At 28.0% G+C, this 57,671-nt stretch carries 59 protein-coding genes, 2 tRNA genes and 2 pseudogenes (1 of these 63 running past the window's edge); 24 read left to right on the top strand and 39 right to left on the bottom strand.

Annotated elements, in window-relative coordinates; translation table 11 throughout:
* Positions 1–150, bottom strand: the 5' portion of a protein-coding gene (gene rpsJ, locus CINS_RS00300; RefSeq protein WP_012660810.1) for a 30S ribosomal protein S10. The gene continues 162 nt to the left of window position 1, outside the view; 150 of the gene's 312 nt are visible here — the first part of the coding sequence; the start codon lies at positions 148–150; the stop codon falls past the left edge of the window.
* A 225-nt stretch (positions 151–375) separates the two neighbouring features.
* On the opposite strand from rpsJ, the gene CINS_RS00295 reads away from it, so the two are divergent.
* Both CINS_RS00295 and CINS_RS00290 read left to right on the top strand, forming a co-directional pair.
* A tRNA-Ala gene (locus CINS_RS00295) sits at positions 376–451 on the top strand.
* Between the two features lie 12 nt (positions 452–463).
* Positions 464–1,519: an ATP-binding protein gene (locus tag CINS_RS00290; RefSeq protein WP_039648868.1), complete on the top strand. Its 1,056-nt coding sequence runs from the start codon at positions 464–466 to the stop codon at positions 1,517–1,519.
* On the opposite strand, the gene CINS_RS00285 is transcribed toward CINS_RS00290, so the two are convergent.
* From CINS_RS00285 to coaE, 3 genes are read right to left on the bottom strand one after another with little or no spacing between them, the layout of a single operon-like run.
* Complete coding sequence (locus CINS_RS00285) at positions 1,516–2,223, bottom strand: glucosaminidase domain-containing protein (protein WP_039648866.1); 708 nt, start codon at positions 2,221–2,223, stop codon at positions 1,516–1,518. The genes CINS_RS00290 and CINS_RS00285 overlap by 4 nt on opposite strands.
* A complete protein-coding gene (dapF, locus tag CINS_RS00280) occupies positions 2,195–2,947 on the bottom strand; it encodes a diaminopimelate epimerase (protein ID WP_039648864.1) in 753 nt (250 codons plus the stop codon). Before dapF ends, CINS_RS00285 begins: the two co-directional genes overlap by 29 nt.
* A complete protein-coding gene (gene coaE, locus CINS_RS00275) occupies positions 2,944–3,537 on the bottom strand; it encodes a dephospho-CoA kinase (RefSeq protein ID WP_039648862.1) in 594 nt (197 codons plus the stop codon). The genes dapF and coaE overlap by 4 nt, the downstream gene beginning before the upstream one ends.
* Before the next feature lie 58 nt (positions 3,538–3,595).
* Here coaE and purM point away from each other — a divergent pair, with 58 nt between their 5' ends.
* Positions 3,596–4,585, top strand: coding sequence for a phosphoribosylformylglycinamidine cyclo-ligase (gene purM, locus CINS_RS00270; protein ID WP_039648860.1), 990 nt, complete (start codon positions 3,596–3,598; stop codon positions 4,583–4,585).
* Positions 4,586–4,610: 25 nt separating this feature from the next.
* Here purM and dcuC read toward each other — a convergent pair whose 3' ends face one another.
* The 4 genes from dcuC to CINS_RS00250 form a co-directional block, all read right to left on the bottom strand.
* Positions 4,611–5,984, bottom strand: a complete 1,374-nt coding sequence (dcuC, locus tag CINS_RS00265; RefSeq protein ID WP_039648859.1) for a C4-dicarboxylate transporter DcuC — start codon at positions 5,982–5,984, stop codon at positions 4,611–4,613.
* Positions 5,985–6,041: 57 nt separating this feature from the next.
* The gene (gene sodB / locus CINS_RS00260; RefSeq protein ID WP_039648857.1) at positions 6,042–6,698 is read right to left on the bottom strand and encodes a superoxide dismutase [Fe]; all 657 of its coding nucleotides are present in this window, start codon (positions 6,696–6,698) and stop codon (positions 6,042–6,044) included.
* Between the two features lie 117 nt (positions 6,699–6,815).
* Positions 6,816–6,890: transfer RNA gene (locus CINS_RS00255), tRNA-Glu, on the bottom strand.
* 84 nt (positions 6,891–6,974) lie between these two features.
* Entirely contained in the window at positions 6,975–7,733 is a 759-nt protein-coding gene (locus CINS_RS00250) for an exodeoxyribonuclease III (RefSeq protein WP_039648856.1), read from the bottom strand.
* A gap of 93 nt (positions 7,734–7,826) precedes the next feature.
* Here CINS_RS00250 and CINS_RS00245 point away from each other — a divergent pair, with 93 nt between their 5' ends.
* The 8 genes and pseudogenes from CINS_RS00245 (at position 7,827) to CINS_RS08005 (ending at position 15,290) form a co-directional block, all read left to right on the top strand.
* Positions 7,827–9,377: a phosphoethanolamine transferase gene (locus CINS_RS00245; RefSeq protein ID WP_039648853.1), complete on the top strand. Its 1,551-nt coding sequence runs from the start codon at positions 7,827–7,829 to the stop codon at positions 9,375–9,377.
* Positions 9,374–9,736, top strand: a complete 363-nt coding sequence (locus tag CINS_RS00240; protein WP_039648852.1) for a diacylglycerol kinase — start codon at positions 9,374–9,376, stop codon at positions 9,734–9,736. The genes CINS_RS00245 and CINS_RS00240 overlap by 4 nt, the downstream gene beginning before the upstream one ends.
* On the top strand, positions 9,729–9,959 hold the full coding sequence (locus tag CINS_RS00235) for a replication/maintenance protein RepL (protein WP_039648850.1): 231 nt from the start codon (positions 9,729–9,731) through the stop codon (positions 9,957–9,959). The genes CINS_RS00240 and CINS_RS00235 overlap by 8 nt, the downstream gene beginning before the upstream one ends.
* A gap of 9 nt (positions 9,960–9,968) precedes the next feature.
* Positions 9,969–10,964 (top strand): dihydroorotase, encoded by a 996-nt coding sequence (pyrC, locus tag CINS_RS00230; protein WP_039648849.1) that lies wholly within the window; start codon positions 9,969–9,971, stop codon positions 10,962–10,964.
* A gap of 10 nt (positions 10,965–10,974) precedes the next feature.
* Positions 10,975–11,196 (top strand): annotated as a pseudogene (locus tag CINS_RS00225) (N-6 DNA methylase); the annotation flags it as partial.
* An 82-nt stretch (positions 11,197–11,278) separates the two neighbouring features.
* Positions 11,279–13,771, top strand: coding sequence for a DNA cytosine methyltransferase (locus tag CINS_RS00220; RefSeq protein ID WP_039648845.1), 2,493 nt, complete (start codon positions 11,279–11,281; stop codon positions 13,769–13,771).
* Positions 13,771–15,015: a hypothetical protein gene (locus CINS_RS00215; protein ID WP_039648843.1), complete on the top strand. Its 1,245-nt coding sequence runs from the start codon at positions 13,771–13,773 to the stop codon at positions 15,013–15,015. Before CINS_RS00220 ends, CINS_RS00215 begins: the two co-directional genes overlap by 1 nt.
* Positions 15,012–15,290, top strand: coding sequence for a type ISP restriction/modification enzyme (locus tag CINS_RS08005; RefSeq protein WP_158336219.1), 279 nt, complete (start codon positions 15,012–15,014; stop codon positions 15,288–15,290). The genes CINS_RS00215 and CINS_RS08005 overlap by 4 nt, the downstream gene beginning before the upstream one ends.
* 299 nt (positions 15,291–15,589) lie before the next feature.
* Here CINS_RS08005 and CINS_RS00210 read toward each other — a convergent pair whose 3' ends face one another.
* From CINS_RS00210 to CINS_RS00200, 4 genes and pseudogenes are all read right to left on the bottom strand, one after another.
* Positions 15,590–16,030 carry a hypothetical protein gene (locus CINS_RS00210; protein ID WP_039648841.1) on the bottom strand — a complete coding sequence of 147 codons (441 nt, stop codon included), beginning with the start codon at positions 16,028–16,030 and terminating at the stop codon, positions 15,590–15,592.
* Between the two features lie 3 nt (positions 16,031–16,033).
* Positions 16,034–16,354: pseudogene (locus CINS_RS08030) on the bottom strand (DUF6602 domain-containing protein); the annotation flags it as partial.
* Positions 16,355–16,396: 42 nt separating this feature from the next.
* Entirely contained in the window at positions 16,397–17,107 is a 711-nt protein-coding gene (locus tag CINS_RS00205) for a class I SAM-dependent methyltransferase (RefSeq protein ID WP_039648839.1), read from the bottom strand.
* The gene (locus tag CINS_RS00200) at positions 17,104–17,454 is read right to left on the bottom strand and encodes a transcriptional repressor (RefSeq protein ID WP_039648838.1); all 351 of its coding nucleotides are present in this window, start codon (positions 17,452–17,454) and stop codon (positions 17,104–17,106) included. Before CINS_RS00200 ends, CINS_RS00205 begins: the two co-directional genes overlap by 4 nt.
* 118 nt (positions 17,455–17,572) lie before the next feature.
* On the opposite strand from CINS_RS00200, the gene CINS_RS00195 reads away from it, so the two are divergent.
* From CINS_RS00195 to CINS_RS00180, 4 genes are read left to right on the top strand one after another with little or no spacing between them, the layout of a single operon-like run.
* Positions 17,573–18,424, top strand: a complete 852-nt coding sequence (locus CINS_RS00195; protein ID WP_039648836.1) for a metal ABC transporter solute-binding protein, Zn/Mn family — start codon at positions 17,573–17,575, stop codon at positions 18,422–18,424.
* On the top strand, positions 18,421–19,752 hold the full coding sequence (locus CINS_RS00190; protein ID WP_039648834.1) for a nickel/cobalt transporter: 1,332 nt from the start codon (positions 18,421–18,423) through the stop codon (positions 19,750–19,752). Before CINS_RS00195 ends, CINS_RS00190 begins: the two co-directional genes overlap by 4 nt.
* Positions 19,752–20,501: a cation ABC transporter, ATP-binding protein gene (locus tag CINS_RS00185; RefSeq protein WP_039648832.1), complete on the top strand. Its 750-nt coding sequence runs from the start codon at positions 19,752–19,754 to the stop codon at positions 20,499–20,501. The genes CINS_RS00190 and CINS_RS00185 overlap by 1 nt, the downstream gene beginning before the upstream one ends.
* Positions 20,494–21,312 carry a cation ABC transporter, integral membrane protein gene (locus CINS_RS00180; RefSeq protein WP_039648830.1) on the top strand — a complete coding sequence of 273 codons (819 nt, stop codon included), beginning with the start codon at positions 20,494–20,496 and terminating at the stop codon, positions 21,310–21,312. The genes CINS_RS00185 and CINS_RS00180 overlap by 8 nt, the downstream gene beginning before the upstream one ends.
* Here CINS_RS00180 and CINS_RS00175 read toward each other — a convergent pair.
* The 11 genes from CINS_RS00175 to purB form a co-directional block, all read right to left on the bottom strand.
* Positions 21,295–22,185 (bottom strand): DNA ligase, encoded by an 891-nt coding sequence (locus CINS_RS00175; RefSeq protein WP_039648828.1) that lies wholly within the window; start codon positions 22,183–22,185, stop codon positions 21,295–21,297. The two genes, CINS_RS00180 and CINS_RS00175, sit on opposite strands and share 18 nt — an antisense overlap.
* Complete coding sequence (rplT, locus tag CINS_RS00170) at positions 22,163–22,516, bottom strand: 50S ribosomal protein L20 (protein ID WP_039648826.1); 354 nt, start codon at positions 22,514–22,516, stop codon at positions 22,163–22,165. The genes CINS_RS00175 and rplT overlap by 23 nt, the downstream gene beginning before the upstream one ends.
* A 98-nt stretch (positions 22,517–22,614) precedes the next feature.
* Positions 22,615–22,806, bottom strand: a complete 192-nt coding sequence (gene rpmI / locus CINS_RS00165) for a 50S ribosomal protein L35 (protein ID WP_012660788.1) — start codon at positions 22,804–22,806, stop codon at positions 22,615–22,617.
* A 201-nt stretch (positions 22,807–23,007) separates the two neighbouring features.
* A complete protein-coding gene (locus tag CINS_RS00160; protein WP_039648824.1) occupies positions 23,008–24,105 on the bottom strand; it encodes a DNA adenine methylase in 1,098 nt (365 codons plus the stop codon).
* Positions 24,105–24,818 carry an EcoRI family type II restriction endonuclease gene (locus CINS_RS00155; RefSeq protein ID WP_039648823.1) on the bottom strand — a complete coding sequence of 238 codons (714 nt, stop codon included), beginning with the start codon at positions 24,816–24,818 and terminating at the stop codon, positions 24,105–24,107. Before CINS_RS00155 ends, CINS_RS00160 begins: the two co-directional genes overlap by 1 nt.
* A 3-nt stretch (positions 24,819–24,821) precedes the next feature.
* A complete protein-coding gene (gene infC / locus CINS_RS00150; RefSeq protein WP_039648822.1) occupies positions 24,822–25,343 on the bottom strand; it encodes a translation initiation factor IF-3 in 522 nt (173 codons plus the stop codon).
* Positions 25,340–27,148 carry a threonine--tRNA ligase gene (gene thrS / locus CINS_RS00145; protein WP_039648821.1) on the bottom strand — a complete coding sequence of 603 codons (1,809 nt, stop codon included), beginning with the start codon at positions 27,146–27,148 and terminating at the stop codon, positions 25,340–25,342. Before thrS ends, infC begins: the two co-directional genes overlap by 4 nt.
* 104 nt (positions 27,149–27,252) lie before the next feature.
* On the bottom strand, positions 27,253–28,053 hold the full coding sequence (locus CINS_RS00140) for an undecaprenyl-diphosphate phosphatase (RefSeq protein ID WP_039651248.1): 801 nt from the start codon (positions 28,051–28,053) through the stop codon (positions 27,253–27,255).
* Positions 28,054–28,055: 2 nt separating this feature from the next.
* A complete protein-coding gene (locus CINS_RS00135) occupies positions 28,056–30,041 on the bottom strand; it encodes an OPT family oligopeptide transporter (protein ID WP_039648820.1) in 1,986 nt (661 codons plus the stop codon).
* A gap of 15 nt (positions 30,042–30,056) precedes the next feature.
* Positions 30,057–32,426 (bottom strand): aerobic ribonucleoside-diphosphate reductase Ia, B1 protein subunit NrdA, encoded by a 2,370-nt coding sequence (locus CINS_RS00130; protein ID WP_039648818.1) that lies wholly within the window; start codon positions 32,424–32,426, stop codon positions 30,057–30,059.
* Between the two features lie 4 nt (positions 32,427–32,430).
* The gene (gene purB / locus CINS_RS00125; protein ID WP_039648817.1) at positions 32,431–33,768 is read right to left on the bottom strand and encodes an adenylosuccinate lyase; all 1,338 of its coding nucleotides are present in this window, start codon (positions 33,766–33,768) and stop codon (positions 32,431–32,433) included.
* Positions 33,769–33,847: 79 nt separating this feature from the next.
* Here purB and CINS_RS00120 point away from each other — a divergent pair, with 79 nt between their 5' ends.
* The 3 genes from CINS_RS00120 (at position 33,848) to CINS_RS00110 (ending at position 35,753) form a co-directional block, all read left to right on the top strand.
* Positions 33,848–34,753, top strand: a complete 906-nt coding sequence (locus CINS_RS00120) for an RluA family pseudouridine synthase (protein ID WP_039648815.1) — start codon at positions 33,848–33,850, stop codon at positions 34,751–34,753.
* A complete protein-coding gene (locus CINS_RS00115; RefSeq protein WP_039648814.1) occupies positions 34,750–35,229 on the top strand; it encodes a hypothetical protein in 480 nt (159 codons plus the stop codon). The genes CINS_RS00120 and CINS_RS00115 overlap by 4 nt, the downstream gene beginning before the upstream one ends.
* Positions 35,230–35,321: 92 nt before the next feature.
* The gene (locus tag CINS_RS00110) at positions 35,322–35,753 is read left to right on the top strand and encodes a glycosyltransferase family 9 protein (RefSeq protein ID WP_039648812.1); all 432 of its coding nucleotides are present in this window, start codon (positions 35,322–35,324) and stop codon (positions 35,751–35,753) included.
* On the opposite strand, the gene CINS_RS07910 is transcribed toward CINS_RS00110, so the two are convergent.
* The 3 genes from CINS_RS07910 to CINS_RS00100 are packed head-to-tail and all read right to left on the bottom strand — an operon-like array spanning position 35,754 to position 37,464.
* The gene (locus CINS_RS07910) at positions 35,754–35,852 is read right to left on the bottom strand and encodes a hypothetical protein (protein ID WP_232012945.1); all 99 of its coding nucleotides are present in this window, start codon (positions 35,850–35,852) and stop codon (positions 35,754–35,756) included.
* Positions 35,849–36,919 carry a dual-specificity RNA methyltransferase RlmN gene (gene rlmN, locus CINS_RS00105; RefSeq protein WP_039648810.1) on the bottom strand — a complete coding sequence of 357 codons (1,071 nt, stop codon included), beginning with the start codon at positions 36,917–36,919 and terminating at the stop codon, positions 35,849–35,851. The genes CINS_RS07910 and rlmN overlap by 4 nt, the downstream gene beginning before the upstream one ends.
* 8 nt (positions 36,920–36,927) lie before the next feature.
* Positions 36,928–37,464, bottom strand: coding sequence for a phosphorylase family protein (locus CINS_RS00100; RefSeq protein WP_039648808.1), 537 nt, complete (start codon positions 37,462–37,464; stop codon positions 36,928–36,930).
* Between the two features lie 91 nt (positions 37,465–37,555).
* On the opposite strand from CINS_RS00100, the gene rsmA reads away from it, so the two are divergent.
* The 5 genes from rsmA (at position 37,556) to prfA (ending at position 42,487) form a co-directional block, all read left to right on the top strand.
* Complete coding sequence (gene rsmA, locus CINS_RS00095) at positions 37,556–38,377, top strand: 16S rRNA (adenine(1518)-N(6)/adenine(1519)-N(6))-dimethyltransferase RsmA (protein ID WP_039648806.1); 822 nt, start codon at positions 37,556–37,558, stop codon at positions 38,375–38,377.
* Positions 38,343–40,286, top strand: a complete 1,944-nt coding sequence (locus CINS_RS00090; protein WP_039648804.1) for a ribonuclease J — start codon at positions 38,343–38,345, stop codon at positions 40,284–40,286. Before rsmA ends, CINS_RS00090 begins: the two co-directional genes overlap by 35 nt.
* Before the next feature lie 11 nt (positions 40,287–40,297).
* The gene (locus CINS_RS00085; RefSeq protein ID WP_039648802.1) at positions 40,298–41,059 is read left to right on the top strand and encodes a pseudouridine synthase; all 762 of its coding nucleotides are present in this window, start codon (positions 40,298–40,300) and stop codon (positions 41,057–41,059) included.
* A 92-nt stretch (positions 41,060–41,151) separates the two neighbouring features.
* Complete coding sequence (rpsT, locus tag CINS_RS00080) at positions 41,152–41,415, top strand: 30S ribosomal protein S20 (protein WP_039648801.1); 264 nt, start codon at positions 41,152–41,154, stop codon at positions 41,413–41,415.
* A 4-nt stretch (positions 41,416–41,419) separates the two neighbouring features.
* Entirely contained in the window at positions 41,420–42,487 is a 1,068-nt protein-coding gene (gene prfA, locus CINS_RS00075; RefSeq protein WP_039648799.1) for a peptide chain release factor 1, read from the top strand.
* A 45-nt stretch (positions 42,488–42,532) separates the two neighbouring features.
* Here prfA and recJ read toward each other — a convergent pair whose 3' ends face one another.
* Complete coding sequence (gene recJ, locus CINS_RS00070; protein ID WP_039648797.1) at positions 42,533–44,104, bottom strand: single-stranded-DNA-specific exonuclease RecJ; 1,572 nt, start codon at positions 44,102–44,104, stop codon at positions 42,533–42,535.
* Position 44,105: 1 nt separating this feature from the next.
* Complete coding sequence (locus CINS_RS00065; RefSeq protein ID WP_039648795.1) at positions 44,106–45,734, bottom strand: CTP synthase; 1,629 nt, start codon at positions 45,732–45,734, stop codon at positions 44,106–44,108.
* Between the two features lie 99 nt (positions 45,735–45,833).
* Between CINS_RS00065 and thyX the strand changes: the two genes are divergently transcribed.
* Complete coding sequence (thyX, locus tag CINS_RS00060) at positions 45,834–46,466, top strand: FAD-dependent thymidylate synthase (protein ID WP_039648794.1); 633 nt, start codon at positions 45,834–45,836, stop codon at positions 46,464–46,466.
* A 14-nt stretch (positions 46,467–46,480) separates the two neighbouring features.
* On the opposite strand, the gene CINS_RS00055 is transcribed toward thyX, so the two are convergent.
* From CINS_RS00055 to dnaA, 11 genes are all read right to left on the bottom strand, one after another.
* Positions 46,481–46,690, bottom strand: coding sequence for an alkylphosphonate utilization protein (locus CINS_RS00055; RefSeq protein ID WP_039648792.1), 210 nt, complete (start codon positions 46,688–46,690; stop codon positions 46,481–46,483).
* A 47-nt stretch (positions 46,691–46,737) separates the two neighbouring features.
* On the bottom strand, positions 46,738–47,070 hold the full coding sequence (sorB, locus tag CINS_RS00050) for a sulfite:cytochrome c oxidoreductase monoheme cytochrome C subunit (RefSeq protein WP_039651246.1): 333 nt from the start codon (positions 47,068–47,070) through the stop codon (positions 46,738–46,740).
* A gap of 4 nt (positions 47,071–47,074) precedes the next feature.
* Entirely contained in the window at positions 47,075–48,334 is a 1,260-nt protein-coding gene (gene sorA / locus CINS_RS00045; RefSeq protein ID WP_039648790.1) for a sulfite:cytochrome c oxidoreductase molybdopterin oxidoreductase subunit, read from the bottom strand.
* A gap of 170 nt (positions 48,335–48,504) precedes the next feature.
* Positions 48,505–48,891, bottom strand: a complete 387-nt coding sequence (gene queF, locus CINS_RS00040; protein ID WP_039648789.1) for a preQ(1) synthase — start codon at positions 48,889–48,891, stop codon at positions 48,505–48,507.
* Positions 48,891–49,868 carry a hypothetical protein gene (locus tag CINS_RS00035; protein WP_039648787.1) on the bottom strand — a complete coding sequence of 326 codons (978 nt, stop codon included), beginning with the start codon at positions 49,866–49,868 and terminating at the stop codon, positions 48,891–48,893. The genes queF and CINS_RS00035 overlap by 1 nt, the downstream gene beginning before the upstream one ends.
* Entirely contained in the window at positions 49,865–50,857 is a 993-nt protein-coding gene (locus CINS_RS00030; RefSeq protein ID WP_039648785.1) for an adenosine deaminase, read from the bottom strand. The genes CINS_RS00035 and CINS_RS00030 overlap by 4 nt, the downstream gene beginning before the upstream one ends.
* The gene (locus CINS_RS00025; RefSeq protein WP_039648783.1) at positions 50,854–51,462 is read right to left on the bottom strand and encodes a type II restriction/modification enzyme; all 609 of its coding nucleotides are present in this window, start codon (positions 51,460–51,462) and stop codon (positions 50,854–50,856) included. Before CINS_RS00025 ends, CINS_RS00030 begins: the two co-directional genes overlap by 4 nt.
* Before the next feature lie 415 nt (positions 51,463–51,877).
* Complete coding sequence (locus CINS_RS00020) at positions 51,878–52,810, bottom strand: DNA adenine methylase (RefSeq protein WP_039648782.1); 933 nt, start codon at positions 52,808–52,810, stop codon at positions 51,878–51,880.
* Positions 52,810–55,128 carry a DNA topoisomerase (ATP-hydrolyzing) subunit B gene (gene gyrB / locus CINS_RS00015; protein ID WP_039648781.1) on the bottom strand — a complete coding sequence of 773 codons (2,319 nt, stop codon included), beginning with the start codon at positions 55,126–55,128 and terminating at the stop codon, positions 52,810–52,812. The genes CINS_RS00020 and gyrB overlap by 1 nt, the downstream gene beginning before the upstream one ends.
* A 9-nt stretch (positions 55,129–55,137) precedes the next feature.
* Positions 55,138–56,205 (bottom strand): DNA polymerase III subunit beta, encoded by a 1,068-nt coding sequence (gene dnaN, locus CINS_RS00010; RefSeq protein WP_039648780.1) that lies wholly within the window; start codon positions 56,203–56,205, stop codon positions 55,138–55,140.
* A 134-nt stretch (positions 56,206–56,339) separates the two neighbouring features.
* Positions 56,340–57,671 carry a chromosomal replication initiator protein DnaA gene (gene dnaA / locus CINS_RS00005; RefSeq protein WP_039648779.1) on the bottom strand — a complete coding sequence of 444 codons (1,332 nt, stop codon included), beginning with the start codon at positions 57,669–57,671 and terminating at the stop codon, positions 56,340–56,342.

Genomic DNA, 57,671 nt, shown 5'->3' with positions numbered 1-57,671 from the left:
CAAAACTGTATATCTTTTTATTTTTGTAGGCATTGGTACCGGACCTCTAATGTCAGCACCAGTTCTTTTAACAGCTTCTACAATTGCTGCAACTGTACGATCTAGAACTCTGTGGTCATAAGCTTTTAGCTTAAGCCTGATTCTTTCCATATTTTTTCCTTTATAAAGAACTCGTTAGATAAAATAATCTAACCACCATGTAATAATGATGGAGGTATTATATAAAAACAAGTTTTCCAAAGTCAAGAATTAATGTGTATTTTTTTATATTTTTTTCCTTATTATAAGGATAATATTTAACATTAAAAGATTAAATTTAATAAAATATAAGCTAAAATATATTATCCTTACTGCATTAATAATCGAATGTAAAAAGGGGTATTAGCTCAGCTGGGAGAGCACAACGCTGGCAGCGTTGGGGTCAGCGGTTCGAACCCGCTATACTCCACCAGAAATTTAAATTATGAAAATATTACAATTTTTTTATGATAATTATCCAAAAATTCAAAGCTTCAAAGAAAGAAAAGTTCAAATTCAAAGCAATAAAAATCTTATTATAAAAGGCGGTTTTGCTAGCGGTAAAAAAAATCTTATTTTAAATTTTTTATCTTTTTATAAAAATGAAAATATACTTTTTATCGACTGTGCTGATTTACGTTTTGATGAAAAAAGTTTATTACATCTTAACTCTTTTCTAACTTATAACCCTCAAATTAAATTTCTAATTCTTTGTAATTTTTGTTACGAATTTGATTTTAACGTTTTAAAACACTTAAATTTACAAATTATATTAAGTGTTAATATGATGAATTTTAAATTAGATAATTTTGAAGAAATTTATCTTGATTTTTTAGATTTTGAAGAATTTCTAAGTTTAAATAAAAAATATGTTGACATAAAATCTATGGTAAGTTATTTTTTACATACTGGAAGAAATGTAATTCAAAATCAAGAAGTAAATTTTACTTACCTAAAAAGTTTTTATAACCCTTTAGAATTAAATATTTTAAAATTTATCGCATTAAATATTTCTAATGAATTTAGTACTAACGATTTATTTAAATCTATGAAAGAAAAAATGCAAATTTCAAAAGATACTTTGTATAAAAATATAGCAAAATTGGAACAAAATTATACTTTATATTTTGTAAAAAATTATGATAAAAATGTAAAAAAAGTATATTTTTATGATTTCTATTTAAAAAATGCCTTAAGTGTACAGAAAGATTTTAGTGCTTTATTTGAGAATTTAGTTTTAAATGAAATGTTTAAATTCAAACAAGAAATTTTTTATACAAAATACTTTGATTTTTATATTCCAAATTTAAATATCGCTTTTTTATGTTCTCCTTTTAAGGATAAAGATTTAATTTTATTAAAAATAAAAAAAATTCTTAGTAAAAATCATCTCAAACTTTCTTCAATTTTTATTATTACACTCTCACAAAGTGCAGAAATTTTTATTAATGGAATTAGAATTTTATTACTTCCATTTGATGAATGGGCTTTAGGAAATTAATCCACTTTATCTAATTCATGTTTTTTTATAATAGCTAAGATTAATTGGGTATATTTATTTTTTATTTCAGAATATTTTTCTAAGTGTATGGCAGCTTCTTTACCATCTAATTTTTCTCCTTTTTCCAACACATTCTTGCGCCACATTCTAAAATCCTCATAAGCATTATGACGATTTAAATTTAAAATATAAGAATCAACGCTTTCTTGCAAAGTATCAAATACTTTAATTTTATGTGTTTTATTTACACTTCTTTCCTTGGGTATTAAACCTTTATCTCCCCAAGTCCATTCTCCAAAAAGATTATTAGCTTCTTTAGCAAAACGACTTGTTCCTGTAGCACTTTCTATAATAGCTTGAGCTATAGCCAAAGATTTAGGAACTTTTTGAATTTTTTCTTGATATTCTTGGATATTATATAAATTTTTTATTCTGTATTTTTCTTTTAACTCTATCAATCTGTTTAAAGCTATTGGATTTAAATTTCTAAAATTTAATTTTAACGCTTCATGAAAAAAATTATTTACAAATTCTTGTTCATTCTCTATATCTTTAAAAGAATTATCAAGCAAAGTGCTAATTTTACCTATAAAAACTTCTCTTTTTTGATTGATATCAAGAGTATAAAAATCTTCATTAAATCCTGGTATAAATTTAGCTTGTAATAAAATACAACTAACAAGAAAAATTATAATTAGCTTCAAAACAATACTTTACCTTCCCTTTAAAAAATATTTGATCTTCTTCGAGTCTAAATACCAAATTTTCACCACTTTTTGGCTGTATTGTGATTTTTGATTTAACTTTATAATTAAGTTGTGCTAGGTAAAAACATGCCCCCATACCTGTTCCACATGCTAAAGTCTCACTCTCCACACCTCGCTCAAATGTTCTTACTTTAAGCAATTCATCATTTTCAACTTTTGCAAAATTTACATTTGCATTATATTTTAGACGCAATTCTTTACATAATTGCTCATTAAAATCATCTAAATCATCTACAAAAGTTACAAGATGGGGAACACCTGTATCGCATAATTGCCACTGCATTTGTTTATATTCAAAAGGCTCTTTAATATTTTTAACATCACTCAATTTAATTTCAACCATATCGCTTTCTATGTGAGATTTAATCAATCCTGCACCTGTGATAAAATTTAAATATTTAGGTTTTTTTAAAAAATAATGTGCAAAATGCGCTGCTGCTCTTGATCCATTACCACACATATTAGCTTCACTTCCGTCACAATTATAAAACTGCCATTCAAAATCATATTTTTTATGCGGAACTATAACTATAAGTCCATCTGCACCTATGCCTTTATATCTATCACAAAGAATTTGCGCTAACTTGGTTCTATCTTTTTTCTCCTCGTCTGCGAATATAACAAAATCATTTCCACTAGCACAATATTTAAAGTATTTCATATAATAACCTTTAAATTATATTTCAAAAAATTTAACACACTTTCTTCAAATATTTCATAACTCTCTATGTTTTCTATAACATAATCAGCTATTTGTTTCTTTTTTTCTATATCAAGCTGACAATTTATTCTTTTTAAAGCCTCTTCTTTATCTATATGCTCTCTTTTCATAAGTCTTTGAAGCAAAAGTTTTTTTGGTGCATAAATTAAAATACTTTTTCCTAAATTTTGATAATTATTGTTTTCAAAAAATAGTGGTAATTCTATAAAAAAAGCCTTATTTTTTTTATCAATTTTTATTGCTTGGCTTAAAATTTCTTTTTTAATTTTTGGATGAATAAAATTTTCTAATTTTGATTTAGCTAATACATCATTAAAAATTATATTTCCAAGTTTTTTTCTATCTATACCATTATTTACAATTAAACTAAAATCATCAAAAAGTTTTGCAATATGTTGAGCATTTTCGTTTAATAACATGTGAGTAATTTCATCAGCACTTATAGTATCAAATCCTAATTTTTTAACTATTTTAATAAAAGTTGATTTTCCACCTGCAATACTTGAAGTCACAAAATAAGCATTTTGCATAATTTAGCCTTAAAAGATTTTTAGCTAAAATACACTTTAAATTCTTAAAGGAATATAAATGAATATAAGCTATGAAGACGCTGGAGTAAGTATAGATAACGGCAATGCTTTTGTAGAAGCTATAAAACCTATAGTCAAAGAGACTTTTAATGAAAATGTATTAGGTGGGATAGGATCTTTTTCCGGTGCTTTTGCTATGCCACAAGGTTTTAAAAATCCTGTAATGTTAGCTGCAACCGATGGAGTGGGGACTAAATTAAGACTTGCAATCGATGCTCAAAATTTTACCACCATAGGTGAAGATTTGGTTGCAATGTGCGTAAATGATCTAGTTTGTAATTTTGCTACTCCACTTTTTTTCTTAGATTATTATGCGAGTGCAAAATTAGAAGTTGAAAATGCCAAAAAAGTTGTAATGGGTATAGCAAATGGGTGTAAAAAAGCAAAATGTGCTCTGATAGGAGGAGAAACTGCAGAAATGCCCGGTATGTACCACACAGGAGATTTTGATTTAGCCGGTTTTTCAGTAGGAATGGCTGAAAAAGATGAAATAGACAGAAGATCTTTTGTGAAAAATGGTGATATTTTATTAGCTCTACCAAGTAGTGGTCTTCATTCTAATGGATACTCTTTAGCTAGAAAAGTATTATTTGAGGCACAAAAACTTAAATTTGATGATAAAATAGGTGAAAAAACACTAATTGATATTTTGCTTGAACCTACGAGAATTTATGTAAAAGATTTTTTAAAATTAAAACCTTATATTAATGCTTTAGCACATATTACAGGTGGTGGGTTGGTAGAAAATTTACCTAGAATTTTTCCACAAGGTATTGGAGCAGTAATTAGAAAACATCATTTAAAAACCCATGAAATATTTTATCAAATAGGTCAAAGCGTTGAAGAAAATGAAATGTATAGAAGTTTTAATATGGGAGTAGGAATGGTAATAGTAGCAAATCCCACTAATGTAGATAAAATCTTAGAAAATTCAGATGCTTACATTATAGGTGAAGTAGTATTAAATGAAGGAATTATTTTAGAATAATGGCAAAAAGCCATTATTCTTCATTTTAAGCAAAATACCAAGCTATCAAAATATTTAGTGCCATCCCTACAAGCAATAAAGGAGTGGATCTTTTTACAATAGCTACAGGATCTAATTTTGCAAATCCTGCTAAGGCTAAAATCCCTCCAGATATAGGAGAAGCTGCACGTCCTAAACAAGAAGCAATTTCTAGTGGCAATGCTAATGATATAGGATTAATTCCTAATTTAGCTGCTATATCAGGAGCTAATCTTCCAAAAGCATTGAAAGCTGCTATACCACTTCCCATGATGACACTTGCAAAATAAACAATGAAACTCAACACCACAATAGTAACTAAAACAGCTGAAGCACCCATAGAAGAAACAGCCAATGCCAAATGCTCAATACCTTTTAAAGCTTTAATACCTTCTGCGAAAATAGAAGCTGCAATAATAATACAAACCACACTGACAAAAATTTCTGCCATTGATTTTAAAATAACCATCAAATCATCTGCCAATTTTTTAGCATCTTTGTGTCTAATATACTCTAAAATAAACACTAAACTTATACTTAAAAAATTTGCACTCACAACATCAAGTTTAATTTTATATCCATACAAACTTGCAAAATATGCACCAAATAAAAATGCTATTGGAAGCCAAGGTAAGAAGATATAAAATAAAGGACATTTTGGATCTTTTATTTCCATATGTTCTACATCATCAATCACACCTTTAGCAATATCTTTTTTATCCATATAGCTATAATAAAATGGAATAAGCAAAGCCATGACAACAACATAAGCAATAACTGGATAAATTTGATATTCAAAAAACATTGCAACAACATTATCTATACCAACCATATCCGCTAAATTGATAGAATTACCATCTTTTGGTCCATAATCAAGTGCAATCAAAGAAAGAACAGAAACAGCTGTAATTGGGCGAATACCAATGGCGATTAATACCGGATAAATCGAAGCTAATAATAAAAGTAATAATCCTGTATAACTTGAAATAACTATTTTTAGAGCCATACCTACTACAAAAGTTCCACTCAAAACCAAATATTTATTTTTAATTCTACCTAGAGGCTTATTGGCTACAAATGCGAGTTTAGCAGAGGCATTAATATGTTTCATATAAGCTGCAAATCCTGCAACAGACATTATAATTAAGCCAACTCCAGCTAAATTTGTCTTAAAAGTTTCTGTAACAAAACCAAAGACATCAAACACAACATTACCCATACTTTGCTTTAAAACAGACTCTCCTGTGATAGACGAGACTATAATTAAAATAACAATACCCGAGAGAAAAAATGTAAAAATAGGATTGTATTTTTTCAGAATAAAATACGCTACTAAAAATACACAAAACAAAGTAGCGACTACAGAAATTAGAATTTCCATAAATCCTCCTTAGAATATATCTAAGGATTATTTTATGAAAATTTTCTTAAAAAGTCTTTATGAATTTACAGGATGTAATTCGTTAGCATAAAAACTTACAGAATTCATACCTTCTTTAATAGCCCATTCATAAGCTTTAGAAACAAATTCCCAATTTATATGTGAATAAAATTTTTCTAAATATGCAGGGCGAGCGTTACGATGATCAACATAATAAGCATGTTCCCAAACATCCACCACCAAAAGTGGAATTTTATCTTCAGTAATAGGCGTAGCTGCATTACTTGTTCCAGTAAGCTCTAACTTTTTGCTTTTAACATTATAAACTAACCAAAACCATCCTGAACCAAAAACACCAGTTGCGCCTTTTATAAATTCTTCTTTTAAATTTTCCATTGAACCAAAATCTTTTTCAACTGCTGCTTTAAATGACTCATCCAAAGAACAGCCACAACCACAGCATGTTTTTGGTTTTATACAATCAAAATAAAAATCGTGATTATAAACTTGTGCTGCATTATTAAAAATACCACCTTCTGAGTTTTTAATAATGTAAACTAAATCTTTACCTTCAAACTGAGTGCCTTTAATAAGATTATTTAAATTATTTACATAAGTTTGATGGTGTTTTCCATGATGAAATGAGAAAGTTTCAGCACTTAAAAAGTCTCCAAAAGCATCTACTTCATAAGGTAATTTTCTTAACTCAAACATATTTATTCTCCTTGTTCTAAATTTTGACAATCATTCTAACACATATAAATTAAAAAAGACTAAATAACTCTTTTATAATTAACAATTTCAATTATTATTATGATAAAAATATAGGAGTGGTGACCCATACGAGACTCGAACTCGTGTTACCGCCGTGAAAGGGCGATGTCCTAACCGCTAGACGAATGGGCCATCTTTTTTAAAAGAAAAGCGATTATATATTTTTATTGCTTAATGATTGATTAATTTTTTAAACAATCATTATAAAACAATTTTCTAGATATCTAATTCTATACCCACAGGAGCATGATCAGAACCTAAAATATCATCTCTAATGAAAGCATTTTTAAGTTTATTTTTTAAGCCCTTAGATATGAAAAAATAATCAATTCTCCAGCCTACATTTCTTTCTCTAGCTTTCATTCTATAGCTCCACCAAGAATATTTATCTTTCATATCACCATTAATTTCTCTAAAAGTATCAATAAAACCAAGTGCAAGTAAATCATCAATCCAAGCACGCTCTATAGGCAAAAATCCCGATGTATTGGCATTTGCCTTAGGGTGTGTTAAATCAATCTCCTTATGAGCAGTGTTGACATCGCCACAGATGATAATTTCCTTGCCTTCCTTTAAAAGCCTATCTAAATACAATAAAAAATCATTGTAAAATTTCATTTTAAAATTTAAACGCTCTTCATCTTTTTGACCATTAGGAAAATAAATATTAAATAAAACAATGTTTTTGAAGCTATGTTCTAAAACCCTACCTTCCTCATCATCAAAAAATTCACATTTTTTAGTCTCACAATCAAAATTACATAAACTCATTACTCCAGAGTAACCTGCTCTTTTGGCACTATTAAAATACATATGATTAAAATTATACTCATAAATTTTTTTTGGAAATTTTTCCTCATGTGCTTTGATTTCTTGAAAACCAATAAAATCAACATCTTCTTTTTCTATCCATTCAAGTGCATTTTTATCACAAATAGCTCTTAAGCCATTTACATTCCACGAAAGTAATTTCATTAATTATCCTTAAAAAAACGTAATCATATCATAAAGCTAATAAAATAAATTAACTATTTTAATCTATAATCCTTATTTATTTGAAAGGAATACATGAAAATTTTTAATATCTCTTGGTTAAAATTTGTATTTTTAAGTGCTATTTACATTAGTGCTATTAATTTTAAATTATTTTCTTATATTCACGATAATTTACACCCTAATGATGGTGATTCTTCCATAATTTTATATATTATTATTTATTTTAGCTTACTAGTGGGAATTTTTGCTTTGTTATTTTTGCCTTATCTTAGCAAAGCTCTGATGCTTTTTTTTACAGCAGTAAGCTCAATTAGTGGATATTTTATGCTAAATTATGGTGTAGTCATAGACCATGATATGGTTAGAAATGCTATACAAACAGATACGAAAGAGATATTTGATTTATTAAACGCTAAAATGTTTTTGTATATATTTTTTACTTTTATTATACCTGCTTTTTTTATCATCAAAATAAAAATTCATTATTGTAATTTTAAAAAGCACTTATTGGTTAAATTTGGCACTACATTAATGGCTTTTATCGTAGCTTTTGGTTTGCTTGGTATTTTTTCAAAAAGTATAATCCCGTTTTTGCGAACATATAATGAAGTTAGAGTTTATAACATACCTTTTTACCAAATTTATTCAGGTTTTAAATATATAAAATTAAAATTTGCTTCACAAAAACACCTCCAAATTATAGCTCCAGATGCTAAATGGGACAAAGATCCTAATAAGGTTATGATTTTAGTTGTCGGAGAAACTGCTAGAGCGGCAAATTATTCTTTAGGTGGATATACAAATAACGATACCAATTTTTATACAAAAAACGAAGAAAATCTCATATATTTTAACAAAGTAAGCTCATGTGGAACTGCTACTGCAAGAAGCTTACCTTGTATGTTTTCAAGACACAAAAGAGAAACCTTTAATGATAGTTTATATGAAGAAAATGTTTTAGATATTTTACAAAAAGTTGGAGTACAAAGCATTTGGGTTGATAATAATTCTGGAGGTTGCAAGGGAAATTGCAATCGTATCAAAAATAAAATTATTTCTCAAGATTATGATGAAAGTTTGCTTGAACTAGTTAAAAAAGAATTAGAAGATACTACATCAAGCAAAATTATTGTCGTTCATTTACAAGGCTCTCATGGACCATCATATTTTAAACGCTATCCTGATAAATTTAAAAAATTTACCCCAACTTGTGATACCAATGAATTACAAAAATGTACCCAAGAAGAATTATCTAATACCTACGATAATACCTTGCTATATACAGATTTTATTATAAAAAATCTCATAGACATGCTCAAACAAAATCCTAATCAAGAATCTTCCTTGCTTTATATGTCAGATCACGGTGAAAGCTTGGGTGAAAATGGAATTTATCTCCACGGTATGCCTTATTTTATAGCACCAAAAGAACAAACTCACATACCTATGATTTTCTGGAGCAATGATGCTGATTTTGCCAAAGAATTAAAAGCTAAAAAAGATTATAAGCTATCTCACGATAACCTTTTTTCAACTTTGCTAGGATATTTTAACATTAGCACTAATGAATATGAGAAAAATTATGATTTATTTAGCAAAAATTTAGAGGAAAATCCTCAATGAAACCTGAGTATTCTCTATTTAAAAATGCCTCTTATGCTATGAGTGGAATTAAATTTTTATTTAAAGATGAGATGGCTTTTAAAATAGAAATTATTTTAATTATACCTTTAATCATAGCAAGCCTTTTTTTGCCTATAAATTTTATAGAACATTTTGTATTGATTTTTGTATTGGTATTGATTTTAATCATAGAAGCTATAAATTCGGCTATAGAAGCTTGCGTAGATCTTTGCACAAACGATTTTCACATATTAGCCAAAAAAGCAAAAGATTGTGCAAGCGCAGGGGTATTTTTTAGCGTATTATTAGCTATAAGTACTTGGATTTTTATTTTAATCAAGTGGTTTTTATATGGATAAACGCGTTAGAACATTATGTGAAAAAATTCATGGAAAAAAACGATTTGAAGTTATAGAATTTTTAGCTTTAAATGCTGATGAAAATGGTTTTGTTTTTATTAGTATTGAAGAGCTTAGCAAAAGATTAAATACAAGTAAGCCTACAATAATCAATACTTTTAAATTTTTAGAAGAAAAATCTTTGCTTGAAAAATTTAAAAATGGCTTATATAAACTCAAATAGGAGATAAAAATGATACTTAAAAATCCACTAGATATGCACTTACACTTAAGAGATGAAGAAGTTTTAACATTAGTAGCGCCACTAAGTGCAAAAGATTTTAAAGCTGGCGTAATAATGCCTAATTTAATACAACCCATAACAGCTTTAAATGACTTAAAAGCTTACAAAAATCGTATTTTAAAAGCTTGTTCTAATGAAGATTTTATACCTCTTATGACTCTCTTTTTTCAAAATTATGATGAAAAATTTTTAGAACTTGTTAAAAATGAAATTTTTGCTATAAAGCTATACCCTGCTGGAATAACAACAAATTCTGATAATGGAATTTCAAGCTTTGATTTAGAAAAATTAAAGCCCACTTTAAACGCTATGAGTGATTTAAATATACCTTTGTTAGTCCATGGCGAAACAAATGATTTTGTTATGGATAGAGAAGCAAATTTTGAAAAAATCTATGAAAGTTTAACTAAAAATTTTCCAAATTTAAAGATAGTCATGGAACATATTACTACCAAAGTTTTATGTGATTTATTAAAAGAGTATGAAAATCTATATGCAACTATAACCTTACATCACTTAATCATAACACTTGATGATGTAATAGGTGGTAAAATGGATCCACATTTATTTTGCAAGCCTATAGCAAAACGCTATGAAGATAAAGAAGCACTTTGCGAGCTTGCTTTTAGTGGTTATGAAAAGGCTATGCTTGGAAGCGATAGTGCACCTCATCCATTACACACTAAAGAGTGTTGTGGCTGTGCTGCTGGAGTATTTAGTGCACCAGTGATTTTACCTGTGTTAGCTGAACTTTTTGAAAAAAATTCAAATGAAGCAAATTTACAAAAATTTATTTCAGATAATGCTTGTAAAATCCATAATCTTAAATTTGAAAAAGACAAAATTATCACTTTAGAAAAACAAGAATGGCAAGTACCTCAAAAATACGGCGATATAGTGCCATTTATGGCTGGAAAAACTTTAAAATTCAAAGTCGTAAATTAAAAGAAAATTAATGCTAAAAGCTTATCTAGAAAACATAAAAGATATTCCCATCAACGATAAAGAACACACATATAGAACAGCTTTGCAAAATTTATCACAAGCTATAAAAGAAAATCAAGACAAGCAAAATAAAATCTCTATCAAACAAGAACCGAATGACAAAGAAGGTAGAGGTGCTCCGGATTTTTTAATAACAAAAGATTTTCTAACACTAGGCTACATAGAAAATAAGTGAAAAAATTCAATAAATTAACTATTAAAACATAAATTCAAAATTTTTACTATAAAATAATATTTTTAAAGGAATTTAGTATATGTTACAAAATAAAACTTTGACTTATATATCATTATTTTCATCTGCTGGTATTGGTTGCTATGGATTTAAAGAGGCAGGGTTTGAATGTATAGCTACAAATGAAATAATTGAGCGTAGATTAAATATACAACGATTAAATCAAAAATGTATATTTGAAAGCGGATACATTCATGGTGATATAAAAAAACAGGTTACAAAAGATAAAATTTTTGAACAAATTGATTTATATAAAAAGAAATTTGGCAACGATAGAGTGGATGTTTTAGTAGCAACACCCCCTTGTCAAGGCATGAGCGTAGCAAATCACAAAAAAAATCAAAATGAAATAGATAGAAATTCATTAGTAGTAGAAAGCGTAGAACTAATAGGAAAAATTAAGCCTAGATTCTTCATTTTGGAAAATGTATCTAGTTTTTATAAAACAGGCTGCATTGATAGAAATAAAAATCTCATAGAAATAGGAACAATGATAGAGCAAAATTTATCACAAGAGTATTCAATCTATAATGATATTATAAACTTTAAGAATTATGGAGCAAATTCAAGTAGAACTAGAACAATCGTTATAGGTGTTTGTAAGGAGTTAAAAGATTTTATAGCTAGTATTGAATTATTTCCAAACTTTTGCAATGAAAGATCTCTAAAATCAATTCTATCAAAACAAAAATCTTTGCAGTGGGGTGAGTATGATAAAAATGATTTTTATCACAGCTTTAGATTATATCCACTACATATGCGCGAATGGATAAAAGACTTAAAAGAAGGACAAAGTGCTTTTGACAATAAAGACAATGAAAAAAAGCCACATAAAATAGTCAATGGACAAATAATTTTCAATACCAATAAAAATGGTGATAAATATAAAAGACAGAGATGGGATAGTGTAGCACCTTGCATTCACACAAGAAACGATCAATTAGCTAGTCAAAATACAATACACCCAAATGATGATAGAGTTTTTTCAATACGAGAGCTTATGCTTATGATGAATATCCCAAATAACTTTAAGTGGTTGCCTTATACTTTGCAAGAGCTTAACACAATGCCATATAAAGAGAAACAAAAAATCTCTAAGCAAAATGAGATGAATATAAGACAAAGTATAGGTGAAGCTGTACCTACAATCATTTTTAAACAAATAGCAGATAAAATTTCTACTTTTATGAAAAAACAAAATTTCAACAGTAAAATTATGTTAGAAATAATCAACAAATATAATCTACAAGATTTCAATAATTTAAAAATATTCATAGCAAATCACTTAAACAATCTTTCAACTGCTACACTATCAAATTTAGCTGAATTCACAAACGCAAAAAGAGAGCAAAATTCCGCATATTTTACAAATAAATTTATTATCAATGAAATAGCAAAAGAATTACCAAATTTTACCAAAGATTCTATAACTATTATTGAGCCAAGTGCTGGATGTGGTAATTTTTTACCTATTATTTTTAAAAAATATAAACATATCAAACAAGTTATTTTAAAAGTGATTGATATAAATCAAAATAGCCTTGATATTTTAAAAATGCTGTATGAAAATCAAATCCCAAAAAACTTTAAACTAGAGTTTATTTGTATGGATTTTATGAAATTTAACAATAAAGACAAAATAGATTTGATTGTTGGCAATCCGCCATTTAGTAAAATAAAACAAGAGGATATGGTGTTAAGTAGTTTTAGCGAAAATTTAAGTAATCTAGCAGGATTCTTTTTAGAAAAATCATTACAAATAGCGGATTTTGTATCTATGATAATGCCTAAAAATTTACTTAACACAAAAGAATATGAACAAACAAGATACAAATTGCAAAATAAAGGCGTTAAATCCATAATAGATTTTGGTGAGCTTGGATTTAATAGTGTGTTGATAGAAACTATCAATATAACCACAGGCAAAACAAAAGAGGTTTCAATTAGATCGCTACCATTAAATTTAAAACTATTACAAAAACAGTCATATATTTTTGATAACAAATTACCCTATTGGGTTATTTATAGAAATCCATTTTTTGATAAAGTATTTAAATCTATGAATCTAGGAATTTTTGATTCATTTAGAGATCGACAACTCACTAACACAAATACCACTACAACAAAAAATAACGAATCTATAAGAGTTGTTAAATCTCGCAACATTGATAATAATGGAAATATTATAGAAATAAATGGTTATGATAGTTATATTACAAAAGATAATTTATATAAGTTTAAAATAAGTGAATTTTTAAATAGAGATGATGTGTATTTAACACCAAATATGACTTATAATCCACGTATTTCCAAAAAAGAAAAAGGCTTTGTTGTTAATGGATCTGTAGCAATTTTAATCCCAAAACAAAACATAACTCTTACACAAAATCAGCAGAATTACATCTCTAGTGATGAGTTTAGAAATTTTTATAGGATTGCTAGGAATTATCAAACTAGAACACTAAATATTGATAATATAAGTTGTTTTTGGTTTGGAGCGTTAAAGGATTCATAATGTTAGAAAAAAATATAGAAGTATTTTTAGATTCTAAAGATTATGATGTAAGAAAAACCAAGAGAGCAAGGTGGATAGACCAAAAATGCACTCCGGATGTACTAGCAATAATCGCAGATTGCATTTTAGAATACACAGGATATGATACAAGTATTGAATTTAGCATTGCTGATATTTGGCAAAGTGATTACACAAAAGAACATGTTGAGAGTATTTTTTCAAAACCAGACACTCGTTCTAAAAGCGCTAAAAATGAATATGATAAATTCTTTTCACAACCTATCAATTTGTTTGAATATAGCTGCATTTTAAATGCTAGAACACATAGTAACAAAAGGATTTTTAAAATCAATAATTTAGAGTTATTAGAATATATATCTTTGCGTGAAAGCAATGCATTAAATTTCTTACTTTTATATACACAAAAAGTGTTAAAAGATAGTGAAATTTACTATTTATTTGAAACTTTTTTTGCAAATCAAGATAAAGATAGCTTTAAAAATTTAAAAGATGGATTTGCTAGTTTTACAATAAAACACACAAATATTAACGAAACCACTGAGTGTTATAGAATCTTTACAAAAATCATAAATCCATTGGCATTTTATAAAAAGAAAAAAGGTACAAGAAAAGGTCAAATATCTAAAACTACAATAACACTAGATGAGATAAGATACAATAGGCTAAATTGGCGAGATGAATTAAACAACAAAGAGAAAACAATCACTAGAAAAGAACACGAAAATATAATCTCAAAAAATATCCAAGCAAAAGCTAACTACGATATACAAAAAGCTAAAAAACTTGTGCGTAGATACAATGATAAATACAACGATGGATTTTCAGAAGTTAAACAAGAAAGCGAGATGAATACTAAAGCCACACAAATTCACCATATATTTCCGCAATCCCAATTTCCAACGATTAGCGACTATGCAGAAAACTTGATTGCAATAACGCCAAATCAACACTATTCTATGGCACACCCCAATAATCAAACAGCATACATAGACAAGAATTTTCAATATATCTGCTTATTAGCTAAGACAAATACAATCAAAAACGATACAACACAAACATATAGTTTTGAAAAATATACATTTGTACTAGATATAGGGCTAAGCACGAATGATTTTGGTTTGATCAATGATTTAGATTTTGCAACTTTAATAAATAAAATAGATTACTACTATTCTGATTTTACAAAATACAAGCATCTAGCTGAATTAAATAATATTTTATAAGCGATTATTTAATTGACAAACACTTAATAGGAAGTAATAGCTACACTTATCCTCTCTATCTCTATCCCACAGAAAGATACAAAAAAGCTATTTTAAAGCAAGATTCTCTTTATAGCAACCTTTCAAAAAAGATAGAAAATTTTACACCGGAGTTTAGAAAATTTATAAATACAAAATACAAAGAGTGCTTTTGCCCAGAGTGTATTTTAGGTTATATTTATGCGGTTTTATCCCATAAAAATTACAGAAACAAATATCTTGATTTTTTAAAATAGATTTCCCCAAAATCCCTTTTTGTAAAAAATAAAAGTATTTTTAAGAATTCAAGCAAACATTAAAAAATAAAAATTTTAAAATAGAAAAAATAAAATACAACAAAGTTTGTATTTTACAAAGTAAGTCCTGAAATTTATGAGTTTAAATAGGTGGTTATGCTGTACTAGATAAATACTTAAAAAACCACAAAGAAGAAGACATAGATCATAAACATTTTACCCTGATCATACAAACTTTAGATGAAACTCTAAAAATTCAAGATGAAATTTCAAAAATTAATCTAGCATAATTTGCTAGATTATTTATTTGATATAATTTCTTTATAATAACTAAGATATTTGTAATTGTTTAACCTTGTAGTTCTAGCACATTGAATAAAAGTAGTCAAATGATTTATAAAGTACGCAAAAGAATTTTCAAGTACAAATTTATAAATACCTTTAGAATTTATAGCGCTAATCCTAATTCTTTCATCACTTGCAAAATAAAATGATTTACCTTCTATAGAAATAAAACAATTTGGATATAGGTATTTTTTATCACCACATATATCCTTTAAATTTTTATAAATTATTTCAATCGATGGAAGAGTTTTTGCTATTAAAAAAGTAAAAATCTGATCTGTTTCGTTAGCAACAGGATCAAAACTTTGACTTTCTAATCCTTGCATAGAAGTTGAAGTAAAAAAATTTCTATATACTCCTTTTTCTTCTGGTTTTTCTCTTTGTATTTTCTTCACAAATTTTAATTTTTCTATAGAATCTTTGATATCATTAGAGTTAGCATTTGATTTAACCTCACCAACTGCTAATACATTTTCACAAGAATAATACGCATAATCTTCAACATTATTTTGTATAAATCTATTTGCAAAATTCTTCTCATAAATAATAATATCGCTTTGTTTTGATACTCCACCATAAAGATCTATTACAAAACCAACACCTGAAAGTAATAATGCTTCTAGTTTTTCTATGACACCACATTCTATTGCCCTTCCTATTGCATGAGGATGACTATGATTTGAAGCACTATTAAATTTTAAGACTAATTCTTGACCTATATTTTTTTAAAAATCAGAAACACTAAATTTCATAGATTTCCTTTATCCACAAATAATTAATTTTATTTTTGATTTTATAATCTCTTCTACCTCATCTTTTACAAAAGGTTCTAAGTCTTGCTTTGTTACATTAATACCATTCATACTCAAATGCCATAAAACATTTTGCATAGCACTTTCTTTATCTCTTTTTACCACTCTAGTTTCGTTAAAAATTTCACATTCATAAGGAATGCTTTTGGTATCTAAAAAATTTTGAAAATCTTGTTTATAAAAACCTTTAAATTCAGTATTAAAATGCTCAAATATAGGATCTAAAAAGCTACTTTTACGCTTACTTGCCCATCCTAAATACACCTTTTTAGAAGCTAAGCTTAAAAAAGCTTTATAGTCTTTTTCATTTTGTAAAGCAGGAGACATGCTCAAAAAAGCTAAATCAAATTTTGTATTATTGTTTTTATAAAAATTTTCAAAGTCTAAATTTAAAGTTTTTACATTTGATATAGCATGAGTTTTTGCATCTTCTTGTAAAATTTCAAGCATAGCTTTAGCATTATCAATAGCTAAAATTTCTTTTGCCTTTTTAGCTAAATGCAAAGTCCAAACTCCTGTTCCACAACCAATATCTATGATATTTTTATTCTCATAATCTATATTTAATACCTTAAATTTATCAAAGGTTTGTTTTTGAATTTCATTTAATTTTTCACTATATCTTGTGTAAGCCTTTGCTTTTTTATCCCATAAATTCATTGCTCATCCTCACATTTTTCACATATACCTTTTACCACTACACTCTTTACCACGCCTTTAATTTTAGGCATCTTAATATCACTAATAACATGACAAACATCACACACAAAATGAGCTTTTGCTTGATTTGCTAACTCATAAAAACTCTTGCGATTAAGTTCACTTTTAATTACAATGCCACTCTTCTCAAAAAGTTCCATATTGCGATAAAAACTTGTTTTATTAGCTTGAAGATCAAATTGATCATAACTTAGAGGTGTTTTAGCAAAAGCTAAAATTTGCAAAATTTCTACACGCAAAGTCGTTATAGGTATATCGTATTTTTTTAGGATATCAACTGCTTCCATCATTTACACCTTAAAATAAAAAAGCATTGTAGCACAAAAATATACCTTAGTTGCAACTTTATGCTTAAGTTGCAACTAAGTTGCATTATGTATAATTTTGATTTTTTAAGGAGAAGTGATGGTAAAATTATTGTTATTATGTATTTTTAGCATTTTTGTTTTTGCTAAACCTATAGTAAGTGTTAGCATACCACCTCAAGCATTTTTTGTAGAGAAAATCGCAAAGGATAGTGTAGAAATCAATGTCCTTATACCACAAAATTCAGATGAGCATAACATAGAATTTAAACCTCAAGTGTTAAAAAAATTAGAAGAAAGTAAAATTTATTTTCTAGCTGATTTAGAACTTGAAAAAATTCTAGAAGAAAAATTTAAAAATACTTTAAAAAATGTTAAAATTGTTAATATCAATCAAAATATTGAACTTTTTGAAGATGAAGATCATGAAGAAGAACATCATAATCATCATGAACATCACGAGCATGGAAAAGATCCTCACGTGTGGCTTGACCCTATCTTAGTAAAAATTCAAGCTGAAAATATTAGTAAAGCTTTAAGCGAAGTATTCCCACAAAATAAAGCATTTTATGAAGAAAATTTAAAAGTTTTTCTTAAAGAATTAGATGAACTAGATGAAAAAATCAAAGCAAAATTGCAAAATATCAAAAAAAATGAATTTATTGTATATCATCCAAGCTGGGCTTATTTAGCAAAAAGATATAATCTTATACAAATTCCAGTACAAATTGATGGAAAAGAACCAAAAGCAAAAGATTTACAAAATTTAATACTACTTGCAAAGGAAAAAGATATTCGTATAGTTTTTATCCAACCAGGATTCCCAGAAAGTGCAATAAAAACTTTAGCCAAAGAATTAAATGCTAAGATAATTTCCATAAATCATCTTGCAAGAAATTGGGATGAAGAATTGTTAAAAAGTGTAGATGCTCTCAATTTGGCACTACAATGAGAATTTTGTTTATTTTATTTTTTCTTGCCTTTAAAGGCTTATATGCTTGTGCCTTGTGCGCAGCTTATACGCCTTCTGCAAATGTACAATTAGATTTTAATACTAGTAAAGAAAGCATTACTCAAATTGATGTAAAATGGGAATTCTCAGAAGAATTTTTTAATGTTTTATTAGAAAATTATGATTTAAATTATAATAATAAATTCGATGATGATGAGCTTGTAAATATTAAATACACGCTTTTAGATTATATAGAACCTAAAAATTTTTTAACACAATTTCAATTTTATGACTTAGATGACACAATTTACATCAAAGAATTTAAAAATCCCACCTTATATACAAACAATTCACAATTATTCTTTGAATATAAAATTATATTAAATTTACCCATTAAAGATAAAACTACTTTTAGCATACAAATTCATGATGATGGAGGTTTTTTTAATTTCAAATTTAAAAACGATGGTTTTATGACGCTTGATTCTAATTATTATCTTGCTTTAAATCCTAATTTAAATCTTATGTTTTTACAAATCCATAAAGGAAAAATACCAGATTCCATGTTTATAGAAAAAAGCAAAGATACCCCTAAGCAATCACAGAATTTACTCTCCAAATTAAATCAACTTAACAATGACCTTTTTGCTTATATTAAAGATTTGCTGCAAAAAGAATTTGATATAAAAACTTTTTTAATACTTTTATCCATTTCTTTTGCTTATGGAGTGTTTCACGCCAGCGCCCCAGGGCATGCAAAAATGCTAACTAGTGCTTATTTTATGACCCATAAAAGTTCTTTTTTAAAAATTTTTTATTTCGTATTAAGAATAGGTATTATTCATATATTAAGTGCTTTCTTGCTTGTAAGTATAGGTGTAGTTTTGCTTGAAAATTTATTAAAAGATGTTAATAATCAAGCAGGTTATATACTAACTCAAATCACTAGCTTGTGTATTATATTTATAGCTTTATTTATGCTAAGCAAAAAAATTTTACACACACACATATATAATTGCTCCTGCTGCAATCATAATAAACTCAACGAATGGGGTATTATACTGGGTGCAGCCTTAGTACCTTGTCCAGGGGTTGTTTTATTATTTGTTTTTGCTTATGAATTTAGCTTTTTTTATGCTATAAGCTCAGCTGTATTTATAACACTTGGAATGTGTTTAGTGTTATTTTTATTTGCTATTAGCGCTAATAAATTTCATAAAAGCTTAAAACATCAGCGTCTAAGACTTGCACTAGAATATCTAGGAATCGTTGTCATGCTAGCTTTTGGTATGTTTTTATTTATAAACACAAGAGCGAGTGTATTTTAATGGAATTATTTAACATTTCAAATTTAAATTTTGCATACAACAATGAATATGTTTTAAAAGATATCAATTTACATTATGATAATAATGATTTTTTATCTATAATAGGCCCAAATGGTGGTGGAAAATCTACTTTAATCAAACTCATACTTGGACTTTTAAAAAGCAAAAATGAAATAAAATTAACTAATCTTAAATCAAATCAAATAGGCTATGTTCCACAAAGCACATTGGCAAATTTGAATTTTCCCGCTAGAGTACTAGAAGTAGTGCTAATGGGACAAGTAGATAAAAAAATCTTTGGTTTTTACACAAAAGAAGATAAAAAAACAGCACTTTGGGCACTAGAACAAGTTAGCATGCAAGATTTCTGGGATAAACAAATTAACACTTTAAGCGGTGGTCAAAGACAAAGAGTTTTTATAGCAAGAGCTTTGGTAGGTGCTTGTAAATTGCTTATATTAGACGAACCAACAGCAAGCGTTGATACCAAAAATGCTCTACAAATTTTTGATTTACTAAGAAAGTTGCATCAGCAAGGTATGGGCGTTATTTGTATTAGTCATGATATTAATATTATTCTAGCATATAGTGATAAAATTGCATATTTAAACAAAGAAATGTTTATCCATACAAATACAAAAAATCAAGATAAAATCAATTATATTAAACATCTATATCAAAATCACAATCATATCTGTGATGTAGAAATGAGTTTAAATTCTTGTCTATGTGAGGATCACAATGTTTGAAATTCTAAATTTCAATTTTTTTCAAAACGCAATATTAGCTTCGATTTTAGTCAGCATAGCCTGTGGATGTGTAGGAAGCTTAGTAATGATTAATAGATTACTCTCTATGGCAGGTGGAATCACACATGGAGCTTTTGGCGGTATTGGAGTAGCATTTTATTTTGCTTTACCCATATTAGTTAGCACAAGTTTATTTACTCTTATTTTAGCTTTTATAGTAGCATATTTAAGCAAGCACTATCCTAATAGAAGTGATAGTATCATTGCTGTCATTTGGGCTCTTGGTATGGCTATTGGAATTATTTTAATTGATTTAAGTCCAGGCTATAGTAATGATTTGATGATATATTTATTTGGTAGTATCTTGGCTGTATCTTATGATGATCTTTTGTTGATGCTAATTTGTGATTTTATTTTTATAATACTGATTCTTTGTTTTTATAGACAATTTGAAATTATTAGTTTTGATGATGAATTTGCTCAAACTAGAGGTATCAATGCTAATTTGTTTTATTATATTTTAATCTTCATGATAGCTTTGTGTATTGTTATGAGCATAAGACTTGTCGGTTTGATTTTAATCATTGCTTTACTTAGTATACCTAGTTTCATAGCAGAAGGACTAAGTAAAAAACTTGGATGGATGATGTTTTATGCAAGCATTTTAAGTTTATTTTTTTGTCTGATAGGGCTAGCTTTTAGTTATATATTTAATCTTTCTAGCGGTGCGTGTATTATATTTACCGCTTGTATGGGATTTGTAATTTATCTTTGCTTTAATGCAATAAAAAAATCACTTATACATTCTTAAATAGGTAGCAAATTTTGGTTTTTTATTAATAGTAAAGCCGTTGTATTTATATGTGATTATAGATCCGATAGCTGGAGGATTTATGCGCTCTTCATCTTTAAAACCAGAACCTATTTTAAACTCTATTCTTTTGCCATCAATATATCCTTCACACAGCAAAGAACCCATTTTTCCTAAAAATTTACCTTTACCTTCATAATGCTTTTTTACCACGCATTCAGCATCCTCAAAAGGTTTTAACTTATAAGCATTATCTGATCGCTTTCTCTCATATAATGCATCATTTTTTCTTATAATCACCCCTTCTGCATTTTGTGCTACTAAATCTTGATAAAATTGTTTTAAATGCTCTTGATTTTTAATACGAATTTGCGGAATTATCTTTATAAAATCATTAGGATATTTAGATAAATAATTTTTTAAAATTTCCAATCTCGCTTCTAAAGTGCAAGGATTAAGCTTAAACTCTTCACAAGCATTTGGCACATCAAAGACATTGTAAGTTACACTTTTCCAATGCTCTAAATTACTATCATCTTGACGAACCAAAGAAGATATTTGTTCGAAAGAATTTCTTTGTATCCACAACTCACCATCTAATTCAAAATTTGGGAAATTCTTTGTAAAAAACACAGGGAGTTTTATGGGATTTCTTGCTCTTGTTTGCATACTTTTGCCATCCCAAATTCCTCTTACACCATCAAGCTTTTCACTCATTAAATAATGGCTTAAATTTTTATCTTGAAAAATTTTTTCATCGTAAGTTTTAAAAAGTAAAATATCTTTTGCAAAAAGAGAATTTAAAAAGAAAGTAAAGAGAAAAACAAGGCTAAAAAGCCTTGCTGTAAGATTAAAGTGCTTTTTTAGCAGCATCTGCAATTTTAGCAAAAGCAGCTGCATCGTTCATCGCTAAATCAGCTAAAATTTTTCTATCAAGCTCAATGCCCGCTTTTTTGAGACCATTTATAAATCTTGAATAACTAATATCATTTAATCTGCAAGCTGCATTGATACGTACTATCCAAAGACGACGAAAATCACGTTTTTTACGACGTCTATCACGATACGCATAAACCAAACTTCTTTCTAATTGCTCTTTAGCTTTTCTAAAGTGTTTGCGGCGACCACTATAAAAACCGCGTGCAAGTTTTAGAATTTTCTTATGTCTACGGCGTCTTACAACACCTGTTTTTACTCTTGCCATATTTATCCTTTCACAAATTGGCGTTCGTTAAACGAATCTTGCCCTTATTTAAAGGGGAGCTTGAATGACTTTTGTCAAAAACTAAAATTTAAGCGAGCTTAAATTCCTAACATTTTTTCAACCGCTTTAACATTGGTTGAATGAACATACTTAGAAGTGCGAAGATCACGCATTCTTTTAGCAGGTTTTTTAGTCAAAATATGACTTCTAAAAGCTGAGCCTCTTTTGATTTTATTTTTACCTACTTTGAAGCGTTTAACAGCACTTTTAACGCTTTTCATTTTTGGCATGTGTATCCTTTGGATAAATTTTTTCATAAAAAGAAAGTTACTATTTTATTACAATTATGCTTTAGAAAAATTAAAATTATTTACAGAACTAAATATAAAATCTAAAGGAGTTGTAATAGAAAATTATTGTTAAGCTTGATTTAAAAGATCTATGGCTTTAAAACAAAAATTACATCAACAATTAAAATCATACATGCAAGATTAATATTTTTTAATCACATAAAGCTGTTCTTGTATATGTATGGAGCGTTTAGAAAGATTTCTACTAGCTCTAAAGGTATTATATTTTTGCTCTAAAATTTCACATTTTCCTATTTTTTTCAGACGCTTTAAAAAATTTTCTTTTTTTACAAAACCCTCACAATTATAAGAAAGCAACACAATCTTAGCCTTTAAATCATTAATTAATTCAAACAAAGCATCTTCGGCTGTTTTTTCCTTATTAAAAGCACTGCGATTCCAATCTTGTGGTATGCCAGAGACTTTTGAAAGTTCTTTTGGTTTTTTGTAATTAGCGATTAAATTTAGCATAAAATAATTTGACCCGTAAGGATGTTGATTATAAGGGGGGTCTAAATATACCACTTCTATATCATCAAGCTCTTTAGCCAAAATATTTGCATCTTTTTGAAAAACTTCAAATTCGCAAGTAAAGTTAGAAAAAATAGGCATTTTTAAAGCTATATCGCCCTTAATGCGACTCAGTGCATGCCCTGCATTGCCACCAAATTTACCTATGCCATTTTTATCTTTGTAAAAGCCTTTAAAAACCCCACTTGTATTTGCATGCACGCTTGCTTCATAGATAAGTGGAGCAATGAAATATTTTTGCATATCATTTGGTAAAGTTGCTATTTTTTTCCTTATGGAGTCTAAATACATTGCATTTTTAAGCGTATAAAAAACACGCTCATTTTTTTGGATATTTTTATCATCATTTGGTGCATAAAGCTTGCTTATAAAACCTTTTTCCAGCTTTAAATCAGCCAGCAAAAAAGTATAATATTTTTGTAATTCTTGTAAAAATTGTGGATTTTGATTGCTTAAATAGCACTCATTGATAATTCTAGAATAATCTTCTAAATCATTTGCCACTATAAAACTTGCACAAGGCTTTACAAAACGCGAAACTATGCCTGAACCGCTAAATATATCACAAAAACTAAATTTGTCTTTTCTAAGCTCATTTTTAGCGTAATCAAAACCTTTATTTAAAAACTCAAGCAAGGATCTTTTATTACCAAGATAAGTGATAATTTGTTCTTTTAAAAATTGCGGATTTTCTCTTTTACTATTCATTAAAAAATATAATACCTCAAAGATGTCTCAGCTATCTCTTTCATAATTTCAAACATTTCACCAACTTCCCACTTTTCTTCTCTAAAATACATACTAACGGGAGAGAAATAATTATGATCACTATTGCCATCGGCTTTAAAAATATAAGTTTTATTCAAATAATAAAACTCATTCAATACATTTAATTTTGCTAATACACTCTTTTGCTCTGAAGCAAAATCGCAACCCCATCCAAAACACACAAAAGGGGTTATTTTTTCATGATTTAACATGGCCTTGATACCTGTTAAATTTTTTCCTAGTCTCTCTATCGCATTCCCTGTAGCCTGTTTGTTTTTTCCTTCTTGTAGTCTAATATCATTTGTCCCTTGTCGCTTTGCTTCGGCAATTAACAATACTTTTTTATACCCTGAAGTATTATTCAAAAATAGGACCCCTCCATCAGGTTTTATAAAATTATTTTCATATTCCATATCAAACTGAGCACGAATATTTGTTTCCTTTATGCTATCAATCATAAAGGAAATATCAAGTTTATTTTCTATAGTAAGATAATACCGATCTTTGGAAAAATTATCAATATTTCCAAATCTATTTTCTAAATACGATTTAGTTTGTCTCATAGCTTCATCTATATTCAAGTCATCATTTTTTGAATAAGTATTTTTCGGCTTATGTTGACTCAGACTATTTCTTAAAGCTTCTCTTGGCATAACTTACTTTTTCTTTTTAGGAGTTACCAGCATATTTACATAACGTCCTTCAAGCAAAGGTTCTTTATCTTGATCTGCAATGTCTTCTATCATCTGCCATATTTTTTCAAGTAAGGCTACTCCAGCTTCAGGAGAGCCCATCTCACGACCTTTTAAAAATACTCTAAATTTAACATGTTTTCCTTGTTCTAAAAACTCACTAGCGTGTTTGACTTTGTAATTAATATCATTTTGAGCGATTTTAACAGAAAGTTTAATTTCTTTAATATCAATAACTTTTTGTTTTTTCTTTGCTTCTTTTTGTTTCTTTTCTTGTTGATAACGAAATTTTCCATAATCCATTATCTTACATACAGGTGGTTTAGCATCTGCTGCTATCATTACCAAATCAAGTCCAAGCCTATTAGCAATATCTAAAGCCTCATCTGAGCTAATAATACCATAAACCTTACCATCATCACCTATACATCTAATCTCATCTGCTTGAATTTCATCATTTAGCAAAACTTCTTTATCTTTACTCAAAAGCGTACCTCACTTAATTTCTCCTTTATCAAGGTTATAAATTCATCTAATTTTAATATTTTTTGCTCTTTTGCTCTTCTATCTCTTAAAGCTATAGTTTTATTTGCAAGCTCTTCGTCTCCTAAAACAAGTATCATAGGCACATGAGCTTTTTCAGCTGAACGAATTTTCTTATTTAAGCTTTCATTCTTATGATATATCTCGCTATCAACACCCAATTCCAAAAGTATTTTAGAGATTTCTTTTGCATAATCAAAATGATTTTGAGAAATTGGCACAATAGCAACTTGAGTTGGAGCAATGAAAAATGGTAATTCTCCACCACAATGTTCTATTAAAATTCCTATAAATCTTTCAAAAGAACCTAAAATCGCACGGTGCAACATCACAGGTTGTTTTTTCTCATTATCTGCATCAGTGTATTCAAGTTTAAAACGACTTGGCAAATTAAAATCTACTTGTATAGTTCCACACTGCCATTTTCTTTTTAATGCATCTGTAATCTTAATATCTATCTTTGGACCATAAAAAGCTCCACCGCCCTCATCAATACCATATTTTAATCCCTGTTCATCTAAAGCTTCTTTTAAAGCTTTAGTGGCTATATCCCAAATTTCATCATCACCTATAGCTTTTGCAGGACGAGTTGAAATTTCCATTTCATAATCAAATTCAAAAGCTTTCATTAAAGTATCAACAAAGCTCAAAATTTCTAAAACCTGTTCTTTGATTTGACTAGGCATACAAAAAATATGAGCATCATCTTGAGTAAATTCTCTCACTCTAAAAAGTCCGTGCAAAACTCCACTTTTTTCATGTCTATGTACCACGCCATACTCAAAAAATTTCAAAGGTAAATCACGATAACTTCTTATATCGTTTTGATAAATTTTAATATGTCCTACGCAGTTCATAGGCTTAATGCCATATTCTTGTTCATCAATTTGCGTAAAATACATATTTTCTTTATAGTTTGTATAATGTCCGCTAATTTTCCAAGCATCAGCCTTTAAAAGTTCAGGACCTCTAACAGGTTCATATCCTCTTAATCTATGAGCCTTATATAATAAATGCTCTAGCTTAGATCTTAATTTTGCACCATTACTAAGCCATATAGGAAGTCCTCCACCTATCTCATCATCAAAAGTAAAAAGTTTCATTTCATTGCCAAGTTTTCTATGATCTCTTTTCTTAGCTTCTTCTATAATTCGTAAATACTCATTTAAATTTTCTTTATCTGCAAAAGCGATCCCATAAATTCTCGTAAGCATTTCTCTTTTTTCATCACCACCTAAATAAGCTCCAGCTACACGAGTTAATTTAAAATACCTTAAATATTTTGTATTTGGCACATGAGGACCTCTACATAAATCTTCAAAATCACCTTGCTTATATATACTTACCATGCCATCAGGAATTCTTAGTAATACTTCTTGTTTTAAATCATCGTGAATAAATTTTTCTTTTACTTCTTGTTTTGTTAATTCATATTTTGTTATATCTAGTTTTGAATCTGCTAATTCTTTCATTTTTTTTTCGATCTTTACTAGATCTTCATCTGAAATTTTACTATCTACTCTAAAATCATAATAAAAACCATCTTCTATTACAGGACCAACAAAAAATTTAGCTTCAGGATATAAACTCTTAATAGCCTGGGCCATTAAGTGTGCACAAGAATGACGAATTACTTCTAAACTTTCTTTAGAATTATCAAAAAATACTGGGGTTAGATTTGTATTATTACAGCTTTGAGTATCTATCAAAACTTCATTGTCTATATATGCTATGATATCTTTTACCATTTTTACCTTTATCGTCTATTTAATTTCATAAGATTAACTTAAAATTTAAAAATAATTTTAGCTATGAAAACTTAATTTTTTTTAAAAGTTTATATTTTATCACATCAAATACTAGTTTTAGTTATATCAAGCATACCGCTTGTAAAAAGCCATAAAAATATAAATCCTAAAATAATTCTATAAATTCCAAATGGTATAAAATCAATTTTACTAATGAGTTTCAAAAATATCTTAATTACCACAAAAGCAACTATAAAAGCTGTTATAAAGCCTATAGCTATAGGTATGAAATTATTTATATTACTTAAAATTTCTGGCTCTTTGTATATACTATAACAAGTCGCAACTATCATGGTTGGAATTGCTAATAAAAATGAAAATTCAGAAGCAACTTTTCGGTCAAGACCAAGCAATAATCCACCTATAATACTAGCACCACTTCTTGAAGTGCCTGGTATTATAGCAAGGGCTTGAGTTAATCCTATTAAAAATGCCTGTTTGTAACTCACTTCATCTAAAGAGTGTATATTGTAATCTTTTTTTCTGTGTTTTAACTCTACAATAATAAAAACAATACCTCCTAAAATAAGCATAGTTGCTACAGTATATCCATTAAATAGTTCTTTTAAAAATTTATATGCTATAAAACCAACTCCGCCTGCAGGTAAAAATCCCACAGCAAGTTTTAACCATATATCAATCTTACGAGTTAATTTATCTTTAAAAATAAAAACCACAGCTAAAATTGATCCTAATTGAATAACAATAAAAAAACTTCTCCAAAAATCATTAATCTCCAAGCGTAAAATTTCTGCGCCTAAAATCATATGACCAGTGGAAGAAACTGGCAAAAATTCAGTCAGCCCTTCTATAATTCCTAAAATCAAAGCATAATAATATTCTATATTCATTTTTTAAGCACTCTTCTTATAAAAATTAACATCACAGCTATAAATACTATTAAACCAATACTTCCATCATCTTTGAAGGAACTTGTAATAGCAAGCGGGTCTTCAGCTCCACCTCTACTAATAGAAAGCACGGTTAATCCTGCTATTAATACTCCAAAAATACTTTCTCCTACTATCAAACCTGAAGCAAACAAGACTCCTCTTTGCTCCCGTTCTTGTGTTAATTCTTTTTGGTGCATATTCTTATGATACTTTTTCTCAAGACGCTTTTTAATTAAATAAGCCATCAATCCACCTATAAATAAAGGTGTATTTACATCAGGAGGTAAATATATACCTATACCAACAGCTAGAGGAGGTAAAGATAAATTTTTCATTCTAAATATACGATCTGTAATAACAATACAAACTCCAACAAAAGCTCCTATTAATATATAGTTCCATTCGATATTTGCATTAAAAATTCCTTGAGCTATGGTACTCATTAAATTTGCCTGAGGAGCGGCCAAAGCATTATCAACATTCATTCCTGCTCTTGGCATGGCACCGACAAATCCGTAAGCTTGATATAATAAATTTAAAACTGGAGCTATAGCTAAAGCTCCAAAAACACATCCTATAATTAAAGCAATTTGTTGCTTCCAAGGAGTTGCTCCTACTAAATATCCAGTCTTAAGATCTTGAAGATTATCATTTGAAATAGCTGCAGTCGCTAAAATCACACTAGTTGTAAAAATTGCAAAAGCAACCGCAAATTTAGCCGTCAAAGGATTGCTAAATAAATCTATTTTATATCCTATTAATAGAATTATTAAAGAAGACACCATAATGCCTATAAGTCCTATTCCTGAAATTGGAGATGATGATGAACCAACTAAACCAGCCATATAACCACAAGCTGAAGCTACAAAAAACCCTATAAAAATAGCTATTAGGGTTCCTACTAAAGCAAAAATAATTTGATGTGCAGAAATTAAATTAGAGTCAGATACAAAAGTAAAAAAAGATACAAATAACCCTATACTCATTAATATAAATAATCCTATTATTGTCCTTAAGGATAAATCTGTATCTTTGGGATCTTGTGAAAAACTAAGCGAAGTTTTTCTAAGCATATTTTTCATACCATCATATACTGGCTTTGAAAGCTCAATCAAAGTCCATAAAGCAGCTACTGCTATAGTTCCAGTACCTATTAAACGTACTTTTTGAACCCAAACTTGATTTGCTATATCTAAAGCACTTAAACTAGCATCAAAGCTCTCTTTCATTGAAAAATAGGGTACAAAAATCATCCAAGCTAGTACCATTCCACAAAATAAAGCCACTCCACCAGCCATACCAACTAAATAACCTGCACCCAATAATGCCACAGAATAGCCCGTAGAAAATCCAAATGCCATTTTTTTCCATATAAAAGCAAAACTACTTTCACTAGCAATAAGCTTAAACCCACTTGAAAATAAACTTACAATAGAAGCTAAAACAGCACCCAAAGCAATTTCTTTTAATCCATTGCGACCTTTTTTATCAGCTTGATCTTTATTAGCAACTTTTAAAATTTCAGCTGCTGCCCTACCTTCAGGATATGCTAGTTTGCTTTCAACAACCATCGCCTTTCTTAAAGGTATGGTAAAGAGCACACCTAAACCTCCACCACAAAGACAAAGCATAAAAGTTAACCATAAAGGAAATTCTACCCAATATCCACATATAAAAAGCCCTGGGATTACAAAAATTACCGATGAAAGCGTCCCTGCAGCTGATACTTGAGTTTGAACCATATTATTCTCTAGAATATTCGAATCTTTAAAAAATTTCAAAACAGCCATAGCAATAACTACAGCTGGTATAGAAGTAGAAAAGGTAAGTCCTACTTTAAGACCTAAATATACATTAGAAGCAGTAAAAATAATGGTCAAAATACTCCCTAATACAATGCCTCTAAATGTAAGTTCTGGTAATGATTGTTTATTATGCATAATATATCTCCAATATTACTGGCAACCTTCGCACTCTATAGAACGATCTGCCACATTTACTTTTTCACTATCTGGACTTTCACTTCTTAAGTAATAAGTTGATTTTACTCCAAGCTCCCAAGCCAATTGATAAATTTCATTTAGATATCCACCACTTGCTTTATCTAGCGAAACAAAAATATTTAATGATTGTCCTTGATCTAACCACTTTCCACGGATAGCTGCTGCTTTGACTAAAATCTTTTGATCAAGCTCGTAAGCAGGAATGTAATATTTCCAAGTATCAAGATTTAAATTTGGTACCACAGTTGGTATCATACCACTTAAATTTTGCTCAAACCATTTTCTTTTATAAACAGGTTCTATTGTTTGAGTTGTTCCTACTAAAATTGAAATCGAAGAAGTGGGCGCTATAGCCATTAAATAGCCATTTCGAATACCATCTCTTCTTAGCTTTTCTCTTAACTTTTCCCAATCACACTCACTATGAGAGAAAAGACCATCGCTAATAGTCAATTTTTTAGCATTTTCATTAGCAACATCTATAGGTACTATCCCTTTACTCCAATTAGAACCCTCAAAATCAGGATATTTTCCTTTTTCTAGTGCTAAATTTGAACTTGCCAAGATTGCTTCGTAACTAATCATTTCCATTATACGATCAATTCTTTCAAAATGCTCATTAGAACCCCAATAAATTTGCTCTTCAGCTAACATTTGTGCTTCACCCATTACTCCAAGACCTATAGCACGAGATTTTAGATTCGTATTTTTTACTTTAGCATGCGGATAAAAATTTAAATCAATTACATTATCAAGCATTCTAATAGCTACTGGCACAACCCTCTGAATATCTTCTTTAGTGTTAATTTTACTTAAATTTATACTAGCTAAATTACAAACTGCTGTTTTGCCTTCATTATTAAATTTTTCTACTATATAGACTTTTTTTCCGTTTATACTATCAAGAGTAGATATTTTCTTTGCAGGTTTTTTGTATCCTCCATCTATTACAATCTCATCATTCTCATCAAATTTTTCAACATTACCATCTTCGTATGTCACTTGAATTTGATAATAATTTGGGTTTGTATTTTGAAAAATTTCTGTACAAAGATTAGAACTTCTTATAATTCCTGAATGTGAATTTGGATTTGTTTTATTTGCACTATCCTTAAAACATAAAAATGGCAAACCTGTTTCAAAATAATTTAACAATATCTTTTTCCATAATTCCTTTGCATCGACAATTTCTTTAATTATCTTTTCATTTTTTTCATATTCTTCATATTTATCTTCAAATTCTTTGCCATACAAATCACACAAATCAGCTGTATCGGCTGGATCAAATAAAGTCCATTTATCATTTGCTCGCACACGCTTCATAAACAAATCATTTATCCACAAAGCAGGGAAAAGCTCATGAGCTCTTCTTCTTTCTTCCCCTGAATTTTTACGCAAATCTAAAAAATCATTAACATCCATATGCCAAGGTTCTATATAAACAGCTATTGCACCTTTTCTAGTTCCTAATTGATCAACCGCAACTGCTATATCATTGGTAATCTTTAAAAAAGGTATTATCCCTCCGGCTGCATTTTTATGACCATCAATACTTCCGCCCATAGCACGAACTTTTGACCAGTCCCATCCAATGCCTCCACCAAACTTAGATAAAAGAGCCATTTCTTGATAAGAATCAAAAATCCCTTCTATATTATCAGGAGTACTTCCTATATAACAAGAACTAAGCTGATGCCTAGTAGTTCTCGCATTTGAAAGAGTTGGAGTTGCGCACATTACTTCAAATTTAGATATAAGATCATAAAATTTTTTTGCCCAAGTTTGAGAATCTAGTTCATTTTGAGCCAAGAACATAGCTATTGCCATGAACATATGTTGAGGAAGTTCAATTGGCATACCTTTAGAATCTTTTATTAAATACCTATCATAAAGAGTTTTAATACCAAGGTAAGTAAATTGCAAATCTCTACTAGGATCTATGTAAGAATTTAGATCATCTAAGTCATACTTTTCTTTCAATCCAAGTAAAATTCTACCTTCTTTTTCACCTTTTTCTAAATAATCTCTTAGATGTTTATATCCACTATATCCACTTACTTTTTTATAAAGATCATATAAAAACAATCTTGCGGCAACAAAAGTCCAATTTGGCCTATCAATATCAATTTTATCTACTGCTGTTTTTATAAGAGTTTGTTGAATTTCTTCAGTACTAATACCATCACGAAATTGTATTTTTGCATCTACCTCAAGCTCGCTTTGGCTTACATTATCTAAATCTGCAACCGCATCGGTTGTATATTTCTTTATCTTAGAAACATCCAGTTCTTCAGTTCTCCCATTCCTTTTTAAAACTTTCATACAACTAACCCCTATTATTAAATGTTCTTTCAAAAATTTGATCTATATTTTTAGTATAATAACCATAATCAAAGCAGTTTCTAATATCTGCCTCACTTAAAGATTTTTTCAAGTCCTCATCATTTAACAAAGCAATCAAAAACAAACTTTCTCCTTTTTCATTTAGCGCAGGCTTGCCATTTTGCAAATCACCCCACACTTTCATAGCATTTCTTTGAACTATTTTATAAGCTTCTTCTCGACTTATACCTTTAAAAGGCAATTCAAGTAGCACTCTTTGAGAAAATACTAATCCTCCGGTTAAATTCAAATTTTTCATCATATTTTCTGGATACACAAGTAATTTTTCTATCACTCCACATAATCTTGATAACATAAAATCAGTTGTTATAAAAGCATCAGGTAATACAAATCTTTCAACACTCGAATGAGATATATCTCTTTCGTGCCATAAAGCAACATTTTCTAAGGAAGGAGTTACATATGCTCGTATCATTCTGCAAAGCCCTGTAATGTTTTCACTTAAAACTGGATTTCTTTTATGAGGCATAGCTGAGCTTCCTTTTTGACCTTGTGAGAAATATTCTTCTGCTTCATAAACTTCTGTTCTTTGAAAATGACGAATAGCAACAGCAATTTGCTCACAACTTGAAGCTAAAATAGCTAAAGCTGAAATTACTTGTGCATAACGATCTCTTTGTATGACTTGATTTGAAACTGGAGCTGATTTAAGACCTAAATTCTTGCAAATTTCTTCTTCAAATTCAAGTGGTGCGTGAGCAAAATTACCCATAGCACCACTAATTTTCCCATAGCTAATTACATCTTTTGCGTGTATAATTAAATCCTTTGCGTGTATAAGACAATCATACCAAATAGCTAAAACTAAACCAAAAGTTATAGGCTCTCCATGAATTCCATGGCTTCTACCTACCATTAGTGTATTTTTATGCTCATAAGCTCTATTTTTTATCGCAACTAAAAGCTGATCTATATCTTGTAATATTAATTCCAAACTATCTTTAATCTGCAAGGCAACAGCTGTATCAATACAATCAGAACTTGTCATAGCATAATGCACAAAACGACTTTCTTTACCCAAACTCTCACTTACACTCGTTAAAAATGCTATCACATCATGTTTTGTAGTTTTTTCTATCTCATCTATTCTTGCTATATCAAATTTTGCGTTTTTTATAATTTTTTCACAATCTTCATTTTTTATAAGACCTAATTTATTCCATGCTTTAACCGCGGCTAATTCTACTTTTAACCATGCATCATATTTAGCTTGCATATCCCATTTTTTAGCCATGATTTCTCTACTATATCTTTCAACCATTACCAAGACCTTTTTTTATATAATTTTTTATGAAAAAATAGCTTAAATTTTATTATAATTTACCTAAGAAAGTTATTAAATGGCATATATAAAAAAGAAACTATCAGACAATGGAAAAAAGGCATTTAGACTGCTTATGGATGAGTTAAAAATTTCTATGCATGAAGCGCAAAAACTTATTGATAAAAAACGACTTTTTTGCAATGGAGTTTTGGTAAAAGAAAAAAATAAAATTTTAGACGGAATAATAGAATTAATTATATATGAAAACAACCCAAAGGGGTTGGATATAGTTTATGAAAATGAAGATTTTGCAGCAATAGAAAAACCAAGCGGAGTACTCACTCATCCTAATGGGCGCAATTGCACTTATAGTCTTTGTGATGAAATTTGGCATTTATGGGGTAAAAAGGCTTGTGTGGCTCATAGACTTGATAAAGAAACAAGTGGCATCTTGCTTGTAGCTAAGCATAAAAATTCTCAAATTGAATTAAAAACTATGTTTGAAAAAAGATTGGTGCAAAAAAGCTATCTTGCATTAGTAGAAGGAAAAACTGAAAAAGAATTTATAGTAAATGAAAAAATGGATTTAGCTCAAGATTATGACATATCAAAAACTAGAATGCATATTTGTGAAAATGGCAAAGAGGCTTCAACACAATTTTATACTTTAGAATATTTTGAAAATTTAGATGCTAGTTTAGTTTTAGCCAAACCTCTCACAGGAAGACAACACCAAATAAGACTACATTTGTTTCATGTGAAACATAAAATTTTGGGCGATCCTTTATATGGTTTAAAAAAATCTCAAATAGAACAAATATTAGATGATAAAATTAATAAAGAAGAAAGAATTCAAATTACAGGTGCTAAAAGATTACTCTTGCACTCTTTTAGCTTAGAATTTACATATAAAGGTCAAAAATTTTTGATACAATCTAAAAAAAATATAAAAGATGAATTTTTGGAGGAAAGAATACGATGAAAGAAAATATTTCCGTTGGATATTTTTGTCCTCATAATATTGAAGATATGGTTGCTAGTTTAGATATGCTATATGCTATTAAACATATTTATCAAGCAAATACAATCGTTTTTTGTAGAAAAAATACTGAAAATATTTTAAAAAATTTTGATTTTATTGACCACGTAGAACTTATTGATAAAATTGATGAGAATATGATAAAGCAAATAAACAAATATCCATTAGATTATTTAATATCATTTCACGGGAAATCTTTTTTAATAAAATTACTTATAAAAACAAATGCAAAATGCATTATTGTAAGATCTAAATTTGTAAGCATATTTTCTCGTAAATGTAAAATTATCTTTACAAGTATAACAAAGAGATTTTTTAAAAATAAAAGCGACAGGGATAGAATGTTATATTACGCTAGAAAAATAGATCCTAAAAATTTGATAAATACATTAAAAAAATCAATTTTGATACCACTATAAAAACTTTATCTAAAAACAAAAATATTATTCAAAATTATCTTCGAAGTAATAATATAAAAAATTTTATCGTTATAAATCCTTTTAGTATTACAGTGGATTTTACACTAAGAATAATTTCATTTCTTGATCTTATAACACAAATTCGAATTTCATATCCAAACATAAACATCATTGTTCCAACCTACAATGATATTCATGACACTTTTATAAAAAACATTAAACAGTATAATATAAATCTTTTATCAGAAATTTATATTTTTAAAAATAATGATGATATTTTAAATTTAGCAGAACTTATATCTCGATCAAAATGTATTATTAGCCCTAGCACTGGTCCAATTCATATTGCAAGTAACATGAAAATCTCTAGTATTGGATTATATCCCAAAAAAGATAGTATATATTGGCCAACATACAATAAAGACTATGTTTTTATTGATAAAAAATACAGTGAATTATCAAACAATGAAGTAAATAAAATTATAATAGATGTCATTGATAGATTAAAAAAATATATCAATTAATTATTTATCTTCATTTTTTAATACATAAATAATTCCACCAAGTCCAATCACAACAACTATACTTATAAATATAATTTGAGCGATATCTAAAAAAGTCATCTTATGCTCTGCCTCTCTTTAAGCTGTCCACAAGCTGCTGAAATATCAAGTCCTTTACTTTCTCTTATAGTACAAGTAACACCTTTAGCACTCAAATAATCTTGAAATTTGATAGCATTTTCAACACTTGGTCTCTTATATAAACTTCCTTCGTGTGGATTAAAAAGTATTAAATTTACTTTAGCTTTTATACCATTTAAAAGCTTGACTAATTCTTTTGCATGTTCTATTTTATCATTTACTCCATCAATTAAAAGATATTCAAACATCACTCTTTTTCGTTGATCTATAGGAAAATTTCTTACAGCTTCCATAATACTTGCTATATTATATGCTTTGTTAATAGGCATTAATTCACTTCTAAGCTCATCATTTACAGCATGGAGTGAAATAGCCAAAAGTACTCCTAAATTCATTTCTCCAAGCTCCTTGATCTGTTTTGCTAAACCACTCGTGCTTATAGTTTGTCTTCTGGGGCTTATCGCTAAAGCATCATTATCGGCTAAAATTTTAACTGCCTTAGAAATATTTTTAAGATTATCCAAAGGCTCTCCCATACCCATATAGACTATATTAACCCTTCTTTCATAAGGTATATTATTATGCTTTTTAATCCATAAAATTTGTCCTACAATCTCACCAGCACTTAGATTTCTTTTCAAACCGCCTTTAGCAGTAAGACAAAAACTACATCCACTTTTACACCCAACCTGAGATGATACGCAAATTGTATATTTTTTATGCTTAACGATCTTACCGCTTTCATCTACAACTTCTTCTTTCATAGGTAACAAAACAGCTTCAATTTTATATCCATCTACAAGTTCAAAAAGATATTTTATACTACCATCTTTACTTTTTTCATCTTTTATACATTTTAATGGTGAAAAATGAAATCTTTCTTGCAAATATAAACGAAAATCTTTAGGCAAAGAAGACATTTGCAAAAATTCATCAACATATTTTTTGTAAATCCACTCAAAAATTTGTTTAGCTCTAAATTTAGGTTGGACTATATTTTCCAATTCTTCTTTAGTAAAATCTAAAATATTCTGTAAATTTTTCAATTTTTTTCCTATATTAATTTTTTATCACTCAAAAACGATATTAATTTCTCTTTTGCTTTATTATGATTGTTAATAAAATATTTGTGAGCATTTTCATCACAAAAATTTGTTGCACATAAATAGCAAACAGCATCTATCCCAAAATTTTTTGCACAAGTTAATATAGAATAAGCTTCCATATTTTCTATTTTAATCCCCAGCTGAGCATATTTTTTAGCTATATTTTTATCGCTACATATGTAATTAGAAGAATTTACAATAGTAGTTTCACATGAAACATTCAAATTTATTGTATTATTTATAGGAGTATAAAAAGTTTCAAAAAAATACGCATATTCAATATTACAAGCATTTGTACTTTCATAAATATCAAAAATATTTCCATCTTGATAAATACCACAAGTTCCAATAAAAATTATTTTATCTACTTTTTGTTGACTTAAAATTTTTCCTAGATTAAATGCAGAATTTACAATACCTATACCTATACTTTGTGCAAACTCAAATTGTTCATTTCCTCCAGCACACACTATAAGATTTTTCAAAAACAACCTTTATAAAAATAAAAAATAAATTTTATCCAATTAGGACTTAAAATAATGCTATAATTAATAAATTTTTAGATAAAATGCTTCAATGATTAAAGCGAAAAAATATTTTGGACAAAATTTTTTATGCGATAAAAATGTAGTATTAAAAATCACTCAAGCCATACCCAAAGATACAAAAAATATTGTTGAGATTGGGCCTGGCTTAGGTGATTTAACACAGGAACTTTTATCGATACCTCAGGTTAAAGTTAAAGCCTATGAGATTGATAAAGAACTGATTCCTATTTTGAATAAAAAATTTCAAAATGAGATTGAAGGTGGAAATTTTGAGCTTATTCATCAAGATGCTAGTATAGCATTTAACAATGGAAGTTTAAGCGAAAAAGAGTATTTTTTAGTAGCAAATTTGCCTTATTATATTGCTACAAATTTAATCTTGAAAGCCTTAGAAGATGATAAGTGTCTAGGACTTATTGTAATGGTTCAAAAAGAAGTAGCGCAAAAATTTTGTGCTACTTTTAAAGAAAGTAATTTTTCGGCATTAAGTATCCTTTGTGAACTTATTTGTAAAAAAGCTTTATTGTTTGAAATTAAACCAGAAAGCTTTAATCCACCACCAAAAGTTACTTCTGCTGTTATGAAGCTTGAAAAAGTAACAAATTACAAGCAAAAAATTCAAGATTTAGAAAGTTTCAAAATTTTTCTTAAAGATTGTTTTCAAAATCCAAGAAAACAACTTGTATCAAATTTTAAAGATAAAAAAGATAAAATTTTAGAGATTTTTAGAGAATTAAATATTTCACCTTCTTCAAGAGCTCATGAAATAAGTGTTGAGTTATACCTTAAAATTTTTGGTTATTTAAAGGATACTTATGAACGAAGAAAACAAAACTCAAGAACAAAATAAAACAAGAAGATTTAATAAATTTAAAAATAAAAAAAATAAAAATTTACAAAATTTAGAACAAAATAATGCCAATCAATCAGAAAATACTACAAACAACACAGAAGAAAAAAAGAAAAAGAAGAGAAATAGAAATTTACCTTCTAAATTAAATGGTAATGAAGATTGGCAAGTTGAACTTGCTAAAAGTATAGAAGCTAATAAATTGATGCATGAACTAAGACTTCATCCATCTAAACACAATAATACAAGCGAACATAAAATAAAAATTACTCCTTTAGGTGGACTTGGCGAAATAGGTGGCAATATTACTATCTTTGAAACAAACAATGATGCAATTGTGGTAGATATAGGAATGAGTTTTCCAGATGGTAGTATGCATGGTGTAGATATCATTATTCCTGATTTTGATTATGTAAGAAAAATTAAAAACAAAATACGAGCCATAATCATAACACATGCTCATGAAGATCATATAGGTGCTGTACCATATTTTTTTAAAGAATTTCAGTTTCCAATTTATGCCACCCCTTTGGCATTAGGAATGATTTCAAATAAATTTGAAGAACATGGTTTAAAAGCTGAACGCAAATGGTTTAGGCCAGTAACTAAAAGACAAATTTATGAAATAGGAGAATTTGATATAGAATGGATACACATTACTCACTCCATTATAGATGCTTCAGCGCTAGCTATAAAAACTAAAGCAGGTACTATCATTCACACAGGAGATTTTAAAATAGATCAAACTCCTATTGATGGATATCCTACTGATTTAAGTCGTTTAGCGCATTATGGCGAAGAAGGAGTTTTGTGTTTATTAAGCGATAGCACAAATTCTTACAAAGAAGGATACACAAAAAGTGAAAGTTCTGTAGGTCCTACTTTTGATCAAATTTTTTCAAAAACCAAAGGTCGTGTTATTATGAGCACTTTTAGTTCAAATATACATCGTGTTTATCAAGCTATTACTTATGGTTTAAAATATGGTAGAAAAGTTTGTGTTATAGGTAGATCCATGGAAAGAAATCTATATACTACAATGGAACTTGGATATATTAAACTTGATCGTAAAATTTTTATTGATGCTGATGAAGTTAGCAAATATAAAGACAATGAAATTCTTATTGTCACTACAGGTAGTCAAGGTGAAACTATGAGTGCTCTTTATAGAATGGCCACAGATGAGCACAAATTCATCAAAATTAAACCAAGCGATCAAGTCATAATTTCAGCTAAAGCCATACCAGGAAATGAAGCTAATGTTTCTGCAGTTCTTGATTTTCTTTTAAAAGCAGGTGCAAAAGTAGCATATCAAGAATTCAGTGAAATTCATGTAAGCGGACATGCTAGCATAGAAGAACAAAAACTCATGCTAAATTTAGTCAAACCTAAATTTTTCTTACCAGTGCATGGAGAATATAACCATATAACCAAACATAAAGAAACTGCAGTAAAATGCGGGATACCTGAAAGAAATATCTATCTAATGAGTGATGGAGATCAAATTGAACTTTGTCACAAATATATTAAACGCACCAAAACTGTTAAAACAGGAAAAGTATTTGTGGATAATCAAATCAACAAACAAATTGCTGATGATGTGGTTATAGATAGACAAAAGCTAGCTGATAGTGGCATAGTTGTAATCATCGCCCAACTTGACAAAGCAAGTAAAACTTTAATAAACAAACCTAGAGTATTTAGCTATGGTCTTGTAGCCGATAAACAAGATGGAAATTTCTCAAAGGAAATGAGCGAAGTATTAAGTCAATTTTTTCCAAATGTCAAAGATGAAATATTAGACAATCCAAGGATTTTAGAAGCGCAAATTAGACAGGTATTGCGAAAACATATTTTTAGGAAAATAAAAAAATATCCAACTATAGTACCGACTATTTTTGTAATGTAAATGAGTTTATAATGAGAATTAATAAATTTATCTCGCACAATAGCAAATATTCTCGTAGAGAAGCTGATGAATTAATCAAACAAGGTCTAGTTAAAATCAATAAAAAAATAGCCTTGCTAAGTGATGATGTAAATGCTGAAGATAAAGTATTTATTAATGGTAAAAAGCTTCATAAAAAAACTCAATTTTCAGTTATTATATATAATAAGCAAAAAGGGGAACTTGTAAGTAAAAAAGATGATAGAGGTAGAAAAACTATCTATCATACTTTACCGAAACAATTTAGCACATGGCTTAGCGTAGGTAGACTTGATTTTGCTAGCGAAGGATTGCTTTTATTAACTGACTCTCCTGTTATTGCAGATGCTCTAATGCACAGTGATTTAGAACGAGAATATTACTTAAAACTAAAAGGTAATATACAAAAAAATGTGATAGAAGCTATGCAAAATGGATTAGAAATTCAAAATGAAAAGAAAGGTGCTCATGTGAAAACAAAAATTATTTCTATGAATTTTGCACCTTTTTTAGGATTTGAAATTTTTGGATCTAGTGGAGGCTATACCAAACTTAAAGTTATTATCAACGAAGGCAAAAATAGAGAATTAAGACGATTTTTTGGACATTTTGATCTTGAAGTAATGGATTTAAAAAGAGTTGCATTTGGAGCTTTAGATCTTGGAATGTTAAAATCTGGAAAATATCGTTATTTAGAAAATGGAGAATACGAAAAATTAAGAGATTTTTTAAAGTTAAACAATGTAAGGTATTAAAAAAATTAATACTTTAATATTACTTAAATTTATAAAAATTTAATTTATTTTTTATATAATTATCAACTTAATTTATATAAAAAAGGAAAATTATGGCAAACCATAAATCTGCTGAAAAAAGAGCAAGACAAACTATCAAAAGAACTGAAAGAAATAGATTTTATAGAACAAGATTAAAAAATATTACTAAAGCGGTTCGTGAAGCAGCAGCAAATAATGACAAAGAAGCAGCAGCAAATGCATTAAAAATAGCAAATAAAAATATTCATGCTATGGTAAGTCGTGGATTTTTGAAAAAACAAACTGCATCACGCCGTGTAAGTAGATTAGCATTACTGGTAAATAAATTAGCATAAATTAATGTTAGCTGATAAACTTAAGCCTTTTTTAGAACGCTTTGATGAGCTTAATGCTCTTCTAAGTGATATTAATATATCCAATGATATATCTAAGATGACTACCTTATCTAAAGAACAAAAAACTTTAGATCCCATAGTGACAAAAGCTAAACAATATTTAAAAACATTAAGCGACATAGAAGAAAATAAAATCTTGCTATCTGATATTGAGCTTGGTGAACTTGCTAAAGAAGAATTGAAAAATTTAGAACTTCTAAAACCTCAGCTTGAAGAGGAATTAAAAATTCTTTTACTTCCTAAAGATCCAAATGATGATAAAAATATTTTTTTAGAAATTCGTGCAGGAACCGGAGGGGATGAAGCATCATTATTTGTTGGTGATCTTGTAAAATCTTATATACGTTATGCTGAAAATCGTGATTATAAATACGAAATTATCAGCTCTAGCGAAGGTAGTGCTGGTGGATTTAAAGAAATTATTATCCTTATTAAAGGAAATGGAGCATACTCAAGATTAAAGTATGAAGGTGGAACACATAGGGTTCAAAGAGTACCAGAAACAGAATCGCAAGGAAGAGTCCATACCTCAGCTATAACAGTGGCAATAATGCCTGAGGTTGATGATGTAGAAATTCAAATAAATCCTAATGATTTGAAAATAGATGTAATGAGAAGTAGTGGACATGGTGGTCAAAGTGTTAATACGACCGATAGCGCCGTAAGAATTACTCATATACCAACTGGTATAGTAGTTGTTAATCAAGATGGAAAAAGTCAGCATAAAAATAAAGAAAGTGCTATGAAAGTATTAAAAGCTAGATTATTTGAAATGCAAGAACAAGAACGTCTAGCAAAAGAAAGTGAAACTAGAAAATCTCAGGTTGGCAGTGGAGATAGAAGTGAACGAATACGCACTTATAATTTTCCTCAAAATAGAATAAGCGATCATAGAATTAATCTCACACTATATAGACTCGATGCTATATTAGAAGGTGGATTATTTGATGAAATTATAGAGCCACTGATAGCATATTATCAAGCTGAAGCTTTACAACAAGAAAATTTATAAAAAGTTCCACAAAACTTATTCAAAGATTACAAATAAGTTTTGTTTTTATTTTAATATCTCTTTTATAGTTAGCTGAGGAGTAACTAAACCTCTAAAATTATTTCTAGAAATACTTGCAATCAATTTTATATTTTCGCCAACTTGTGGATCATAATCAAAGTTAAAAAATAAAGCTTCTAGAGCTTTACTACCATAAGTAAGTACCAATTTCATATGTTTTTCATCTTTTCCTATATGTTTTTTATTTTTTACCAAAAGATTATCAAATTGAAAATATGGTCTAGGATTTTTATGACCAAAAGGCTCAAAAAATTCCAAAAGTTCTAATAGTTCAAAATCCACTTCATTAGGATCAATACTTCCTAAAACTTCTTCTGAACTATAAAAATCTTCTTTGTGAATTTTGTCACAAATTTCATTCAATTTATTTTTGAAAGATTCTAATTTGGAAATTTCAATTAAAACTCCTGCTGCACCTTTATGTCCACCATAACTTAAAACAAAATCTTTAGCTTCTTCTATAACATTTAAAATATCTATTTTTCCGACACTTCTTACACTTGCTTTAGCTTTTTCATCACATTCTGAAAATACAAAAGCAGGCTTATTAAAATGCTTTGCCAAACGACTTGCCACAATTCCTAATACACCTTCATGCCAATTTTGACCATTTACTACAATTACATTATCTTTAACATTAACTTGTTCTAAACACTGTTTAAATAACTCTCTCTCTTCATCTTTGCGATTATTATTATAAGAAACAATTTGCTCTAAATAATTTTCAACTTCACTAATATTTTTTGAATGTAAAAAATTATAAGAAATAATGGCATCATCCATTCTTCCAGCGCTATTAATCAAAGGAGCTATTAAAAAACCTATATTATCAATTTCGAATTTGTCTTTTCCATAATATTTTTTTATAGCTTTGAACGCAGCACGATTGGAAGTATTGATACATTCTATACCTCTTCTAACCAACGCCCTATTAAGATCCCTAAGCTCCATCATATCAGCAATTATCGCAATTGCTAATAGTTCTATAAATTTGCACATGTTATAATTAATCTTGCAAACTTCTTTAATAGCAGCAACCAAATACCATACTACTTGAGCACCGCATATCTCAATATCTGGAAAATCACAATCTTCTTGTTTTGGATTAACAATAGCATATGCATTTGGTAAAATATTTGAAGGCATATGATGGTCTGTGATGATAAGATCAATACCTTTTTCTTGACATATATTAGCTGCTTCAAAAGCTGCTATACCATTATCTACAGTAATAATTAAATCAACATCTCCAAGCTCATCAATAATCTCTTTATTTAATCCATAACCATCTTTAAAACGATTTGGAATTTTAATTATATAATCAAATCCAATATCATCAAAAAATTCAGAAATAATAACACACGAAATAACTCCATCTACATCATAATCACCAACTACTGCTATTTTTTGACCTTTATCTATAGCTTCTTTAATACGCAAAGCTCCTTTATAAACATCTTTCAAACATGATGGCATAGGAAGATCACAAAGTTTTACATGAATATCATCTTTAAAACGCTTATTTAAAATTTCTTTGATTTTAGCTTTATTTAACATATTACTTATCTAGTGATGCTTTTATAAAAGAAAAAATTACCGGATTAACTCTCACTAAATGAGAAGTAAATTCAGGATGAAACTGAACAGCTAAGAAAAACGGGTGTTCTTTTAATTCTATAGCCTCAATTAATCCTTCATTTTCACCACTTATTATTAAACCATTTTTTTCAAACATCTCTTTATATTTTGGATTAGCTTCGTAACGATGACGATGACGCTCTTTAATTATTTTTTCGCCATTATATACCTTACTTAGTAAAGTATTTTCTTTAATATGACATTGATAAGAACCAAGTCTCATTGTTCCACCGAGTGGAGTTTTACTTGTTCTAATTTGTTTTTTACCACTTAAATCAATAAATTCATCAATCAAAAATATAATAGGATTTTTACATTCTTTATCAAATTCGCTTGAATTTGCATCTTCAAGTTTTAAAACATCTCTAGCAAATTCTATCAAAGAAAGCTGCATACCAAGACAAATTCCCAAAAATGGAATTTTATTTTCTCTTGCGTATTTAATAGCCTTTATTTTACCTTCTACACCGCGGTATCCAAATCCACCTGCTACCAAAATTCCACTTACATCTTTAAAATTTTCATCTACATTTGAATTTTCTAGTTTTTCACTATCAATCCATTTCAAATTTACTTTTGTATCAAGTGCTGCACCTGCATGGATAATAGCCTCAGTTAAACTCTTATAGCTTTCTTTTAAATCTACATATTTACCAACAAAAGCAATAATAAGTTCATTACTTGGTGCAATAACTCTTTTAACCAAACTATCCCATTCACTCATATTTGGTTGCAAACCTTTTAAATCCAGCAAATTTGCAATAGCGTCTAAAATATCTTGTCTTAAAAAATTTAATGGAATTTGGTAAATACTAGCCGCATCAACACTTTCTATAACACAATTTTTTTCAACACCGCATGAAACCGCAATCTTATCTTTTAACTCTCTATCTAAAGATTTCTCACTTCTACAAATAATCATATCAGGACTTATACCTATGCGACGGAGCTCTCCGACGCTATGTTGCGTTGGCTTAGTCTTTAATTCACCCGCTGCTTTAATATAAGGCACTAAGGTTAAATGTATATTAATAGCATTGTATTTTCCAACTTCAAGCCTTAAAGCCCTAATAGCTTCTAAAAAAGGAAGCCCCTCTATATCACCAACAGTTCCACCAATCTCAACTATCAAAATATCTTTATCAATACCAGCTTTTTTAATGCGTTCTTTTATTTCATCAACAATATGGGGAATAACTTGTATAGTTTTGCCTAAATAATCTCCTCTTCTTTCTTTTTCTATAACACTTTGATAAACTCTACCTGTAGTAAAATTATTATCTTGAGATAAATTTTCATTTAAAAATCTTTCGTAATGACCTAAATCCAAATCAGTTTCGGCTCCATCATCTGTAACAAATACTTCACCATGTTCTAACGGACTCATGGTGCCTGGATCTACATTAATATAAGGATCAGCTTTTAAAATACTTACTTTTAATCCTGAATTTTTTAAAATAGTCGCTATAGAAGCTGCTGCAATACCTTTACCTAAAGAACTTAAAACTCCACCTGTTACAAATATATATTTAGTTTGTTTTAATTTCATAAAATAGCCTTGTATTATTTTTTAAAATTATAACGAATAAAAAATTTTATTTTTATAAACTTTTTTTTGTAGAATTAGTTTATTTTTATAAGGATGATTATGAAAATTACATTATTAAATTATACTCCGTTAAATGTATGCTCTCATGCTACAAGAACTTGCTGGCAAAGTTTTGATAAAGGCGATTGTGGTGGTGAAAAAGATAAAGAACTAATTGATCGTGTAGGTAATAAATTTAAACATGCTTCTACTTTAGAACATTTAAACTATACTTTTTACATACAAGGAATTTCTCGTGCTTGCTTACAAGAAGTTGCAAGACATCGTCATACTAGTCCTAGTGTAAAAAGCACAAGATATACATTAAAAGAACTTAGAAACGAAAACGTATTCAAAGAAAATGATTTTGAAAATGCTAAAAAATATTTAGTTCTAACTGGAAATGAAATGGTAGATAATGCTAGTATTAAAGCTTTAGAAAATTTGCGCTTAATATTGCAAAATAATACTAGCTTAGATATAGCAAAATATTGCTTACCAGAAAGTTATAAAACTGAACTTACTTTAACTATAAATGCTAGAAGTTTACAAAATTTTATAACTTTAAGAAGTTCAAAATCAGCTCTTTGGGAAATAAGAAATTTAGCAAATGCTCTATATAACAATTTACCTGAAGAACATCAATTTATATTTTCACATTGCATCAACTTAGAAGACAATTCTCAAAATTAAATTTTGAGAATTTACTATATTTTTTTTAGAAATTCAGTTTTTAAAACAATAACGCCAAATTTATCAACTTTAGCTTCAATTTCTGTATCTTTATTTGTAAGTTTAATATTTTTTACAGTTGTTCCACGTTTTAAGGTAGTGCTAGCACCTTTGACTTTTAAGTCTTTAATGATACTCACACTATCACCTGCATTCAATTCTGCTCCATTTGCATCTTTTGGCATTTTTAACTCCTTAATTTAATGCAATTATATCTAATATACATAAAAAATTATTTTTCCATCAATGCTAAAGGAATTCTTCTTCTTGTATCGTATTTTTCTCCATAATGTTTTGTAAGATAAGTTAATATTTTTTCTTCATCTTCTGCAGGAATTTCCCATAATCCTTCTGATTCTTGCATCCACCTTATAGCAGCAAGCCAAGCTTGCTTACTTGCACGCATATTTGTTATCAATCCAGAACCATGACATGCTAAACAATTAGCTTCTACCAATGGAGAATTTTCATCAATTATCAATCCCGTATCAGGATTAACCTTATATTCAGTATTTGCAAAAAGAAATGAAAAGCCTATACATAAAATTAATATTGCTTTTTTCATCATTTCACACCCCAAAAACGTTTATTCTATGACAAGCATTGTTAATATAACCACCTGGATTCCATTGCGCTAAAACCATAGGCTGACTATTTCCTTCGCTATCAACTGCTCTTGCCCAAATTTCATAATATCCTTTTGTTGGAATAGAAATTTGAGTACTCCATTTTTGCCATGCCAATCTATTTAGAGGTTTTTCAACTTTCGCTTGAGTCCAAGTTACACCATAATCATTACTTACATAAACTTCTTTAACTTCTAACTCACCAGCCCAAGCTTTTCCTCTAACCTCAAATTTTTTATTTGCCTTAACCTTATCATTTTTCTTAATATTAGTAATAATAGATCTCACAGGCATTGATTCTATAATTTTCATTTCAACTTTAGAAGTAAAATCACCAGGTTTTACAGGATTTACAGGAATTTTGTATGAGGTATCCATTTTTTCACCATCGTGAATTTTATTTCTCACAACAATTTTTGATAACCATTTACCACTTGTACTTGCAGGATATCCTCCACAAACTAAACGAAGTGGATAGCCGTTGATCCATGGTATATCTTTACCTTCATAAGCCCAAGCAACTAATGTTTCTTCTTGCATAGCTTTTTTAATAGGTACACCTCTACTAATAGGAGAAGTTTCTTCACCATTTAATTTAGTATCAATTCCATAATATCCTATATAAACAGCATCATCTTTTACACCACAATCTTCTAAAATATCTTTTAATCTTACTCCAGTCCATCTACCACAGGCAACAGCTCCATAACCCCATTGTGTTCCTTTAGTACTAGGTATAACTTCGCCTCTTCCATTACCACCACACTCTAAAGTCAAAGCATAAGTATAATGTTTAAATTTTTTCTTTAACTCATCTAAGGTATAAGTTTTTGCAGTTTTAACGCTTTCTCCACCAATTTCTAGTGTCCAACCTTTTTTCATTCTCTCTTTTATCACAGTCATCTCAGGTGGAACACCATTATTTCTCACAAAGAAATTTTCAGGTCTTGTAAAATCAGGATCTAAAGCGTAAATTTGTGTTTCAGCTGTCATAGGTCTTTCACCATGATAAATTACATCTTTTTTACCTTCAATCCTAAAACTATCTAATTCTTTAGCTAAAACCTGACTACCTAAAAAATAATTTTCAAAAGAAACATTTGTTAAAGCACTAGCACCTAAAAGAGTGATTCCTAAATTCTTTAAAAATCCTCTACGATCTTCTTGAGAATTTTCATTTTGTTCTAATTGATATTTATCCATATCATTTTCCTTAAAAATATAAATTTCAATTAGAATTTTAAAACATTTTTTTACAATTGACATCGAATTATTCTAGTTAAAAAATACAAATGTCTCTAAAAGTAACACGCTTTAAAATATAGTAAAATAGCGTTATAATTACATTTTAATACAACTTTATTTTAAATAAATTACAACTTTGGTACTACTAAATCTGATCTGCATTCAATCACAGTATGTACATTGCCACGAGGATTAAAATCGCCCACAACTTTAATCCATTTTGGATCAAGTTTATCTTTTAAAGTATTGTAAATTTCATTAATACTTGCTTCATGTGAAACATTTCTGTGCATAAAAGTATTTATATAAAGCTTAATAGCCTTAAGTTCTACTACTAATTTATTTGGTATATATTCTAAGAAAATAGTAGCAAAATCAGGATAACCACTTCTTGGACAACAGCACATAAATTCAGGTAAAGTAATTTTAATCACATAATCATTTTTAGCATCATTTGGCCACACTTCCATATTTTCAACATCAAATTCTTTTATCTCTTTTTCACCATATCTCATTATTTTTCCTTTATTATGATTTTTTTATCTATTATATATTTTTCTATATCTTCATCCTCAAAAATTTCATCATAAAATTGAATTCCTATGCGGTTATAATCACCTACATTTATATCTTTGTTTATATTTTCTATAAAATTTTTAAAATCTGTATTTTTATACACTAACAAATCCAAAGTTTTTAAATCTAAATTTAATTTTTCTTTCGCTGGAATAATAATTTGAAAAGAATTTAAATCACTCACATCAAGTTTGATAAATCCTATACCAAAAGCATTATTTAATCTCCAAAGTTCATCTAAAATTTCTTCATCATACTCTAATGCTATTAAATATCCTTCATTAGCCCAACTAGAATTACTCACAGCTTGAAAATAACATTGCCTTAAATTTGAAAAATCAAGTCTAATTTTAAGTTCAAAACTATAAAGTTTATAAGAAATTTGATTTAAATTCTTAAAAAGTTCAAAAGAATCATTTTCATAATCCTTAAACGGAAAATGCACTCCGACAATATCAGGATGTATCCATTCATTTTCACCACTTTTTGCCCTAGTGCTTTTTTCATGAAAAATAGTTTTGCTAAAAAGGTTAAAATTAGCATTATCGTATAAAAATTTAACAACTAAAGGGTGCAAATCTCTTTCATGAAAATGATTTTTTGTTTTTTGTTTTTCTTCTTTTTTTTGTATGTCTTCTATTTTTTTAGAATTTAACTCATGCTCACGAGCTTTTAACCAAAATTTTGTAGGACTTTTTGATGCTATTAAAAAAATAGAATTTTCTTTCTTTAAATTTGTATAAACTTTTGCCAATAAGCTATGAATAGGAGTTTTAGTTAAAGTTCCATCCTTATAACTTTGCAATTTTTTATCATAACCTTTGATTAAAGCTAAATTCCAAATTTCATTACCACTAAGTGGAAACTCACACTCACTCAAAACTTCTTTGATTAAATCCAAAAAACTATATTTCATTTATAAGCCTTAATTTGTTTTACCAACTTTTCTTTTTCATTTGTATTTAAAAATGATGCATTTACAGCATTAATACAAAGTTTTTTAACCTCATCTTTACTAAGCTTAAAAGTTTCATCTAAGGCTATAAAATTTTCTAAAATATATCCACCAAAATATGCAGGATCATCAGAATTCACTCCCACACAAACATTTTGTTGTAAAAGTTTTAAGATATTATGTTCTTGCATATTTTTAAAAACTTTTAATTTTATATTTGATAAAGGACATATTGTTAGTGGAATTTGACTTTTAGCTAATTGTTTTACAAGCTCTAAATCCTCTTGACATCTTACTCCATGATCAATTCTATTTACACCAAGCTCCAAAGCTTCTTTAATATATTCACTATCTCCTTCTTCGCCAGCGTGTGCTACGAGTAAAAACCCTTCTTGTTTAGCTTTTTTAAATAAATTCTTAAATTTTGAAGGTGGATTATTTAGTTCAGAACTATCAAGTCCTATAGCTTTAATTTTATCTTTATACAAACAAAGTTCATCTAAAGTTTTTAGACCTTCTTCTTCACTTAAATGTCTTAAAATACAAGCTATTAAAAAACTTGAAATTCCAAATTGATTTTTTGCTTCTTCTAAAGCTTCATAAATTCCTTCTACTACAATCTTTATAGGAATATTTCTAGCAGTATGAGTTTGAGGATCAAAAAAAATTTCAGTATGAACTACATTTTGTTCTTTACATTTTTGTATATAAGCCCAAGTTAAATCATAAAAATCTTGTTTAGTTTGTAAAACATTTGCACCTTGATAGTAAATATCTAAAAAATCTTGTAAATTTGAAAAATCATATGCTTTTTTAATTTCATCTTCATTCTTAAATTTTAAATTTATGTTATTTCTTTTAGCTAATTCAAACATCATTGAAGGTTCTAATGAACCCTCAATATGCAAATGTAATTCTACTTTTGGAATATTTTGTAAAAAAGTTTTCATCGATTAAATTTTACTTCTTGTCTTATAATTTTTTTATCTCTTGTTTGAGCATTTTTTTGAATTTCTGCATGCAAATTTTTTATATCTTCAGGCCAATCCATACCTTGTTCTTGAACATTCCAATCTGGATATTTACTATTTTCAAATGCTAAATAATCTTTATTACAACATTCTTCTATAAATTTATAACTAATAGAAGCATTTTTAATTTTGTGGTACCCAAATAAACCTTTTATATCTTTTTCGAAATTTTCTTGAAAAATCATATAAAATTCAATCTTTTTATCTTGTAATATAGTATGATATAAAAAATACCATATACCAAAACTTCTAATACTAGGACGACCTTTTACACCACCATCTTTATAAATTGACAATGTTCCTTTTATACCACCTTTATCTTGAGAACCACCTATTTTTTTAATTTCACCATCTACAACTATCAGATAAACTCGAGCTACATTTTCAGTTAAAATACTTTGTGGTAATGAATTATTATTTTCATCTTTTAAATTTTTTAAATAATTAAAATTAAGTTTTGTACTACTTTCAATAAATTCAACATCTGCAATTTTAAAAGCTGTTTTAACTTGACTTATTCTCATTATCTTTCCATTTTTTATGATTTTTTTGTTTATTCCACTCTGGAGCTATTCCATTATGTTCTTTTTTATATTTTTCTATTTCTTCATCTGATAATTCTTTCGGAGTTTTATTATCTATTACTTGCTTTATAACTACTTTAACATTATTTCCTTTTTTTAATTCTTGTTTTATTGCTTCATGTTTTTTCTTTGTTCTAATACTTAGATCACCATTTTTTTGACCATTTTTATATGCTTTTAAACTATCTTTTGGACTTTGCTCATTATAAGCAATTTTTTTAAGTTCTTCATTAACATAAAATTTTTAAATGTGTTTCATTCTATCTTTAAAATTAAAATTATCAGGAAAAATCGGAATAATTTCTTCATTTTTATTTAATTTTAATTTAATAGTTACTTCTTTCATTTTATTTTTTTAATCCTTTATTATTAATAACTCATGACTTTTTTTAATGTTTGTATCATCACCTCTATCGATACGATTTTTACCAACTCTTGTCTCACCTTGCCCCATAGTGTATTGCCATTTTGGCTCTAAAATTTTAAAATCTTTATAAGTTTTTCTAATAAATTCACAATTATTATAACTAAGTATAAATTTTCCTTTATGATTTTTAAGACATTGTGCTAATAAATCGTGATCAAAATTATTATGATGAATAGGAAAATTTCTCATAGGATAAATTCCTTTAAACATTTTTGAATCACCTTTAAGATAATAAGGTGGATCACAATAAAAAAAATCATTTGGATATGACTTAAAAACTTCTTCAAATGAAGTACATTGAACTTCTAAATTTTTAACATCAAAATTTTTAATTTTTTCTAACATTTTTAAGTATTTATCTTTATTTTCATAATTACTTGACATCCAACCTAAAAACCCTGGACCATAACTAAGATTAAAATTAAAAAAATAATCCCTTGCTAAAGTTAAATTATCAAGTTTTAATTTATTTTCCCAATGGTTTTTTAATTCTTCTTTTATTATTTTATAAGTATTTTTATCAGGATTTAATTTTAAAAGTTCTTCATATAATCTTTTATTATTATTTAAAATAACTTGCCAAAAATTAACTAATATATCAAATATATCAAATGCTTTTACTTTTATATCTAACTCTAAAGCACTTGCAATCTCAACACTTCCACCACCAATAAAAGGACTAATAAGTCTTTTTAAATCATTTGGAAAATGTTCTAGTATAATACCTACTGCAAGTGATTTTCCACCACCATATCTAATAGGACTTTTAGCATATCTTTTAAAAGGCAAATTTTCACCTTTTAAAGATTTTAAAAAATATTCTTTTTTATTTTCATCAAAATCAAATAGATTTTTTGTCATTAAACATCCAAGTGTTTTACATCTTTTGCATGAGTTTGTATATATTCACGGCGAGGTTCTACATCATCACCCATAAAAAGATTAAAAGTATCGTCAGCTCTTTGAGCATCTTCAATAGTAATTTTTAATAAACGACGATTATTAGGATCCATGGTAGTATCCCATAATTGTTCTGGATTCATCTCTCCAAGACCTTTATAACGTTGTATATAAGCACCTTTTTTAGCATTCTTTTCTACTTCATCTAAAATATCTAAGATATCTTTATCAAAGCTCAAATCTCTTTCTTTAATTTTTTGATAAATATAATTTGCTTCTTCATAAAGTGGATTTGTAAATAAATCATCATTAATTAATAATTCTTCTAAACCATTTTCAGTTTGAACATAAAGACGAATTTCATTTTCATTTATATAAGAATTTAAAATATTATGATTTTGTTTTTCTAAAAATTCTTTAACAATTTTAAATAACTCTTCATTACTTGATTTAATAAAATCAGGATTTTCTATTAAATATCTAATTACTGAAATTACATTAAATCTTTTTTCTAATTCTTTTAATATATTTTTATAAGCAGCAACAATTTTTAAAAAATCTTTTAAATCATTAAGACCTATACCCTCATAATTTGAATTTTCAATACCAGTTTCAATTAAATAATCATTTAAAGCTTTTTCATCTTTAAGATAAATTTCTTTTTTTTGACCTTTTTTATATCGATAAAGTGGTGGTTGAGCTAAATAAATATGTCCATTTGCTACAAGATCATTCATAAATCTAAAAAAGAATGTTAAAAGTAAAGTTTGTATATGAGATCCATCTACATCAGCATCTGTCATAATAATAATTTTATGATATCTTAATTTTTCTATATCAAATTCATCTCCTATACCACAACCAAAAGCAGTAATCATATTTTGAATTTGTTCAGATTTTAAAATTTTATCAAGTCGTGCTTTTTCTACATTAAGTATTTTACCTCTTAAAGGTAAAATAGCTTGGAATGTTCTTTCACGACCTTGTTTAGCACTTCCACCAGCACTATCTCCCTCAACAAGATAAATTTCACTTTCACTTGGATTTTTACTTTGACAATCAGCTAATTTTCCCGGTAAAGTTCCTACACTAGAACTTTCTTTTTTACGAGTTAATTCTCTAGCTTTTTTAGCAGCTTCTCTACCTCGAGCTGCCATTAAAGCTTTATTCATAATAGCTTTAGCTTCTATAGGATTTTCTTCAAAATATTTACTTAAATATTCAAAAGAAGCTTTTGAAACAATAGGACGTACATAAGATGAACCTAATTTTCCTTTAGTTTGACCTTCAAACTGAGGTTCAGGTACTTTTACACTTACTACAGCGATTAAACCTTCTCTTACATCTTCTCCAGTAATTTTAGAATCTTTTTCTCTAGCACTAGCATTTGCTTCGATATAATTACTAATAACTCTAGTAAGACCCATTCTAAAACCAGCTTCATGAGTTCCACCATCAGGAGTTTTAATATTATTAACAAAAGAGAGTAAATTTTCACTATAACTATCATTATAAAGTAAAGCTACTTCAACATTAACATCTTCTTCATCTACATTAAAAAATATAGCTTTAGTCAAGGATTGCTTTTTATTCATATCAATAACAAATTGACTTATACCACCTTCATAATGAAAACTCTCAGATTTACCTACACGATTATCTTTAAAATTTATAGTTATTTTTGGATTTAAATAAGCAAGTTCTCTAAATCTTTTAGCTAAAATTTCATAATCAAATTCAGTTATTTCAAAAATACTATCATCAGGCCAAAATTCTATAATAGTTCCAGTTTTTTTACTAGTTCCTATTGTTTCAAAATCACTAATAGTTTTACCTTCTGAAAATTCTTGCCTATAAATTTCTCCATCTCTATGGACAGTTGCAACTAATTTTTTTGATAATGCATTTACAACACTAACACCAACACCATGCAAACCACCTGAAACTTTATAAGTATCTTTATCAAATTTACCACCTGCATGTAAAACAGTTAAAACTACAGTTAAAGTGGGAATATTTTCAGTAGGATGAATCCCAACAGGAATACCACGACCATTATCACTAACTATACAAGAACCTTCTGTAGTAATTTCTACATTTATAGTATCACAAAAACCTGCCATAGCCTCATCAATAGAGTTATCAACTACTTCATAAATCATATGATGAAGACCACCAATATTAGTATCACCTATATACATACCTGGACGTTTTCTAACAGCTTCTAAGCCTTTTAAAACTTTAATATTACTTGCGTTATAATTTTGGTTTTCTTGCATATATTTTCCTTATAATATTACTGGCATTATAACAGTTTGTAATTCTTCAGAAGAAACTAAAAAAGCCATATGAGGTTCATTAATACTTAATTTAAAATTTTCACTTTCTATAGAATTTAAAAAGTCTGTAATGAATTTATTTTTAATACAAAGATTAAATTCTTCTTCTATATCAAGTTCTATATCAAGTTCAGTTTTTGCTTCCATATTATCTAAACTTATTCCTTCAAATACGAGTTTATTTTTATGGAAATTTAATTTCATTTTTTCTGTAACTACATTAATTTTTCTAAGAGCATCTATAAAATCTTCTGTTTTAAATATAAATTCTTTTGTAATATTTTTTGGAATTACTCTTTCATAATCAGGAAATTTGTCATTAATAAGTTTTGTAAAAAATTCAAAATTTTCATTTTTTGCAATTAATATATTTTCATCATAATAAATTTCAATTTTTTCAAAAAATATTTTTTGCATTTCAAGTATAGCTTTTTTAGGAATACAAAGATTGAATTCTTTTTCGTTGGTTTTATTTAAAGTAAAAATTGCTAAACGTTTTGTATCAGTACCTACAAAATTTATGTGAGAAGTTTTTATATCAAGTAATGCACCATTTAAAGAATATTTTGGATTATTAGTATCAACTGCAGGTAATATTTTTTTCAAAGATCTACTTAAATCATTAGAATCTATATCAAATTTATCTTTACCTTCTGTACTTGGAAAATTTGGAAAATCTTCATAATTGAACATAGGAAGTTTATATTTTGTTCCTTTTTGTCTTATGAATAAAAAATTTTCTATAGTTTCTAAAATAACATCTTCATTATTTAAGTTTTTTATAATATCTAAGATGCTTTTTGCATTAGCTGTAGCAAATCCAGCATTTTCTACTTTAATTTTTTTAATTTTATAATTAATTCCTATTTCATAATCACTTGCTTTGATTATTAGTTTATCTTCAACTACTTCAAATAAAAGATGAGATGCTATATTACTAGAATCTTTTTTATCAACATATGAGTTAGTTAGTACTATGGCTGATTCAAGAGTATTTTTGTTTATACTAATTTTCATTTTTATTCCTTGATATTTTTTAAAATTTATTTTATCATAATAATAAGTAATGTGAAAATGTGAAAAAGTATTTTGAAGTCTTTTTTATAGTTTATTTACATAATAGAATAAAAAATAATATTATTCACATTTGTTCACATGAAATTTTTTATTTTTGTTAAAATTTTATTTCTTAATTCATCTATTATTATTTTTAAATTTTCATTTTCTTTAATGAGTTCTTGAATTTTTTTAATGTTATGTGATATGGCTGTGTGATCTTTCATATTAAAAAATCTTGCGAGTTGAGGCATAGACATAGTAGTTAGTTCTCTTGATAAAAATATTACAACTCTTCTTGCAATAACGATATTTTGTGTTTTTTTATTTGATTTTATATCATTTGGTTTTAAATTATAACTTTTTGCAACTTCACTTAGTATATCTTCTATATTTATATTTTCTTTATTTTCTTTTATATGATCTTTCATAAAACTTTTTACTATTTCTAATGTAATTTTTTGGTTAAAAAGTCTAGCCTGTGCATTTAAATTTGTAATCATACCTTCAATTTCTCTGATGTTATCACCCATGGAAGTAGCAATATAACTAATAACTTCTGATTCAAGATCTATAGCATTAAATTCACATTTTTTTTTGATGATAGCTATCTTTGTATCAAGTTGTGGTGGAGTAATATCTGCGATAATTCCATTTGCAAAACGACTTTTTAAACGTTCAGTGATACCTTTTAATACATTGGGTGGATTATCACTTGTCATAATGATTTGACCAAATTTTTCTTTAATTTCATTAAATGTGAAAAAAAATTCTTCTTGAATTTTGTCAGTTTTACCAAGAAATTGAACATCATCTATAAGCAATACATCACAATTTTTATATTTTTCATGGAATTTATTCATTGTTTTGTTATTTAAATGAGAGGTAAAATCATTGATAAAATTGTCACTAGTTGCATAAATAACTTTATATCCATTATCTAAACAAACATTTCCTACTGCTTGAAGTAAATGAGTTTTTCCAAGTCCAGTTGGACCATAAATAAAAATAGGATTATAAAGTTTGCCCAATTTATTTTTCTGTGTAATAGCTTTACAAGTAGCATAAGCGTATTGATTAGAATCTCCCACAACAAAGCTATCAAAAGTAAATGATGGATTTAAAATTGTGCTTTGTACTTTAATTTGTGAAATATCTATTTTAGTATTGTTTTTAACAGAGGTTTTAATTTCACCAGTTGTAATGATAACTTGAGGATTAATTCCTGTTTTTACTTCGTAAAAATATGCTAGTTTTTGAGAATATTTTGTTTGTATAAATTTAGCTAAAAAATGATTTGGTGCTATAAAGACTAAAAGATTATTTTTACTTGATTTTTCACTAAATTGTAGATGCGAAAGATAATTTTGGTATTCATTGTCCGTAATTTCAGCTTTAAATTCTTGTAAAAAATCTTTTATATCCAT

This window comes from Campylobacter insulaenigrae NCTC 12927, from assembly GCF_000816185.1.
Taxonomy (GTDB): Bacteria; Campylobacterota; Campylobacteria; order Campylobacterales; family Campylobacteraceae; genus Campylobacter_D; species Campylobacter_D insulaenigrae.
This window is presented reverse-complemented; position numbering and strand designations above follow the sequence as displayed.

What these genes read in the sequence shown, in the direction of transcription:
- CINS_RS00290 (WP_039648868.1), top strand. Translation starts at nt 464, where the DNA reads ATGAAAATATTACAATTTTTTTATGATAATTATCCAAAAATTCAAAGC.
- dapF (WP_039648864.1), bottom strand. Translation starts at nt 2,947, where the DNA reads ATGAAATACTTTAAATATTGTGCTAGTGGAAATGATTTTGTTATATTC.
- coaE (WP_039648862.1), bottom strand. Translation starts at nt 3,537, where the DNA reads ATGCAAAATGCTTATTTTGTGACTTCAAGTATTGCAGGTGGAAAATCA.
- purM (WP_039648860.1), top strand. Translation starts at nt 3,596, where the DNA reads ATGAATATAAGCTATGAAGACGCTGGAGTAAGTATAGATAACGGCAAT.
- dcuC (WP_039648859.1), bottom strand. Translation starts at nt 5,984, where the DNA reads ATGGAAATTCTAATTTCTGTAGTCGCTACTTTGTTTTGTGTATTTTTA.
- sodB (WP_039648857.1), bottom strand. Translation starts at nt 6,698, where the DNA reads ATGTTTGAGTTAAGAAAATTACCTTATGAAGTAGATGCTTTTGGAGAC.
- CINS_RS00250 (WP_039648856.1), bottom strand. Translation starts at nt 7,733, where the DNA reads ATGAAATTACTTTCGTGGAATGTAAATGGCTTAAGAGCTATTTGTGAT.
- CINS_RS00245 (WP_039648853.1), top strand. Translation starts at nt 7,827, where the DNA reads ATGAAAATTTTTAATATCTCTTGGTTAAAATTTGTATTTTTAAGTGCT.
- CINS_RS00240 (WP_039648852.1), top strand. Translation starts at nt 9,374, where the DNA reads ATGAAACCTGAGTATTCTCTATTTAAAAATGCCTCTTATGCTATGAGT.
- CINS_RS00235 (WP_039648850.1), top strand. Translation starts at nt 9,729, where the DNA reads ATGGATAAACGCGTTAGAACATTATGTGAAAAAATTCATGGAAAAAAA.
- pyrC (WP_039648849.1), top strand. Translation starts at nt 9,969, where the DNA reads ATGATACTTAAAAATCCACTAGATATGCACTTACACTTAAGAGATGAA.
- CINS_RS00220 (WP_039648845.1), top strand. Translation starts at nt 11,279, where the DNA reads ATGTTACAAAATAAAACTTTGACTTATATATCATTATTTTCATCTGCT.
- CINS_RS00215 (WP_039648843.1), top strand. Translation starts at nt 13,771, where the DNA reads ATGTTAGAAAAAAATATAGAAGTATTTTTAGATTCTAAAGATTATGAT.
- CINS_RS00205 (WP_039648839.1), bottom strand. Translation starts at nt 17,107, where the DNA reads ATGAATTTATGGGATAAAAAAGCAAAGGCTTACACAAGATATAGTGAA.
- CINS_RS00200 (WP_039648838.1), bottom strand. Translation starts at nt 17,454, where the DNA reads ATGGAAGCAGTTGATATCCTAAAAAAATACGATATACCTATAACGACT.
- CINS_RS00195 (WP_039648836.1), top strand. Translation starts at nt 17,573, where the DNA reads ATGGTAAAATTATTGTTATTATGTATTTTTAGCATTTTTGTTTTTGCT.
- CINS_RS00190 (WP_039648834.1), top strand. Translation starts at nt 18,421, where the DNA reads ATGAGAATTTTGTTTATTTTATTTTTTCTTGCCTTTAAAGGCTTATAT.
- CINS_RS00185 (WP_039648832.1), top strand. Translation starts at nt 19,752, where the DNA reads ATGGAATTATTTAACATTTCAAATTTAAATTTTGCATACAACAATGAA.
- CINS_RS00180 (WP_039648830.1), top strand. Translation starts at nt 20,494, where the DNA reads ATGTTTGAAATTCTAAATTTCAATTTTTTTCAAAACGCAATATTAGCT.
- CINS_RS00175 (WP_039648828.1), bottom strand. Translation starts at nt 22,185, where the DNA reads ATGCTGCTAAAAAAGCACTTTAATCTTACAGCAAGGCTTTTTAGCCTT.
- rplT (WP_039648826.1), bottom strand. Translation starts at nt 22,516, where the DNA reads ATGGCAAGAGTAAAAACAGGTGTTGTAAGACGCCGTAGACATAAGAAA.
- rpmI (WP_012660788.1), bottom strand. Translation starts at nt 22,806, where the DNA reads ATGCCAAAAATGAAAAGCGTTAAAAGTGCTGTTAAACGCTTCAAAGTA.
- CINS_RS00160 (WP_039648824.1), bottom strand. Translation starts at nt 24,105, where the DNA reads ATGAATAGTAAAAGAGAAAATCCGCAATTTTTAAAAGAACAAATTATC.
- CINS_RS00155 (WP_039648823.1), bottom strand. Translation starts at nt 24,818, where the DNA reads ATGCCAAGAGAAGCTTTAAGAAATAGTCTGAGTCAACATAAGCCGAAA.
- thrS (WP_039648821.1), bottom strand. Translation starts at nt 27,148, where the DNA reads ATGGTAAAAGATATCATAGCATATATAGACAATGAAGTTTTGATAGAT.
- CINS_RS00135 (WP_039648820.1), bottom strand. Translation starts at nt 30,041, where the DNA reads ATGCATAATAAACAATCATTACCAGAACTTACATTTAGAGGCATTGTA.
- CINS_RS00130 (WP_039648818.1), bottom strand. Translation starts at nt 32,426, where the DNA reads ATGAAAGTTTTAAAAAGGAATGGGAGAACTGAAGAACTGGATGTTTCT.
- purB (WP_039648817.1), bottom strand. Translation starts at nt 33,768, where the DNA reads ATGGTTGAAAGATATAGTAGAGAAATCATGGCTAAAAAATGGGATATG.
- CINS_RS00120 (WP_039648815.1), top strand. Translation starts at nt 33,848, where the DNA reads ATGGCATATATAAAAAAGAAACTATCAGACAATGGAAAAAAGGCATTT.
- CINS_RS00115 (WP_039648814.1), top strand. Translation starts at nt 34,750, where the DNA reads ATGAAAGAAAATATTTCCGTTGGATATTTTTGTCCTCATAATATTGAA.
- CINS_RS07910 (WP_232012945.1), bottom strand. Translation starts at nt 35,852, where the DNA reads ATGACTTTTTTAGATATCGCTCAAATTATATTTATAAGTATAGTTGTT.
- rsmA (WP_039648806.1), top strand. Translation starts at nt 37,556, where the DNA reads ATGATTAAAGCGAAAAAATATTTTGGACAAAATTTTTTATGCGATAAA.
- CINS_RS00090 (WP_039648804.1), top strand. Translation starts at nt 38,343, where the DNA reads ATGAACGAAGAAAACAAAACTCAAGAACAAAATAAAACAAGAAGATTT.
- CINS_RS00085 (WP_039648802.1), top strand. Translation starts at nt 40,298, where the DNA reads ATGAGAATTAATAAATTTATCTCGCACAATAGCAAATATTCTCGTAGA.
- rpsT (WP_039648801.1), top strand. Translation starts at nt 41,152, where the DNA reads ATGGCAAACCATAAATCTGCTGAAAAAAGAGCAAGACAAACTATCAAA.
- prfA (WP_039648799.1), top strand. Translation starts at nt 41,420, where the DNA reads ATGTTAGCTGATAAACTTAAGCCTTTTTTAGAACGCTTTGATGAGCTT.
- recJ (WP_039648797.1), bottom strand. Translation starts at nt 44,104, where the DNA reads ATGTTAAATAAAGCTAAAATCAAAGAAATTTTAAATAAGCGTTTTAAA.
- CINS_RS00065 (WP_039648795.1), bottom strand. Translation starts at nt 45,734, where the DNA reads ATGAAATTAAAACAAACTAAATATATATTTGTAACAGGTGGAGTTTTA.
- thyX (WP_039648794.1), top strand. Translation starts at nt 45,834, where the DNA reads ATGAAAATTACATTATTAAATTATACTCCGTTAAATGTATGCTCTCAT.
- CINS_RS00055 (WP_039648792.1), bottom strand. Translation starts at nt 46,690, where the DNA reads ATGCCAAAAGATGCAAATGGAGCAGAATTGAATGCAGGTGATAGTGTG.
- sorB (WP_039651246.1), bottom strand. Translation starts at nt 47,070, where the DNA reads ATGAAAAAAGCAATATTAATTTTATGTATAGGCTTTTCATTTCTTTTT.
- sorA (WP_039648790.1), bottom strand. Translation starts at nt 48,334, where the DNA reads ATGGATAAATATCAATTAGAACAAAATGAAAATTCTCAAGAAGATCGT.
- queF (WP_039648789.1), bottom strand. Translation starts at nt 48,891, where the DNA reads ATGAGATATGGTGAAAAAGAGATAAAAGAATTTGATGTTGAAAATATG.
- CINS_RS00035 (WP_039648787.1), bottom strand. Translation starts at nt 49,868, where the DNA reads ATGAAATATAGTTTTTTGGATTTAATCAAAGAAGTTTTGAGTGAGTGT.
- CINS_RS00030 (WP_039648785.1), bottom strand. Translation starts at nt 50,857, where the DNA reads ATGAAAACTTTTTTACAAAATATTCCAAAAGTAGAATTACATTTGCAT.
- CINS_RS00025 (WP_039648783.1), bottom strand. Translation starts at nt 51,462, where the DNA reads ATGAGAATAAGTCAAGTTAAAACAGCTTTTAAAATTGCAGATGTTGAA.
- CINS_RS00020 (WP_039648782.1), bottom strand. Translation starts at nt 52,810, where the DNA reads ATGACAAAAAATCTATTTGATTTTGATGAAAATAAAAAAGAATATTTT.
- gyrB (WP_039648781.1), bottom strand. Translation starts at nt 55,128, where the DNA reads ATGCAAGAAAACCAAAATTATAACGCAAGTAATATTAAAGTTTTAAAA.
- dnaN (WP_039648780.1), bottom strand. Translation starts at nt 56,205, where the DNA reads ATGAAAATTAGTATAAACAAAAATACTCTTGAATCAGCCATAGTACTA.
- dnaA (WP_039648779.1), bottom strand. Translation starts at nt 57,671, where the DNA reads ATGGATATAAAAGATTTTTTACAAGAATTTAAAGCTGAAATTACGGAC.